General features: G+C 72.5%; 48 protein-coding genes, 1 pseudogene and 1 riboswitch. Of the genes and pseudogenes, 16 read left to right on the top strand and 33 right to left on the bottom strand.

What is annotated here, in order from left to right:
* Positions 1-632 precede the first annotated feature (632 nt).
* The gene (gene tyrS / locus ABD901_RS52745; RefSeq protein WP_345142198.1) at positions 633-1,898 is read right to left on the bottom strand and encodes a tyrosine--tRNA ligase; all 1,266 of its coding nucleotides are present in this window, start codon (positions 1,896-1,898) and stop codon (positions 633-635) included.
* Between the two features lie 96 nt (positions 1,899-1,994).
* On the opposite strand from tyrS, the gene ABD901_RS52740 reads away from it, so the two are divergent.
* Genes ABD901_RS52740 through ABD901_RS52730 form a run of 3 tightly spaced genes read left to right on the top strand, consistent with a single transcriptional unit; the run spans position 1,995 to position 5,204 of the window.
* Entirely contained in the window at positions 1,995-2,303 is a 309-nt protein-coding gene (locus tag ABD901_RS52740; protein ID WP_345142196.1) for an antibiotic biosynthesis monooxygenase family protein, read from the top strand.
* 2 nt (positions 2,304-2,305) lie between these two features.
* On the top strand, positions 2,306-4,246 hold the full coding sequence (locus ABD901_RS52735) for a class I SAM-dependent methyltransferase (RefSeq protein WP_345142192.1): 1,941 nt from the start codon (positions 2,306-2,308) through the stop codon (positions 4,244-4,246).
* A gap of 52 nt (positions 4,247-4,298) precedes the next feature.
* Positions 4,299-5,204, top strand: coding sequence for an NADP-dependent oxidoreductase (locus ABD901_RS52730; protein ID WP_345142190.1), 906 nt, complete (start codon positions 4,299-4,301; stop codon positions 5,202-5,204).
* Between the two features lie 460 nt (positions 5,205-5,664).
* Here ABD901_RS52730 and ABD901_RS52725 read toward each other — a convergent pair whose 3' ends face one another.
* Complete coding sequence (locus ABD901_RS52725) at positions 5,665-6,678, bottom strand: SGNH/GDSL hydrolase family protein (protein WP_345142187.1); 1,014 nt, start codon at positions 6,676-6,678, stop codon at positions 5,665-5,667.
* Between the two features lie 8 nt (positions 6,679-6,686).
* On the bottom strand, positions 6,687-7,058 hold the full coding sequence (locus ABD901_RS52720; protein ID WP_345142184.1) for a winged helix-turn-helix transcriptional regulator: 372 nt from the start codon (positions 7,056-7,058) through the stop codon (positions 6,687-6,689).
* A 79-nt stretch (positions 7,059-7,137) separates the two neighbouring features.
* Here ABD901_RS52720 and ABD901_RS52715 point away from each other — a divergent pair, with 79 nt between their 5' ends.
* The gene (locus tag ABD901_RS52715; RefSeq protein ID WP_345142181.1) at positions 7,138-7,746 is read left to right on the top strand and encodes an NAD(P)-dependent oxidoreductase; all 609 of its coding nucleotides are present in this window, start codon (positions 7,138-7,140) and stop codon (positions 7,744-7,746) included.
* Between the two features lie 69 nt (positions 7,747-7,815).
* On the opposite strand, the gene ABD901_RS52710 is transcribed toward ABD901_RS52715, so the two are convergent.
* The 5 genes from ABD901_RS52710 to ABD901_RS52690 form a co-directional block, all read right to left on the bottom strand.
* Positions 7,816-8,571, bottom strand: coding sequence for an ABC transporter permease (locus tag ABD901_RS52710; protein ID WP_345142178.1), 756 nt, complete (start codon positions 8,569-8,571; stop codon positions 7,816-7,818).
* Positions 8,568-9,512, bottom strand: a complete 945-nt coding sequence (locus ABD901_RS52705; RefSeq protein WP_345142175.1) for an ABC transporter ATP-binding protein — start codon at positions 9,510-9,512, stop codon at positions 8,568-8,570. Before ABD901_RS52705 ends, ABD901_RS52710 begins: the two co-directional genes overlap by 4 nt.
* A gap of 152 nt (positions 9,513-9,664) precedes the next feature.
* Positions 9,665-10,258: a PadR family transcriptional regulator gene (locus ABD901_RS52700; protein ID WP_345142171.1), complete on the bottom strand. Its 594-nt coding sequence runs from the start codon at positions 10,256-10,258 to the stop codon at positions 9,665-9,667.
* A 66-nt stretch (positions 10,259-10,324) separates the two neighbouring features.
* On the bottom strand, positions 10,325-10,942 hold the full coding sequence (locus ABD901_RS52695) for a hypothetical protein (protein ID WP_345142168.1): 618 nt from the start codon (positions 10,940-10,942) through the stop codon (positions 10,325-10,327).
* 80 nt (positions 10,943-11,022) lie between these two features.
* Positions 11,023-11,586, bottom strand: coding sequence for a hypothetical protein (locus ABD901_RS52690; RefSeq protein ID WP_345142165.1), 564 nt, complete (start codon positions 11,584-11,586; stop codon positions 11,023-11,025).
* A 109-nt stretch (positions 11,587-11,695) separates the two neighbouring features.
* Between ABD901_RS52690 and ABD901_RS52685 the strand changes: the two genes are divergently transcribed.
* A complete protein-coding gene (locus ABD901_RS52685) occupies positions 11,696-12,688 on the top strand; it encodes a hypothetical protein (protein WP_345142162.1) in 993 nt (330 codons plus the stop codon).
* Here the strand turns inward: ABD901_RS52685 and ABD901_RS52680 are convergent.
* Entirely contained in the window at positions 12,674-13,606 is a 933-nt protein-coding gene (locus tag ABD901_RS52680; RefSeq protein ID WP_345142160.1) for an RNA polymerase subunit sigma-70, read from the bottom strand. The genes ABD901_RS52685 and ABD901_RS52680 overlap by 15 nt on opposite strands.
* 81 nt (positions 13,607-13,687) lie before the next feature.
* Between ABD901_RS52680 and ABD901_RS52675 the strand changes: the two genes are divergently transcribed.
* Entirely contained in the window at positions 13,688-14,044 is a 357-nt protein-coding gene (locus ABD901_RS52675; protein ID WP_345142157.1) for a YciI family protein, read from the top strand.
* 98 nt (positions 14,045-14,142) lie between these two features.
* Positions 14,143-16,581: pseudogene (gene recQ, locus ABD901_RS52670) on the top strand (DNA helicase RecQ); the annotation flags it as partial.
* Between the two features lie 380 nt (positions 16,582-16,961).
* Here recQ and asnB read toward each other — a convergent pair.
* A complete protein-coding gene (gene asnB, locus ABD901_RS52665) occupies positions 16,962-18,971 on the bottom strand; it encodes an asparagine synthase (glutamine-hydrolyzing) (protein WP_345142154.1) in 2,010 nt (669 codons plus the stop codon).
* Between the two features lie 186 nt (positions 18,972-19,157).
* Here asnB and ABD901_RS52660 point away from each other — a divergent pair, with 186 nt between their 5' ends.
* The gene (locus tag ABD901_RS52660; protein WP_345142151.1) at positions 19,158-21,293 is read left to right on the top strand and encodes a transglycosylase domain-containing protein; all 2,136 of its coding nucleotides are present in this window, start codon (positions 19,158-19,160) and stop codon (positions 21,291-21,293) included.
* Between the two features lie 501 nt (positions 21,294-21,794).
* On the opposite strand, the gene ABD901_RS52655 is transcribed toward ABD901_RS52660, so the two are convergent.
* Positions 21,795-22,637, bottom strand: coding sequence for a C39 family peptidase (locus tag ABD901_RS52655; RefSeq protein ID WP_345142147.1), 843 nt, complete (start codon positions 22,635-22,637; stop codon positions 21,795-21,797).
* A 9-nt stretch (positions 22,638-22,646) separates the two neighbouring features.
* Positions 22,647-22,818: riboswitch (cyclic di-AMP (ydaO/yuaA leader) on the bottom strand.
* Between the two features lie 329 nt (positions 22,819-23,147).
* Between ABD901_RS52655 and ABD901_RS52650 the strand changes: the two genes are divergently transcribed.
* The 3 genes from ABD901_RS52650 (at position 23,148) to ABD901_RS52640 (ending at position 25,742) form a co-directional block, all read left to right on the top strand.
* Positions 23,148-24,047 (top strand): hypothetical protein, encoded by a 900-nt coding sequence (locus ABD901_RS52650; RefSeq protein ID WP_345142144.1) that lies wholly within the window; start codon positions 23,148-23,150, stop codon positions 24,045-24,047.
* Positions 24,048-24,132: 85 nt separating this feature from the next.
* On the top strand, positions 24,133-25,266 hold the full coding sequence (locus tag ABD901_RS52645) for a L,D-transpeptidase (protein ID WP_345142140.1): 1,134 nt from the start codon (positions 24,133-24,135) through the stop codon (positions 25,264-25,266).
* 14 nt (positions 25,267-25,280) lie between these two features.
* Entirely contained in the window at positions 25,281-25,742 is a 462-nt protein-coding gene (locus tag ABD901_RS52640) for a cupin domain-containing protein (protein WP_345142137.1), read from the top strand.
* A gap of 55 nt (positions 25,743-25,797) precedes the next feature.
* Here the strand turns inward: ABD901_RS52640 and ABD901_RS52635 are convergent, their stop codons facing one another.
* From ABD901_RS52635 to ABD901_RS52595, 9 genes are read right to left on the bottom strand one after another with little or no spacing between them, the layout of a single operon-like run.
* Complete coding sequence (locus tag ABD901_RS52635; protein ID WP_345142134.1) at positions 25,798-26,157, bottom strand: VOC family protein; 360 nt, start codon at positions 26,155-26,157, stop codon at positions 25,798-25,800.
* Complete coding sequence (locus tag ABD901_RS52630; protein WP_345142129.1) at positions 26,154-26,441, bottom strand: ArsR/SmtB family transcription factor; 288 nt, start codon at positions 26,439-26,441, stop codon at positions 26,154-26,156. Before ABD901_RS52630 ends, ABD901_RS52635 begins: the two co-directional genes overlap by 4 nt.
* Before the next feature lie 25 nt (positions 26,442-26,466).
* Positions 26,467-27,054, bottom strand: a complete 588-nt coding sequence (locus ABD901_RS52625; RefSeq protein ID WP_345142120.1) for a DNA-3-methyladenine glycosylase — start codon at positions 27,052-27,054, stop codon at positions 26,467-26,469.
* Positions 27,051-27,722, bottom strand: a complete 672-nt coding sequence (locus ABD901_RS52620; RefSeq protein ID WP_345142117.1) for a TetR/AcrR family transcriptional regulator — start codon at positions 27,720-27,722, stop codon at positions 27,051-27,053. The genes ABD901_RS52625 and ABD901_RS52620 overlap by 4 nt, the downstream gene beginning before the upstream one ends.
* Before the next feature lie 7 nt (positions 27,723-27,729).
* Positions 27,730-29,271, bottom strand: coding sequence for an MFS transporter (locus ABD901_RS52615; RefSeq protein WP_345142111.1), 1,542 nt, complete (start codon positions 29,269-29,271; stop codon positions 27,730-27,732).
* A 49-nt stretch (positions 29,272-29,320) separates the two neighbouring features.
* Complete coding sequence (gene menC / locus ABD901_RS52610) at positions 29,321-30,442, bottom strand: o-succinylbenzoate synthase (RefSeq protein WP_345142108.1); 1,122 nt, start codon at positions 30,440-30,442, stop codon at positions 29,321-29,323.
* Positions 30,439-31,287, bottom strand: a complete 849-nt coding sequence (locus ABD901_RS52605; protein WP_345142105.1) for a GNAT family N-acetyltransferase — start codon at positions 31,285-31,287, stop codon at positions 30,439-30,441. The genes menC and ABD901_RS52605 overlap by 4 nt, the downstream gene beginning before the upstream one ends.
* Before the next feature lie 8 nt (positions 31,288-31,295).
* On the bottom strand, positions 31,296-32,426 hold the full coding sequence (locus tag ABD901_RS52600) for a M20 family metallopeptidase (protein WP_345142103.1): 1,131 nt from the start codon (positions 32,424-32,426) through the stop codon (positions 31,296-31,298).
* Positions 32,423-35,251: an AfsR/SARP family transcriptional regulator gene (locus tag ABD901_RS52595; RefSeq protein WP_345142100.1), complete on the bottom strand. Its 2,829-nt coding sequence runs from the start codon at positions 35,249-35,251 to the stop codon at positions 32,423-32,425. The genes ABD901_RS52600 and ABD901_RS52595 overlap by 4 nt, the downstream gene beginning before the upstream one ends.
* Positions 35,252-35,428: 177 nt before the next feature.
* Between ABD901_RS52595 and ABD901_RS52590 the strand changes: the two genes are divergently transcribed.
* Both ABD901_RS52590 and ABD901_RS52585 read left to right on the top strand, forming a co-directional pair.
* Complete coding sequence (locus tag ABD901_RS52590) at positions 35,429-35,797, top strand: PH domain-containing protein (RefSeq protein WP_345142098.1); 369 nt, start codon at positions 35,429-35,431, stop codon at positions 35,795-35,797.
* Positions 35,798-35,825: 28 nt separating this feature from the next.
* Positions 35,826-36,056, top strand: coding sequence for a DUF4236 domain-containing protein (locus ABD901_RS52585; RefSeq protein WP_380139096.1), 231 nt, complete (start codon positions 35,826-35,828; stop codon positions 36,054-36,056).
* Positions 36,057-36,090: 34 nt separating this feature from the next.
* Here ABD901_RS52585 and ABD901_RS52580 read toward each other — a convergent pair whose 3' ends face one another.
* Both ABD901_RS52580 and ABD901_RS52575 read right to left on the bottom strand, forming a co-directional pair.
* Positions 36,091-36,480, bottom strand: coding sequence for a ribonuclease domain-containing protein (locus ABD901_RS52580; RefSeq protein ID WP_345142096.1), 390 nt, complete (start codon positions 36,478-36,480; stop codon positions 36,091-36,093).
* A 38-nt stretch (positions 36,481-36,518) separates the two neighbouring features.
* Positions 36,519-36,962: a hypothetical protein gene (locus ABD901_RS52575; protein ID WP_345142093.1), complete on the bottom strand. Its 444-nt coding sequence runs from the start codon at positions 36,960-36,962 to the stop codon at positions 36,519-36,521.
* 84 nt (positions 36,963-37,046) lie between these two features.
* Between ABD901_RS52575 and ABD901_RS52570 the strand changes: the two genes are divergently transcribed.
* From ABD901_RS52570 to ABD901_RS52560, 3 genes are read left to right on the top strand one after another with little or no spacing between them, the layout of a single operon-like run.
* Positions 37,047-37,406, top strand: a complete 360-nt coding sequence (locus ABD901_RS52570; protein WP_345142200.1) for a GntR family transcriptional regulator — start codon at positions 37,047-37,049, stop codon at positions 37,404-37,406.
* Positions 37,403-38,281 carry an ABC transporter ATP-binding protein gene (locus tag ABD901_RS52565; protein WP_345142092.1) on the top strand — a complete coding sequence of 293 codons (879 nt, stop codon included), beginning with the start codon at positions 37,403-37,405 and terminating at the stop codon, positions 38,279-38,281. Before ABD901_RS52570 ends, ABD901_RS52565 begins: the two co-directional genes overlap by 4 nt.
* A complete protein-coding gene (locus tag ABD901_RS52560; RefSeq protein ID WP_345142089.1) occupies positions 38,278-38,976 on the top strand; it encodes a hypothetical protein in 699 nt (232 codons plus the stop codon). Before ABD901_RS52565 ends, ABD901_RS52560 begins: the two co-directional genes overlap by 4 nt.
* Before the next feature lie 236 nt (positions 38,977-39,212).
* On the opposite strand, the gene ABD901_RS52555 is transcribed toward ABD901_RS52560, so the two are convergent.
* The 11 genes from ABD901_RS52555 to ABD901_RS52505 all read right to left on the bottom strand — a co-directional run.
* Positions 39,213-39,497, bottom strand: a complete 285-nt coding sequence (locus ABD901_RS52555; protein WP_345142087.1) for a hypothetical protein — start codon at positions 39,495-39,497, stop codon at positions 39,213-39,215.
* An 18-nt stretch (positions 39,498-39,515) separates the two neighbouring features.
* On the bottom strand, positions 39,516-40,946 hold the full coding sequence (gene argH, locus ABD901_RS52550; RefSeq protein ID WP_345142084.1) for an argininosuccinate lyase: 1,431 nt from the start codon (positions 40,944-40,946) through the stop codon (positions 39,516-39,518).
* A gap of 109 nt (positions 40,947-41,055) precedes the next feature.
* The gene (argR, locus tag ABD901_RS52545) at positions 41,056-41,571 is read right to left on the bottom strand and encodes an arginine repressor (protein WP_345142082.1); all 516 of its coding nucleotides are present in this window, start codon (positions 41,569-41,571) and stop codon (positions 41,056-41,058) included.
* Positions 41,568-42,476 (bottom strand): ornithine carbamoyltransferase, encoded by a 909-nt coding sequence (gene argF, locus ABD901_RS52540; RefSeq protein WP_345142077.1) that lies wholly within the window; start codon positions 42,474-42,476, stop codon positions 41,568-41,570. The genes argR and argF overlap by 4 nt, the downstream gene beginning before the upstream one ends.
* The gene (locus tag ABD901_RS52535) at positions 42,473-43,648 is read right to left on the bottom strand and encodes an acetylornithine transaminase (RefSeq protein ID WP_345142076.1); all 1,176 of its coding nucleotides are present in this window, start codon (positions 43,646-43,648) and stop codon (positions 42,473-42,475) included. The genes argF and ABD901_RS52535 overlap by 4 nt, the downstream gene beginning before the upstream one ends.
* Complete coding sequence (gene argB, locus ABD901_RS52530; protein ID WP_345142073.1) at positions 43,645-44,529, bottom strand: acetylglutamate kinase; 885 nt, start codon at positions 44,527-44,529, stop codon at positions 43,645-43,647. Before argB ends, ABD901_RS52535 begins: the two co-directional genes overlap by 4 nt.
* Complete coding sequence (gene argJ / locus ABD901_RS52525; RefSeq protein WP_345142071.1) at positions 44,526-45,701, bottom strand: bifunctional glutamate N-acetyltransferase/amino-acid acetyltransferase ArgJ; 1,176 nt, start codon at positions 45,699-45,701, stop codon at positions 44,526-44,528. The genes argB and argJ overlap by 4 nt, the downstream gene beginning before the upstream one ends.
* Entirely contained in the window at positions 45,698-46,702 is a 1,005-nt protein-coding gene (gene argC / locus ABD901_RS52520; RefSeq protein WP_345142069.1) for an N-acetyl-gamma-glutamyl-phosphate reductase, read from the bottom strand. The genes argJ and argC overlap by 4 nt, the downstream gene beginning before the upstream one ends.
* Positions 46,703-46,748: 46 nt before the next feature.
* Positions 46,749-48,167, bottom strand: a complete 1,419-nt coding sequence (locus ABD901_RS52515) for a hydrolase (RefSeq protein WP_345142067.1) — start codon at positions 48,165-48,167, stop codon at positions 46,749-46,751.
* 39 nt (positions 48,168-48,206) lie between these two features.
* Positions 48,207-50,924: an AAA family ATPase gene (locus ABD901_RS52510; protein ID WP_345142064.1), complete on the bottom strand. Its 2,718-nt coding sequence runs from the start codon at positions 50,922-50,924 to the stop codon at positions 48,207-48,209.
* 116 nt (positions 50,925-51,040) lie between these two features.
* On the bottom strand, positions 51,041-51,371 hold a 331-nt coding region (locus tag ABD901_RS52505), incomplete at its 5' end, for a hypothetical protein (protein ID WP_345142062.1).

Here is a 51,371-nt window from a genome sequence, read left to right as displayed (position 1 = left end):
GGCAACAAACATGTTGTCACCAAAGGAATCCCAGACACGCAACCCCACAAACGGGGCCCGTGCCACGGGGTAATAATCAATTGGCACTGGCTTAACAAGCACCCTGTTGAGTTCTCAAACAACCAACACACACCGCCGAACCTCGTCGTTTCCGACTCGGCCCACCCGGGGCATTTCGTACCGCTTCATTCTAGCAGGTCCGCTTTGCGGGGTCAAATCCGGCTTGCCGTACTTTGTCCCGTTTTGCAGACACATAACAGCTCTTCCGGTCGCCCGGTCGAGTGTCGTAGGGTGTCGGCAGGACGTCCGCTGCGGCTCGCTCTCGCGACCCGCGTGCCTCGTCCGTATCCCTGCCGGCTAACTACCTTACCCGGTCCGCGTCCGGCGTCCAAATCGCGTTCGCCGTTCGTTTGCGGGCACGACCACTGACCGGTCACCCGGTTGTGTGATCTTCTGGCTTGAGCAGGCCGTCCGCCGCGGCGCGCTGTGTGCGCCCCGCTATGTCGTCCGTTTCCCTGCCGGCCATCAACGTTACCTGGGTTCGCGATCACCACCAAATCGATCGCGCTCGCTCAAAGCAACGGCCGGGCGCCGCGGTCGCGCGACGCCCGGCCGGAGCCGTCACCCCGATCTCAGCCCACGAGCTCCACGCCCGCGAACGTGCGCTTGCCCTTGCGCAGCACCAGAAGCCCGCCGGCCAGTGCCCGCTCGGCCGGCACGACCTCCTCGGCGTCGGCAATGCGCTCGTTGTTCACGTACGCACCGCCCTCGGCCACCGTCCGCCGCGCCTCGTTGCGGCTGCTCGCCAGGCCGGCGGCGATGAAGAGGTCGCCGACGGTGGAGCCGGCAGGGGCCTGCACGAGGCCGGCCTCGCTCAGCGCCGCGCGCAGCGTCGACGCCGACAGCTCGCCGAGGGAGCCCCGCCCGAACAGCGCCTGGCTGGCCGCGATCACCTGCGCGGTCTCCTCCGGCCCGTGCACCAGCTTGGACATCTCCTCCGCGAGGCGGCGCTGCCCGATCCGCGCGGCGGGCCGTTCGGCGGTGTCCTTCTCGATCGCCTCGATCTCCTCGCGCTCCAGGAACGTGAGCTTGCGCAGCAGGCCGCCGACGAGCGCGTCCTCGAGGTTCACGAAGTACTGGTACAGCGCGTACGGGCTCGTCATCTCCGCATCCATCCACAGGCTCCCGCCGCCGGTGGACTTGCCGAGCTTCTCACCCGCCGAGTTCACCAGCAGTGGTGTCGCCACAAGGTGTACCGAAACACCTTCCACGCGATGGATCAGGTCCGTGCCGGCCGTCAGGTTGCCCCACTGGTCGCTGCCGCCGGTCTGCAGCTTGCAGCCGTAGCGCCGGTAGAGCTCCAGGAAGTCCATGCCCTGCAGGATCTGGTAGCTGAACTCGGTGTAGCTGATGCCGGCGTCCGAGTTCAGCCGGGCGCTCACCGCGTCCTTGGTGAGCATCTTGTTGACGCGGAAGTGCTTGCCGATCTCGCGCAGGAAGTCGATCGCCGACATCGACGCGGTCCAGTCGTAGTTGTTGACCATCCGCGCCGCATTGCTGCCGGTGAAGTCCAGGAACGGCTCGATCTGCCCGCGCAGCTTGTCGACCCACTCCGCGACCTGGTCGAGCGAGTGCAGCTGGCGTTCCGACGAGGGGCGCGGGTCACCGATCAGCCCGGTGGCCCCGCCGACGAGCGCGAGCGGCTTGTGCCCGGCCATCTGCAGGCGGCGCACGGTGAGCACCTGGAACAGGTGGCCGATGTGCAGGCTGGGCGCCGTCGGGTCGAAGCCGCAGTAATAGGTGATCGGCCCCTTCGCCATCTCCGCGCGGAGTTCGTCGAGGTCGGTCGAGAGCGCGATGAGGCCGCGCCACTGCAGATCTTCGAGCACATCGGTCATAGCCGCGATTCTTCCACTCGCCACCGGGTGAGCCCCACCGCGTTACTGGCCACGGCCTGACGGGGTTTTGTCATACCCGACGGCTAGGGTTGGGTCATGGCAGTCGTGAAGATCAACGCGATCGAGGTTCCCGAGGGCGCAGGCCCTGAGCTGGAGCGCCGCTTCGGCGCGAGGCACGGCGCGGTCGAGAGCGCGCCGGGCTTCCTGGGCTTCGAGCTGCTGCGCCCGACCGCGGGCGAGACGAGGTATTTCGTCTATACGAAGTGGGAATCCGAGGAGCATTTCCAGGCCTGGTCCAACGGCCCCGCCCGCGAGGCCCACTCCGGCGAGCGCGCCAAGCCGGTCGCCACCGGCTCCAGCCTGCTCGAGTTCGAGGTCGTCCAGCACGCGGAGCCAGAGGCCTGACCATGGCGCGCTTCGTCCTCTTCCCCGGCCGGCATCACCTGCTGACGCGTTTCCAGGCGGTCTATCTGCGCGGCCTGGCCGAGGGCGACCTTTCCAAAGACCTTCAAAGCCCCCGATTTGGTACTGCGGGGGAAGGCGCCGACGACGTCACGATCATCTGGGCCGTCACCAGCGCCAACCACCAGAACACCAAGCGAAACCCAGTCGCCTACGACCGGCGTGAGGCGGCGATCGAGCGCTTCAGCGTCCAGGAGGGCCTGCGCTCCCTCGTCGTCCCCGTCTTCGACACCGCACACACCGACCGCTTCGCCGAGGTGACCCTCAAGAGCGTCGAGTCGGTCATCGGCCGCCGCCTCACCCCGCAGGACACCGTCGTAGCGTGCTCCACGCCGGAGGTCGCCGCGCTGTACGCGGCGCTGGGCTTCGCGATCGCCCTGGTCGAGGCCGACCCGGCCTTCTCGACCGCCGCGGACCGCCCACACGGCGACAGCCGCCTCCGGACCGCGGCGCCCGCACCTCCGGACGTCACCCCCGCACCCCTGAGCGTGGCCCCCACACCTCTGAGCGTGGCCCCCACACCCCTGAGCGTGGCCTCCGCACCTCTGGACGTGACCTCCGCGCCCCTGAACGTGACCTCCGCGCCTCTCGACCTGACCTCCGCGCCCCTGAACGTCGCCTCCGCACATTTCGACGTGACCTCCGGCGTTGCGCCGCCACAGCCCGAGGCCATTTCGCGACCGCAATCGGCGTCAACGGCCGATTCGCAGCCGCCGCCGGGGCCCGCGGCCCGGCAGTCGCCGGTGCCCGAGCGGCCATGGGACGTGCTGCTGCGGCTGGCGGCCGGCGACCCGGCGTGGCGGGAGCTGGCGCATCCGGCGACGCTGGACGTGTACGACCGCTATCGCCTCGACGAGCAGGTGGCGCTGGTCGTCAACGACCCGGTCGTCGGCGAGGAGGGCGGCCTCACCGCCACCCGCGACTACCGCACCTACGCGGAGGCGTTCGAGGCGAGCGCCGAGCGCAAGTGGGAGATGGTCCGCCGGCACGTCCGCCCCGGCCGCATCGTGGACGTCGGCTGCGGCGCCGGCGCCGTCCTGGCCCTCGCCGACCGCGAGCCCACCCTTCGCGAGAGCGACCTCATCGGCGTCGAGGTCGCCCGCCACCTCTACGAGGAGTGCGTCCACCGCAAGGCACAGGGCTGGTTCACCAACCCCAACGTCTACTTCTACTGCCGCAACGTCCTCGGCGGCGCCGTCTTCCCACCCCGCTCGATCGACACGACACTGACGTTCGCCCTGACGCACGAGATCTGGTCGTACGGCCACCGCATGCCTTCCCTGCGCGCCTTCGCCGAGGCAATCTACGAGCACACCGTCCCGGGCGGCGTCTGGATCAACTCCGACGTATGCGGCCCCGACGGCCGCGACCGCCGAGTCCGCCTCACCCTCCAGGGCGCCCCACCCACCATCGCCGGCCCGTCCGATGTCGCTGGGTCGGCCGCGGCGATCGCCTCGCTCGACGGGCTCACCCGGGACGAGATCGCGGCGCTGGTGGAGTCGCTGCCGACCCGGGCGCGGCTCGACCGGTTCGCCGCCGACTTCCACTTCCCGCTCGTCTACAAGGACCTTGGCGACCCGTCCGACCCCGGTGCCGTGGAGATCGCGCTCGGCGACGCGATGGAGTTCCTCACCCACAAGGACTACCCCGACAACTGGCTGTCGGAGGCGCACGAGCAGTTCTGCGGCCTGGAGTTCGCGGACTGGAAGGCCCTGCTGACGGACGTCGGCTTCGAGGTCGACGTCGCCTCCCACGCGTGGCGCAACGACTGGATCGTGGACAACCGCATCCGGCCGCACGCGCAGTTGTCCACACTGGACGGCGTAGCACTCGACTGGCCCGACACCCACGTCCTGCTGATCGCCCGCCGCCCGCTCAACACCTGAGCCTCCGCGCGGCATCGGCCTCCCGCAGCTCACACACGACCCGGAGCAGATCTTGAAGGCGTTGCAGTATTCCGAGTACGGCCCGTCGAGTGTCCTGCGGGTCGTCGACGTGCCCGAGCCCCAGGTCCCGGCCGGCCGGATCCGCATCGCGGTGCGCGCCGTCGGCGTCAACCCGTACGACTGGAAGGTCCGCAGCGGCGCATTCGGCGACACCACCCCAAGCCGGCTGCCGGTGGTGCCGCACTCCGACGCGTCCGGCGTCGTCGAGGCCGTCGGCGCCGGGGTGGAGGACGTCGCGGTCGGCGACGAGGTCTTCGGGGTCGCCGTCGGCGGCGCCGCCGCGGAGCTCGCCGTCCTGCGCTTCTGGACGCCCAAGCCCGCCGCGATGTCCTTCGCCGAGGCCGCCGGCCTGCCCAGCGTGGTCGAAACGGCCGGCCGTGCCCTCGAACTGCTCGCCCTCGAGAAGGGCCAGACCGTCGTGGTCAACGGCGCCGCCGGCGGCGTCGGCGTCGCCGCGGTGCAACTCGCCGTCGCCCGCGGCGCCGCCGTGATCGGCACCGCCAGCGAGCGCAACCACGACTTCCTGCGCGGCCTCGGCGCCACCCCGATCACCTACGGCCCCGGCCTCCCCGACCGCGTCCGCGCCGTCGCCCCGAACGGCATCGACGCCGCTCTGGACACCGCGGGCCGGGGCGCCGTCGCCGACCTGGTCACCCTCACCCCGAGCCCGTCCGACGTCGTGAGCATCGCCGACTTCGAGGCCCCCCAGCACGGCGCCCGCGTCACCGACGGTTCAGAGGGCCGCGCCTGGCCGACGTTGACCGAGGCCGCCGCCCTGTACATGGAGGGCCGCTTCACCATGCCCGTCGACCACACGTTCCCTCTGTCCGAGGCCGCGGCCGCCCACGACCTGAGCGAGTCCGGCCACGTCCGCGGCAAGATCGTCCTCACCCTCTAACCCCACAACGACCGCCTCCCACCGCCCGCCTCTCCGGCCTCACGGCCGCGCACCGACCGGCCCGCAACAACCCGCCCACCGGCAGGCCCCGCACCGACCGGCCGCGCACCGGCCGGTCCGCAACAACCCGCCCACCGGCGGGCCCCGCACCGACCGGCCGCGCACCGACCACGCCGCGCTCCCCGCCGGCTTCTGGCCGCACGCCCCCTCCCCTGTCCGCGCCGGCGCGGGCTCGAACCGGCGGGCGTGAGCACAGACCCGCGGGAGCGCGGACCGCGGTGAAGGGAGCCTCAAGGCTGCGGGCGCGCGCACAGCAGGCGGGCACGCGAGCACAGACCACCGAGCGCGGACCCGCGGGAACACGGACCCACGGGAACACGGACCCACGGGAACACGGACCCACGGGAACAGGAGCCTCAAGACCGCGGGCGCACGCACAGCGGGCGGGTGGTGGCCCTCGTCAGGGGTCGATCAGGACGACCGGCGACGGGGTGGCCCGCTTGCACACCCGGTTGTCGCCCAACGAGCGGCCGAGCAGGTGGCGGCCCGCCCACGGGAGCAGGTGGCGGCGTATCCAGGCCAGTTCGGCGGCGATGGTCTCGTGCCGGCGGCGCAACGGTGTCGGCGGGAGCTCGGCCGTCCAGGAGTCGTCGAAGCCGGGGAGGCCGAGGGTGTACGCCAAAGCCGCTCCGATCCGCTCGTGACCGGCACTGTTGGCGTGCAGGCGGTCGTCGCTCCAGAGGCGGGGGTCGGAGGCCACCGCGTACGCGCCGAGGTCGAGCAGGATCGCGCCGCTGTCCGCGGTCGTCTTGCGGATCGCCTCGTTCAGGGCGAGCACCCGGCCCCGCAGTGGGCGGGCGATCGGCATGACCGGGGCGGGGTCCGGCAGCGTGAAGGTGAGCACGGTCGCGCCCTGGGCGACGAGCGCGTGCTGCATCTCGAAGATGTCCCGGGCGACCGCCGTCAGGTCGAACGAACCGCGCAGGATGTCGTTCATGCCGGCGACCACCGTCGCGAGATCGGGTGCCAGGTCCAGCGCCGGCGCAAGCTGCTCGGCGCGGATACGGGCCGTCGTCCGGCCGCGGATGGCCAGGTTGGCGTACTCCAGGCCGCCCTGCGCACCTGCCCCTCGCTCCGCCTCGACACGGGCCGAGCGCTCCGCCCCCACACCGGCCAGGCGCTCTGCCCCCACACGAGCCGTGCGCTCCGCCGCCCCTGCCCGGCGCTCCGCGTCCCCTAGCGCCGCGGGCTCCGCGTCCCCCGCCGCCGCGCGCCCCGCGTCCCCAAGCACCGCGCGCTCCGCCTCCCCCGACGCCGCGTGCGCTGCCTGCGCGGCGGGCGTCTGGGCGCGGGCCACGTGCTCGGCGAAGCGGTCCGCCCAGCCTCGGTAGCCGCCGGCGCCGTCGGGGTCGTCCATGCCCTCCGTGGTGCTGTCGCCGATGGCGACGTATCGGCGGTACACACGCGGGACCATGTGCGGGGTCATGCGCTGCGCTGCGCGTAGGACGCGCGGGCCTGTTCGAGGGCCGGCAGATACTCCATGGCCCAGGCTCGGCAGGCCTCCATCGCCGGGAAGAGGGTGCGGCCGAGGTCGGTGATGGCGTACTCGACGCGGGGCGGGATCTCCTCGTACGCCGTGCGGCTGATCATGCCGTCGCGCTCCAGGGCGCGCAGGGTCTCCGTCAGGACCTTGGCCGAGACGCGGTACATCGGCACGCGCAGCTCGCTGAAGCGGCGCGGGCCGTCGGCCAGGCAGACGAGCACCATCCCGGCCCACTTGTCGCCGATCTGGAACGGGACCATGGACGACGGGCACGCCGGGTCGAACAGGTCCCGCGGCAGCGGTTCGCGCATCGGCACACCGTAACCCCCGCGCCGGTAACGTTGCAGTTACCGAGGTCTCGCGATCTACGGTCCGGACATGACTTCACTGGTGGTGTTCGGGGCGGGCGGACGAGCGGGGCAACGGATCCTGGCGGAGGCCGCGCGGCGCGAGCTCAAGACAACGGCGGCGGTCCGCGAGCCGGCAAAATATCCGCATATTTCCGGTGCCGTCGTCGTCGCCGGCGACGCGACGGACGCGGAGAGCGTGGCCCGGGTTGCGCACGGGCACGATGTGGCGGTCTCGGCGGTGTACAGCGCCGAACTCGACACGGCCGACTACGCCGAGGCGATGAAGGCGCTCCTGGCGGGACTCGAGCGCGCCGGCGTACAGAGGCTCCTCATGATCGGCATCGCGACAACGCTCCCGGCCGAGGACGGCGAGGGGATGGCGTTCGAGCGGCTGGACCTCCCCGCCGAGTGGCGCCCGTTCCTGCAGGCCCGCGCCGACGAACTGCAGGTGCTGCGCGCGTACGACGGGCCGGTCGACTGGGTGGTCTTCGCGCCGCCGATGGAGCTGGTGGACGAGGAGGGCGATTCACGGTACCAAATCCGGAATTTCGGAAATCGCCTGACCTACGCCGCGCTGGCGAACGCGATCCTCGACGAGGCCGCGGCCAATCGGCACCATCGGACTCAGCTGGGCATATCAGGGAGCTGAAAGCCGCACAACCGAAAAATCAGAAATGTCCGGATGCGCCAGCATCCGGACATTTCGCGATCAGAACACCTACACCGCCTTCTGGTACGCCCGGAACGTACGCGTCGACAGGTACACCAAGGCCGCGGCCAGCACGAGCAGGCCGCCGCCGTAGGACAACGCGTGCGGCCAGTCCGACGAGCCCAGCAACGACGAGCGGCACGTCTCCAGGGCCCAGTTCACCGGGTTGCCCTTCGCCACCGCCTGCATCCAGCCCGGCATCAGGCCGGGCGCGACGAACGCCGAGGACAGGAACGTCAACGGCAGCAACAGCAGCGTGTTGAGGCCGATGATGGTCTCGCGCTGGCGGACCAGCATGCCGGCGGTGTTCGACAGGGCGCTGAACACGACGCCGAGCAGCCCCGACGACACGACGAGCAGCGCGACGCCGGAGAGCGGGTAGCGGGCGCCGGCGGCCAGGCCGAGCAGCACGATGATGATCGACTGCAGCGTGACGCTGAGCGACTGCTCGATGACCACGGCGTCGAGGATCGCGCCGCGGCGGGCGGGGGTGATGAGGAAGCGGTTCATCGTGCCGCGGTCGATCTCCTCGAGCACGCCCATGCCGGACCACATGCTCGACGACACGGCGCTCATCACCACGACGCCGGGGACGAGGTAGGTGAGGTAGCTGCCGCCGCCGAAGCCGGGCAGGTCCACGATCCGGCGGAAGAGGTTGCCGAAGAGGAACAGCCAGATCGCGGGCTGGATGAGCGTGACGAACAGGAACGCGGGCTGCTTGATGAAGACCTTCAGCCGGCGGGCGGTGAGGTACCACAGGCTCATGCCGCCACCTCCATCCGGCGGCCGGCGTGCTTGAGGTACACGTCGTCGAGGCTCGGGCGGGCGACGGTGACCGTGGCGACCCGGATGCCGTGTGCCTCCAGGGCGGCGAGCGCGGCGGGCACCGCGGCGGCCCCGTCGTCGGCGCGCGCGGAGAGGCGGGAGCCGTCGACGGTGACCTCGCGCAGGCCCGGGAGCCCGGTCAGGGCCGTGCGCGCCTGCAGCGCTTCGGGCGTTTCCCGGACCTCGATGTGTACCGCATCCCCGCGCAGCTCCCCCTTGAGCCGGTCGGGCGTCCCCTCGGCGACGACCCGCCCGCCGTCGACGATGACGAGCCGGTCGGCGAGGCGGTCGGCCTCGTCGAGGTAGTGGGTGGTGAGCAGGATCGCCATCCCCTGCAGCCGGCGGATCTCCTGCCAGAGCGCTGCGCGGGCCTCGGGGTCCAGGCCGGTGGTCGGCTCGTCGAGGAACAGCACTGCGGGGCGGTGCACCAGGCCCATGGCGACGTCGAGGCGCCGCTGCATGCCGCCGGACCAGTCACGGGTGCGGCGCCCGGCCGCCTCGGTCAGGTCGAACCGCTCGAGCAACTCGTCGACGCGGCGGCGCAGCTCGGCGCCGCGCAGGCCGAAGAGGTGGCCCTGCAGGGTGAGGTTCTCGCGGCCGGTGCCCGCCGGGTCGAGGCCGGAGCGCTGGGCGACGACGCCGATGGCGGTTCGCACGCGGCCGGGGTGGCGCGCCACGTCGTGGCCCATGACCTCGGCGTGGCCGGAGTCGGCGCGGGCGAGGGTGGTGAGGATCTTGACGGTGGTGGACTTGCCGGCGCCGTTGGGGCCGAGCAGCCCGACGATCTCGCCCGGCTCGACGGCGAGCGAGAGGTGGTCGAGGGCCTTGACGCCCTTCGGGTAGGTCTTGACGAGGTCCCGCGCCAGGACGGCAGGGGGCATGACGGTCTCCGATCGGTTCGGCAACCGAGCCCGCGGGTTGGGTATCCTGGCGAATGCAGACACCAAGGCCGGATCCGTTCCCGCGGATCGGTTGAGGTCGTTTTCAGGGCCGTGGTGTTCCCGCACCGCGGCCCTGGTCTTTCGCTACTCGTTCACTGCTGGTGGTACTGCCGCCAGAGATCGAGCCCGGAGAGCTCTCCCGACGCGAGCTCGGCGACCAGGCCCCGCAGCCAGTCCGCCTCGGCGCGCAGCAGCGCCAGGCCGAACTCGGCCTCCACGATGAACAGCCGGGGCACCTTCTCGGCGGACGCCTCGAGCGCCAGCTCCTCGGTCTTGATCTGGAAGTCGAGGATGTCGATGCGCTTGCGCATCAGGTACAGCGCCTCGTCCGGCGGCAGGATGCCGAGCACCGACAGGCCGGAGCGCAGCCGCGGGTACTCCCGCTCGGGCACCCCGACCAGCTCGCGCAGCCAGTCGACGGTCTCCTCGCGGCCCGCGTCGGTGATCTGGTACACGGTGCGCTCGGGGCGCCGGCCTTCCCGGGCCGTGTGCGCCGCCTCGACGAAACCGTGCTTCTCGAGGTTCTGCACCACGGTGTACAGCGAACCCCACTGGATCTTGACGTCCTGCTCCTTGCCGCGGCCGCGCATCTCCGCGGCGATCTCGTAGGGGTGCATCGGGCGCTCGTACAGCGTCGCCAGCACGTGCAGCCCGAGCAGGTTGCTCACCTTGCGCCGCTTCGCCATCACACCCCCTCGCCAACGGATACTCGCCCACGAGTATAGGCGAGTACTCGTCGGCGAGTAAAGGACTCACCCCGAAGCGAAGGCCGCGAAGCGCTCGGCCACGCTCGGCAGGTCCGCGCGGTCCTCCTCGGCGGTGGTCTCGTCGCCGACGGTCGTGGAGACCTGCCAGGTGCGCTGGTGCGGTACGAACGCCACCCGGATCGACGCGCCGTCCTCCCGCCACAGCTGCGCCGTCGTGTTGTCCTCGTCCAGGCGGCCGATGAGGTCCCGGATGTCGTCGCCGGTCGGGTGATGCGCCAGCGAGCCGTCCTCGGTCGTCATCCGCGGCACCGGTACGCGCAGCAGCCGTCGCGGCTGCCACAGGGCGGCCGGCTGGTGGCGCCCCGGCCGCTGGAAACACAGCAGCTCACACTCGTCGGCGAGCTTGTGCAGGAAGTGCAGCGCCTCCTCGGGCGCGTCGCCGCGCAGGGTCAGCAGCACGTGCGTGCCGGCCCCGACGACCGGCTCGGCCCACAGGGCGGGATCGACACCCGCTCGCGCCTCGCGGTCGAACCGCTCCACGCCGGGATCGACGACGGCCCATCCCGCGTCACCGCGCCGAAGCGCCTCGTACCGGTCGACGCCCTGGTCAACCGTGATCGGTCGGGCCTCGTACCAGACACCAACCTCGATCAACTCCGCCATGGAAGACCACCGTACGGAACCGCCAGAAACCGGCGCAACTCAGCCACGCACGGTGCTGACTCCATCACACGTTCGTCGATTCATCCCCGGTGCTGCGCGGGGTCCGCTAGTTTGTGCGCGGCCACCGAGTCGACGAGCCCTTCGGCGTCGTGCGTGGTCACCACCAGCGGCCCGCCCGAGCCCTCCGGCAGGTCGAGCACCACGGCGGTCAGCGGCATCACGGCGACCCGCCCCCAGTCGGTGAAGCGCCCGGCCGGCTCCGCGTGCACGGCGGCGATGTCGCGCCACAGCACGGTCAGCGGCGGGTGGCGGCGGGAGACCGGGCGGCGCGGTCCGAGGGTGAGCCCGTCGGCGCCGGCCGTCAGGGTGACCGGCACGCCTCCGCCGAACAGCAGCGCGAGGCCGGCGCCGAGCTCCCAGATCACGGCGGCGCGCGGCAGGGGCAGGTGCCCGTGCCAGCGCTGCGACCCGGCCGCGTGCTCGGCGCGCTGGCGCCGCCTCGCCCACCACTGGGCGAGGAACAGCGGTCCGATCGCGGCCGCGGCAAGGCCGGCGAACGCCAAAGCTGCCCGCCACCGGCCGGCGAGCGGCAGACCGACGGGCACCGCGGCGGCGAGGAACAGCCACCAGCCGCGCCCCCGCACGGTTCCAGGCTACGCGGGCGCGGCGGCGGCGCCGTGACCGGAAAATTCTGTGGCGGCCCGAGCGTGACGGGGTTTGTCTGCGCCGCCCACGGCGGTCAGGATGAAGGCCATGCCCTCCGCGACCGTCCGCCTGCTGATCGTGGCCGTCTCGGCCGCGGTCGTCCTCGCCGCGGCCGGCTGCGGCAAGGGCGAGCCCCCGGCGTCCACGCCGCAGTTCGCCTCGGGTGCCGCGTCATCCGCCGTGCCGCAACCCGGCTCGGCGCAGTTGGGCACCGCGCCGTCCGCGTCCGCTCCCGCAGCTTCGTCGGTACCCGTACCAGCCGGCGTCACCGCGGGCATCGTGATCTACGACCGGCAGGCGGGCGCGTACGTGCTGCAGCAGAAGCCGAGCTGGCGCTTCCGCTCCGCCTCGCTGGTCAAGCTGCTCATCGCGCTGGACTACTTCTGGGACAAGGGCCCCGCGTACTCCGTGCCGGCCGCCGACAAGCCCAAGCTCCAGATCATGCTGCAAAGCAGCGACGACGCGGCCGCCACCGGGTTGTGGAAGGCCAACGGGCAGCGCGACATCGTCACCCGCATGGTGCAACGGCTCGGGCTGCAGGACACCGAGCCGCCGCCGGTCAGCCAGCCGGGGTACTGGGGCTACACGGCGGTCAGCGCCGCCGACCTCGTCCGGGTGTACCAGTACATCCTGGACAAGGCGCCGCCGCCGGTCCGCGACTTCATCATCACCAACCTGCACGCCACCACGAAGTGCGGCACCGACCACTACGACCAGTCGTTCGGCATCCCGAGCGTGTTCAAGCAGCCGCGCTCGGCCAAGCAGGGCTGGTCCGGCTTCGGCGACAACCCGGCCACCCCGTGCGTGCCCAACGCGGACCTGCCCGCCGACGCCGGGCCCGCGTTCGTGCCGGCCGCCGACCCGAACAAGCCCGACATGATGGGCGAGGTGCTGCACACCACGGGCACGGTCGGCGAGAACGACCGGTACATCGTCGCCGTGCTGAGCGTGCACCCGGACGGCACGGCGTTCTCGAAGGCCGCCACCAACCTCACGAAGATCACCAGATCGCTGCCGTTGCCGGCGTCAACGAAACTGTGACTCCCGCAGTACACCCGGAAGATCGAACTGCTCGAAGAGCGATGCGTCGAAGGTGGTGAACTCGGCGACCCGCCCGCCGGCCATCCTGATCACGTCGAGCTTGAACGCGCGGAACTCGGTGCCGCCGGGCTCGCGCAGGTAGCTCGCGGCGGCCGGCAGCCGGTTGGCGCTGGTGGGCACCAGGCGCCACTCGCCCATGCTCGGCTCGCCGAAGGCGCGGTGCAGCAGCGGCAGGAACTCGGCCAGGCCGTTGTACTCCATCGGCAGCGGCGGCATCGTGACCCGCACGTCCTCGCGCAGCAGGGCGACGGTCGCGCCGACGTCGGCGCTGTCGTGCGCGGCGATGAGCCGGACGAGCAGCTCCCGCTCCTCCTGCGTCGGTGCGGCGGGCATCTCGTCGCGCTCCGGCGCCGCCTTGAGCGTCGCCCTGGCCCGCTGCAGCGCGCTGTTGGCGGCCGGCACCGTGAGCTCGAGCGCTTCCGCGGTCTGCGCGGCGGACCACTCCAGCACGTCGCGCAGCAGCAGCACCGCGCGCTGACGGGCGGGCAGCAGCTGGATCGTGGTCAGGTAGGCCAGCTCGATCGTCTCGCGGGACACGACCACCGCGTCGGGCTGCTCGTCGGGCGGCGCGATCTCGTCGAGGAGCCGGTCGGGGTAGGGCTGCAGCCAGCTGACCTCGGCCGACGCCGAGGGCGGGCGGCGGTTGCTGCGCCGGATCGCGTCCAGGCAGGCGTTGGTGGCGATCCGGTACAGCCAGGCGCGCGCGTTCGTCCCCGGCTCGAAGTCGTCGCGGTGGCGCCAGGCGCGCAGGAACGTCTCCTGCACCGCGTCGTCGGCGTCCGTGAACGAGGCGAGCATGCGGTAGCAGTGCACGTGCAGCTCGCGGCGGTGCCTTTCGAACAGTTCACGGAAGTCCACGACCCCGAACCTACTCAGTCGTGTAGAGATAGGCGCGGCGGCTCCGACCGCAAGGTGACCGTTCGTTCTAAGGAGCTGATCGTGAAGTACCTGCTGCTGATCCACATGAACCCGGACGTATGGGAGACCCTCACCCAGGCCGACATCGACGAGGTGATGACCGGGCACGAGCGGTTCATCAAGACCATCACCGAGTCCGGCGAGCTGATCCGCACCGACGCGCTGGGCCAGCCGGCCGAGAGCGCGGTCGTGCGCGTGCGCGCCGGCGCGCTGACCGTGACCGACGGGCCCTACGTCGAGGCCAAGGAGTTCCTCGCCGGCTTTTACCTGGTCGAGTGCGCCTCGAAGGAGCGCGCGGTCGAGCTCGCGGCCATGATCCCGGACGCCAAGTGGAACGCGATCGAGGTGCGCTCGATCGAGTACACCCAGGAGGCGTGACCCTGTGTGGTCGAACGGCGGCCGATCCGTAACCACACGGATCGGCCACCGCCGTTCTGTCGGTGGTAGTCCGTAGAATCGCCGCCGTGGACAGCGGTATGGGTGCGCTCGATGTGCTACGCAGGGTGTTCGGCTACGACGAGTTCCGGGGCGACCAGCACGAGATCATCGAGCACGTGATCGGCGGCGGCGACGCGCTGGTGCTCATGCCGACCGGCGGCGGCAAGTCGCTGTGCTATCAGATACCGGCCCTGGTGCGGCCGGGCACCGCGGTGGTGATCTCCCCGCTCATCGCCCTCATGCAGAATCAGGTCGACACGCTGCGCGAGCTCGGCGTCCAGGCCGGGTTCATCAACTCCACGCTCGACCTCGACGAGCGGCGCGTCGTCGAGGCGCAGTTCGCCGCCGGCGAGCTCGACCTGCTCTACATCGCGCCGGAGCGCCTGGCCACCCCGGGCGCCCTGCGGATGCTCGAGCGGGGCCGGATCGCGCTGTTCGCCATCGACGAGGCGCACTGCGTGTCGCAGTGGGGGCACGACTTCCGCCCCGACTACCTCAACCTGTCGATGCTGCACGAGCGCTGGCCGGACGTGCCGCGCATCGCGCTCACCGCGACGGCGACCACGGCGACGCACAAGGAGATCGCCACGCGGCTCGGGCTCAACGAGGCGCGGCACTTCGTGTCGAGCTTCGACCGCCCCAACATTCAATACCGCATCGTCGCCAAGCAGGAGCCGCGCCGGCAGCTGCTGGAGTTCCTGCGCGGCGAGCACCGCGGCGAGGCCGGCATCGTCTACTGCCTGTCCCGCAACTCGGTGGAGAAGATCGCCGAGTTCCTCAAGGACAACGGCATCCCCGCCCTGCCCTACCACGCCGGCCTCGACGACCGCGTCCGCGCGACCAACCAGGACCGGTTCCTGCGCGAGGACGGCCTGGTCATGGTCGCCACGATCGCGTTCGGCATGGGCATCGACAAGCCCGACGTCCGCTTCGTCGCCCACCTCGACCTGCCCAAGTCGATCGAGGGCTATTACCAGGAGACCGGCCGCGCCGGCCGCGACGGCGAGCCGTCCGTGGCGTGGCTGGCCTACGGCCTGCAGGACGTGGTCCAGCAGCGCAAGATGATCGACACCTCCGAGGGCGACGCCACGCACCGCCGCAACCTCTCCCAGCACCTCGACGCGATGCTCGCCCTCTGCGAGACCGTCGAGTGCCGCCGCAGCCAGCTCCTGGCGTATTTCGGCCAGGAGTCCGGCAAGACCTGCGACAACTGCGACACGTGCCTGGCACCGCCGGAGTCCTGGGACGGCACGGTCGCCGCCCAGAAGCTGCTCTCCACCGTCTATCGGCTGCAGAAGGAGCGCAACCAGAAGTTCGGCGCCGGCCAGTGCATCGACATCCTGCTCGGCAAGAAGACCGACAAGATCGTCCAGTGGCACCACGACGAGCTCACCGTCTTCGGCGTCGGCTCCGACCTGCGCGAGGCCGAATGGCGCGCCGTCATCCGCCAGCTGCTGGCACAGGGCCTGCTCGCCGTCGAGGGCGACTACGGCACCCTCGTCATGACCGCCGACAGCGCCGAGGTCCTCGGCCGCCGCCGCCAGGTCATGCTCCGCCGCGAGCCCGACCGCCCGATCTCCGCCGCGAAGGCCGCCAAGTCCGCCCGCCGCGACGCCGCCGCGCCCGCCGACCTCCCACCCGAGGCCGCACCGGTCTTCGAGCACCTGCGCGCCTGGCGCGCCGCCACCGCCAAGGCCGAGTCCCTGCCCGCCTACATCATCTTCCACGACGCGACCCTGCGGCAGATCGCCGCCGGCCGCCCCCGCACCCTGGCCGAGCTGGCCACGGTCAACGGCGTCGGCGAGAACAAGCTCGCCAAGTTCGGCCAGCAGATCCTCGACGCCTTGTCCGAACTCGACCTCCCCCCATCCGCCTCCCCCGGCGCCTCCGCCTCCGGCTCGGCCTCCGCCGCGCCGCCGACCGCCACCGCGGGGGACGCCGCCGCTGCGGGGCTGTTCGCCAGCGCAGGGCCCAACACCGGCTCCGCGCCGGCCGTCGGCGCAAGGTCGACGGCCGGCGCGGGGCCGAACGCTGACGCAACGTCGACGGCCGGCACGGGGTCGAACGCTGGCGCAGGGTCGAACGCTGACGCGGGGCCGGTTGGTGCCGACCCGGCCACGGGCCGTACGGCCGCTGCGGTTGCGGGTGCCGCGGCCGCGACCCGCCCTGCCTCCGTTCCCTCGGCCCGCACTGGCTCGGACCGCCTGGAGACCGGCGGTGCGGGCACGGCCGGTGCGGGCACCGAATCGGGTGGCGGTGGCGTCACGCCCGATGCCGGCGCGGTCTTCGAGCATCTCCGGGCGTGGCGGGCCGCCACGGCCAAGGCGCAAGCGGTGCCGGCCTACGTCATCTTCCGCGACGCGACGCTGCGGCAGATCGCCGCCGAACGGCCCGCCACGCTCGCCGCTCTCGCCACGGTGAGCGGCGTCGGCGAGAGCAAGACCGCCAAGTTCGGCGAGCAGATCCTGGCCGCCCTCGCCGAGCTCGGCTCCACCACCGCGCCGGCATCCGCGGCCCGGTCCGTCCCCGCGCCCGCCCACGACATCGCCGGCCCACGGACGCCCACCCGCGACACCGCCGGCGCACGCAGGTCCCCCGGCGACAACGTCGGCGCGCGGACCTCCACGCCCGCACGCGACACCGCCGGCGCTCGGGCCTCCGCGCCCGCGCGAGCGTCCACGCCCGCGCAGGCGCCCGCGTTCACCTCCGTGTTCGACGAGAGCCCGCTGTTCGACGACGAGGAGCCGCCGTTCGACGACGAGCCGCCCTACGACTACGAGCCCTGACCCGCGCGGCGACGCCCTGGTCGCGCGGCCCACGAGTCCTGACCCGCGCGGCCAGGTCCGCGTCTGCGCGGCTACGAGCCCTGACCGGCGCGGCCCAGTTCGGCGGCGGGGTCGTGGCGTGCCGGGGCCGGGACGCCCGTGACCATCGGGCGGGTGCGGGGCTCCGGGCGCGGCGCGGGGATCGAGCCCTCGACGAAGATGCCGTGCCACAGGCAGAACGACAGGACGATCCACAGCTTGCGGGCGTGGTCGGCGTCGCCGCGCTCGTGGGCCTTGAGCAGGTCGTGGGCGTAGCCCAGGTCCAGCAGGTGGCCGGCGCCCGACGTGGACAGGATGTGGTGGGCCCACTCGGCCAGATCGGTGCGCAGCCAGCGGCGGGCCGGGGTCGGGAAGCCCATCTTCGGGCGCTCGGTGATGAAGTCGGGGACGATGCCGTCCATCGCGCGGCGCAGCGCGTACTTCGTGGTGCGGCTCCGCGCGGGGACCTTCAGGCGGTCGGGCAGGCGCGACAGGACATCGAACACACGGCGGTCCAGGAACGGCACGCGCAGCTCGAGGGAGTGGGCCATCGACATGCGGTCGGCCTTGGTGAGGATGTCGCCGGGCAGCCACGTGTTGATGTCGATGTGCTGCATCGTGGCCACCGGGTCCAGCGCGGCCGCCTCGGCGTAAAGGGCCGCGGTCACGTGCGAGTGCCCGACGCCGGGCTGGCCGCGCAGGATGCGGGCCTTCTCGTCGTCGCCCAGGACGCGGGCGTTGCCGAAGTACCGCTGCTCGATCGGCGTCGTCGCGCGCTGCAGGTAGCTCTTGCCGCGCATGCCCTCCGGCAGCGCGCGGGCCAGGGCGCGCAGGCCGCGCTGCAGCGGCGCGCCGAGGCGGGCGACCGGGGCCAGGGAGCGCGGCTCGCGGTAGATGGTGTAGCCGCCGGCGAGCTCGTCCGCGCCCTCGCCGGACAGCACGACGGTGACGTGCTCGGCGGCCGTCTTCGCCAGGAAGTACAGCGGCACGATCGACGGGTCGGCCACCGGGTCGCCCAGGTGCCAGATGATCCGCGGTAGCGCCTCCATCACCTGCTCGGGGCGCACGACGGTCGGGAAGAGCTCGACGCCGAGGTGCCGGGCCGAGCGCTCCGCGGTCTCGATCTCCGAGAACGCGGTCGAGGTGTCGAAGCCGGCCGTGAACGCCTGCAGGCGCGGATGGTGCTCGGCGGCCAGCGCGACGATCGCGGTCGAGTCGATGCCGCTGGACAGGAACGCGCCGACCGGCACGTCCGCGCGCATGTGGGCGCGCACGCTGTCGCGCAGTGCGGCGCGCAGCTCGGCCACGACGGCGGCCTCGTCGGCCGCGGGGTCCGGGCGAAACGACGGGCGGGAGTAGCGGCGCACGCTCGCCGCGCCGCCGAACGCCCGGGTGAGCAGCCCGCCGGCGGGGAGACGGGACACGCCGCGGTGCAGGGTGTACGGCTCAGGGACGTACTGCATCGTCAAATAGAGCGACAGTGCGGTCGGGTCGAGGTCGGGCGTGGCGTGCTCGAGCAGCGGCGCCTTCTCGCTGGACAGCCAGAGGCCGCCGTGGGTCTCGAGGTAGTAGAGCGGCTTGATGCCGAACGGGTCCCGGGCGGCGTACACCGTCTCGGTCGTCTCGTCCCAGATCGCGAACGCGAACATCCCGCGCAGCCGGTCCAGCGCGGCCACGCCCCAGTAGTGGAAGGCGGCGGCGAGCACCTCCGAGTCGCCGTCGGTGGCGAACTCCGCGCCGTACTCGCGCACGAGCTCCTGGCGCAGCGCCTCGTAGTTGTAGATTTCGCCGTTGTAGACCAGCGTCCACCGGCCCGCCTCCGGCCCCGACGGCGGGTAACGCAGCGGCTGGCGGCTGCCCTGCCGATCGATGATCGCGAGTCGCTTGAAGCCCGCGGCCACGCCGGTGCTGACGCGTTGCAGGGCCATGTCGTCGGGGCCCCGATGGTCGATGAGCCCGAGCTGGCGTTCCATGGCGCCGAGGAGTTCGGCGGAGATGATGGCGTCTCCGGTGTACATCAGGAAGCCGCACATAACGTCGTACCCCTTCGCTCGATCGGCCACGATGCGCTACGCATCCAGCCGAACAGAGCCCCGGCCCGCGGACCGGCGGATATGCGCTCGCCCATCCCATGACTCGCCCCGCCGGGCGGCGCGGGTGATCTTCACCCGAGGGGCGGTTTACGGCAGATCGGGCGGGTAGCGGCGCGCCGGCAAGCGAACCGCCCGCCGTCGCCAGGGAGTACACATATGCGTCTGCGCCGCCGCCCCCGTCCTCATCCCCGGAAGGGCCGCAAGCGGGGCGTGCGGTTCCTGCTCGGTTTGCTGCGCCTGCTGCTGTGCGGGGTGCTGGCCGGCCTGGTGGTCGCGGCCGGCGCGATGCCGCTCGCGATGGCCGGCGGAGGCGCGGCCAAGGCGGGCACCGACACGTGGGAGAACCTGCCGACGGAGCTGTCGACGCCGAAGCCGGCGCAGGCGACGTACGTGTACGCCAGCGACGGCAAGACCCTCATCACGACCTTCTACGACGAGAACCGCCGCGAGGTCGGGCTCGCGCAGATCTCCAAGCTCATGCAGCAGGCGGTCGTCGCCGCCGAGGACACCCGCTTCTACCAGCACCACGGCGTCGACGCCCGCGGCGTCTTCCGAGCCTTCGTGTCCAACAGCCGCGGCGGCGCGCAGCAGGGCGCATCGACGCTGACCATGCAGTACGTGCGCAACGTGCTCAAGAACGACTCGAGCCTCACGCCGCAGCAGCACCTCGACGCATTGTCCGACACCCCGGCTCGCAAGCTGCGCGAGATGAAGCTGGCCATGGCGCTGGAGAAGAGGATGAGCAAGGGCGAGATCCTGCAGCAGTACCTCAACATCGCCTACTTCGGCGCCGGCGCCTACGGCATCTACGCGGCGAGTCAGACGTACTTCGGCAAGAACCCGTCCGAGCTCACGCTGCCGGAAGCGGCACTGCTGGCCGGCCTCCTGCAGTCCCCCGACGCCGACAACCCGATCAGCGGCGACCGGAACGCCGCCATGCACCGCCGGGAGTACACCCTGGACGCGATGGCGAAAATGAAGGTCATCACGCCCGAGGCCGCCGCCGCCGCGAAGGCCACCGAGCTGAAGCTGACCGAAGGCAACCTGCCCAACGACTGCACCGCGGTACCGAAGGAGCACAACGACTGGGGCTTCTTCTGCGACTACTTCCGTCTGTGGTGGAACAACCAGCCCGAGTTCGGCGCCACACCGACGGACCGCGACGAGGCGTTGCGCACCGGCGGGTACAACATCGTCACGTCTTTGGATCCCAACATCCAGGCGGCCGCTCTGTCGCAGTCGCTCGGCGTCTACGGCTACGGCAACGCAAGGTCGCTGCCGCTGGCGGCGGTGGCCCCCGGCAGCGGCCGGATCCTGGCGATGGCCGTGAACCGCCACTACAGCCTCGAAGCCAACCCGCCGCAGCACCCGAACTACCCGAACACCGTGAACCAGCTCGTCGCGGGCGGCAGGAACGTCGCCGGCTACCAGGCCGGCTCGACCTTCAAGATGTTCACGATGCTGACCGCCCTGGAGAACAACCTGCCGTTGAACACCCACTTCAAGGCCCCCGCCCGCCTGGTCACCATCTGGCCGGGCAGCGGCAACGGCAGCTGCGGCGGCCGCTGGTGCCCCGCCAACGAGAGCCCCAGCTGGATGGACGGCGACCGCACCATGTGGAACGGCTTCGGCCGCTCGGTCAACACGTACTTCGTCTGGCTGGAGCAACAGGTAGGCGCCCGCAAGGTCGTGGAGATGGCCCAACGCCTGGGCATCACCTTCCGCGCCGCCGAGGACGCCACCATGGCCGCGAAGGCCGACCAGTGGGGCTCCTTCACCCTGGGCGTGGCGTCGACGACTCCGCTGGACCTGGCCAACGCCTACGCGGCGGTGGCCGCGGGCGGCGTGTACTGCCAGCCCCTGCCGGTCCTGTCGATCACCGACTCCGACGGCAAGCCCGTTGACGCCGCCGGCCCGAAATGCCGCCAGGTCGTGGACCCCGACGTGGCGGCGGCGGCAACCGACGCGGCCCGGTGCCCGGTGGGCAAGTCCTCCGTGTACAGCAAGTGCGACGGCGGCACGGCGGAGGCGGTGTCGGGCATCCTGGCGGGCCGCCCGGTAGCGGGCAAGACGGGCAGCTCGGAGTACAACGCCACGGAGACGTTCGTAGGCTTCACCCCGCAGATAGCCGCCGCCGGCATCGCGGTCAACGCGGACAACCCCAACGACCAGGTGGGCGGCGGCATCTCGAACTCGGTGAACTCAGCGGTGGCCCAGACAATGGCAGCGGCTCTACGCGGCCAGCCCGCCAAGAACTTCCCAGCTCCCAGCCGAGCCCGCGCCATGGGATAACGTTCCGTGACAGAATCTCACGCAACGCAGTTAGGTCGGATCGTGATTTGGTAGCGTCCTGTACCGTAAGGCATAGACCGGAGCACGCCGCCGCCGAAGCCGTCCTCGATCGATCCACACCGGCGACGCATCGGCCCAGCGACGTGAACGATCTCGACCAGCAGGGCAGCGACACGCGTCACGTGCGCGTACACGTGCCGCAGCCCTCGGACGGCGCCGACCATCCCACGCGGGCGTACGCAACCGGCATTGCGTACGTGGGATCGCGGCTCGCACGAGGGCTCCAGGCCGGACCGCGTCGCCGGCCGGTGTGGGCGCCGCGCGCGACGGCGCCGACGGTGAACGACGTGGCGGCACGGCGCGAAAGCGGCAGGCGCGGCCAACGCCAGGACGGCGCGGACCGCGAGCGACGTGGCGGCACGGCGCGAAAGCGGCAGCAGCGTCCCACGCGAGCCGCGCGCGACGCCTGCCGTGGTCAGTACAGCTAGGTGATCAGTACAGCTAGGCCGCGTAGCCGCGCTGGGCGATCCAGTTGGCCATCTTCGCGACGGGGAGGGTGTACGCGCCGACGCCCTCCGCGTCGGCCGGGTCCGCGATCCTCACGGTCTCGCCGCCGTCGCGGTAGCCGACGATCGTGAGGTAGTGCCCGCCCGGGTAGGAGTGGCTGTGGCCCCCGTCGTCGACCGTCGAGCCGGCGATGTTCGCGACCACCGCGTAGCCCGAGCCGATCGCGCTCACGACCGACTTGCGCAGCTCGTCGACGTCCGCGGAAGTCGCCGACTCCCCGCGGATGAAGTGGGGCTCGTAGAAGTTGGTGCCGGTGAAGGAGTTCAGGGCCCTCGCGGTGTCCTCCGACGAGTTGGTGCCGCCCTCCGTCGTGCCCAGGCGCTCCGCGACCTGGGACTGCGACGGGAACAGGCCACGCGCGGTCAGGGCGATGCGCGTCGCCGCCGGGCCGCAGTAGTAGTAGTTCTCCTGCCAGGCGAACTGGTACGAGACGTCCTTCTGGGACGGCTGGGTCGGGGTGGGAGACGCGGACGAGGCGGACGGGGCGGGCGACGACGAAGCGGAAGGCTTTGTGGACGTCGGCGCGGCGGCCGGTGGGGGTGCGTCGCCGCGCTGCTTGGCGCGGGCCGCCGACGACGTCGAGACGCCGTCCACTGTGGACTCCGAGCCGGCCAGGGACGTGGCGTCGGAGGCGGGGTGGTGGTCCAGCGTGGCCACGCCGATGCCGGCGGCCGCGGCCAGGACCAGGGAGGCGGCCGCTACCGGGAGGCGGCGGCCGAGAGGGCGGCGGCCGGACGGAGGGGGTTGCGAGTGGCGGGACTTGTAGAAGTACGACAACGGGGGCACCGCTCCTTCCGCAGCCGCTTACCGGGTTAGCTGACGGGTTCGGGCGGGAAGCTCGCCCTACCGCCGGGGGCCCGAACGGGCACCGGCGGATTCACCCCGGGTGATGCGTGGGTCCCCGGCTCCTGCGCGCGCGACCGGCGGTGGCGGGCGCATAACTCAGCGGATTCGCTTCGGCGTCACCCACCGTGAGTGACTTCGGGCCGCGGCGAACGACATTGACGGTAAACGCGCCGCTCAGGGCACCTGTATCACCCTGCGGATTCAGCCACAGGGCGTGACGCTCATACGAAGGGTGACCGGGTGCGTACGGCCCCCGCGCCGATTTTCACGCCCGAAATCACCCCCTCGACCACCCGGTCCTAGTCTCGCCGGATGCTCGACGGTGCCGACGAAAACCCGCAGCTCAGCGACGCGACGACCGAGCCCGGTCCGCGTCACCTGCGGCCTCGCCGAGGTCGCCACGCTGCCGCACTTGCCGCCGTTCCCGCCCAGATCAGGCGGATGAACGCGGCGATGCCCGCGCAGGTCAAGCGACTGAACGCGGCCGTGCCCGCGCAGGTCAAGCGACTGAACGAGGCCGTGCCTGCGCAGATCAGGCGGTTGAACCTCGCTCAGATCACGCGCCTGCACACATCCCGGGGCGAGAGCTTCCTGCTCCCCGCCGCCGGGAACGACCGGATGCGTCGCGGGCTGGCCACGGCGGCCGTGCTCGCCGTGGCGGCGTTCGGGATCACCACGACGGTGGCCGGGAACGGGCCGGGCAGCGGCTCGGCGGTGAGCCTCACGGCCGAGGCGGACGGCGGCGTCTCCCGCACGGACGGCGGCTCGGTCGCCTCCCGCGGCCGCGGCCGCGACCACGCGGCGGCTCCGAGCGCCAACGCAAAGCAGAACCAGACGAACTCGAAGCAGACAGATCCGGCCCAGGCCGCGTCGAAGGCGCCGGCCACGGCGGACCCGACGCCGACGCGGCCCGCGCCGGTCGGCGGGCTCACGCAGGCCGAGATGGACAACGCGGTCGCGATCGTGGACGTCGCAAAGCGCGAGAACCTGCCGAAGCGGGCGGCCATCGTGGCGCTGGCGACCGCGCTGCAGGAGAGCCACCTGCGCAACCTGGCCAACCCGAACCTGCCCTCGTCGCTCGACCACCCCAACCAGGGCGTCGGGTACGACTACGACTCCGTCGGGCTGTTCCAGCAGCGGCCCAACTGGGGCTCGATCGACCAGCTGATGGACCCGCACGAGTCGGCCCGCCGGTTCTACGCGGCGCTGGTGCGCATCCCGGGCTGGGGCGACTACGCGATCACGGTCGCCGCGCAGATGGTCCAGCGCTCCGCGTTCCCCGACGCGTACGCCAAGTGGGAGGGCCTGGCGACGCAGATCGCCGACACCACGATGCAATAACCCGGGTAGTCACACGATTGCCGGCCCGGTCTCCTCCGGGCCGGCACGACGATGCCTCTATGGACAGACAACCATGGCAGGCAACATGAGACGTTCCCTGACTGCGCTCCTCGTCCTCGCGGTCGCAGCGTCGCCGGCGCTGGCGGCCTGCGATGGGCACGGCAAACCGGTGGCGAAGAACACCGCTCCCCCGCCGACACCCGTCGGGCTGGCGATCTCGCCGACGACCAGTGACGGCGGCGTGCCGATCAGCACGGAGATCGGGCTGAAGGTCAGCGACGGCAAGGTGACCGGCGTGACGCTGACCGACTCGGCCGGCCAGGCGGTCGCCGGCGCGCCGCGCGCCGACGGCAGCTCCTGGGTGCCCGCGACCGCGCTGAAGTACGGCACGTCGTACACCGCGAAGGTCACGGCCGTCGGCGCCGACGGCAAGCCGGTGACGAAGGAGACGACGTTCACCACGGCGGCGAAGCCGCAGGGGCAGCAGATCAACTCCGACCTGAATCTCATCAACGGCGGGACCTACGGCGTCGCGATGCCGATCGTCGTCGAGTTCGGCACCGAAGTACCGCCGGAGTCTCGCGCGGCGGTCCAGCAACGGCTGTTCGTCACGAGCGATCCGCCGCAGCCCGGGACGTGGCACTGGTTCGGCGGCAAGCAGGTGATGTACCGGCCGGAGCACTACTGGCAGCCCGGCACGAAGATCACCGCGCGCAAAGCCCTCAACGGCGTGACCGTCGGCAACGGGCACACCGACGAGGACTACACGGCGACGGTCACGATCGGGCGCAAGCTCACGATCGACATCGACAACGCCACCAAGCAGTTGACCGTGTACCAGAACGACCAGCCGATCAAATCGATGCCGGTCAGCCTGGGCAAGGCGTCGACCCCGTCGTCCAGCGGCACCACTGTGATCATGTCGCGTGAACCGTCGACGGTGTTCCGCACGCCCGAGTACACCGCCTTTGTGGAGTACGCCATGCGCCTGACGTGGGGCGGCCAGTACATCCACGCCGCACCGTGGTCCGTTGGCGATCAGGGCAAGCGCAACGTCTCGCACGGCTGCACCAACGTCTCCACCGCGAACGCCCGCTGGCTCTACGAGTCGGTGCTCGTCGGCGACCCGGTGACCACCCGCGGTACCGAGGTGGCGCTGGACCCGGGCGACGGCTGGACGGCGTGGGACATGTCGTGGGCGGACTACAACAAGGTCTAGAGGGGGAGAGAACCATGGAAGTGATTCGCGCGCCCAGCACCAGCCGCCCTGCGCCGCAGCAGCGGTACTCCGGCGTGGCCTGGATCGGCCGGGACGTGACGGCGATGGAGCCGTCGCGCCTGGCCACGTTCCACGCCCAGTTCAACCCGTGCGCGCGCACCGCGTGGCACAGCTGCCCCTACGGCAGGGTGCTGCACGTGCTGCACGGCGTCGGCCGGGTCCAGCGCCGCGGCGGCCCGGTGCACGAGGTCCGCGCCGGCGACACGATCGTGGTGTCGGCCGGCGAGTGGCACTGGCACGGCGCCGGCCCGCACACCTTCGTGGCCATGGTCTCCACGCACGAGACCGACCCGGAGGGCGCCGGCACCGAGTGGGGCGATCAGGTCACCGACGCCGAGTACTCGCGGGCGCCGCAGGCCACGGCGTTCCGGATGCCGGACACCGATCGTGTACCCGACCGCGAGGCGTGCTGGTGAGCCGCTGACACACCGGTCGCCCAGGGCCCCGCCGCATGCCGCGACGGGGCCCCGATCATGCGTCGGGGTCGTAGGCGTGCAGGCCGATGAGGATGCCGGCGGGGTCGAGGATGTAGCAGCCGTGCCCGACTCCCTTGATCGTGAACGGCTCGACCACCACCTGGCCGCCGTGCTCGCGGACCGCGGCGGTCGCGGTGTCGAGGGAGTCGACGCGGATCACCGGGACGGTGCGCGGCTGGCCGTCGCGGGAGGCGAGCAGGCCGGTGTCGACGCCCGGCGCGTCGCCGCGCGGCGCCACCAGGTAGTCGGGCGCGGCGAACGGGGCCGGGTCCCAGCCGAAGACGGACGAGACGAAGCGGCGGGTGGCGTCCAGGTCCGGGCTGTTGATCTCGACGTAGCTGACGGGCTGGGTCATGCGGGCTCCTCGATGCTTCGCGAACTCAGATCGGTCGCCCAGGCGGCGACGGTCGACAGCGGCGGCCGGGACAGGCGATGCCAGCGGTGCCGGCCGCGCTGCTCGGTGTGGATCAGGCCCGCGTCCTGCAGGACCTTGAGGTGCTGCGACACCGCAGGTCGGCTGACCGGCAGCAGGTCCGCCAGCTGCCCCGTGGTCGCCGGGCCGTGCGACAGCCGCTGCAGCAGCGCCCGGCGCGAACGGTCGGCCAAGGCAACGAATACCAGATCCAGGTCAACGTCCATTGGTAAGCAAAACCTTACGCGTAAGTCAGTCCTTACGCAATCGGGGCACGTGGCGGCGGTACTCGCTGACGGTCGGGTCGCCGGCCAGCCAGAAGCGCCACGGCAGGTCGTGCGCGCCGGTGACACCGACCCGCGGTCCCGCCACGACCTCGCCCGGCGGGTCGTCGCCCTCGCTCAGGTGGCCGTCCATGAGGTACGTCCCGTAGAAGTCCCGCCCGACCGCCAGCGCGCTGCACAACCGCGCGGGACCGCGGGCCAGCTCCGCGTCGGAGCGCGCCGCCGGGCGCCGGGAGCGGGCCGTCTCGAGGCCGCCGACCACCTCCCCGGCGCGCAGCAGGACCGCCGAGGCGGTGCCCTCCGTGCCGGTGACGACGTTCAGGCAGTAGTGCATGCCGTAGGTGAAGTACACGTAGGCGTACCCGGCCGGGCCGAACATGATGGTGTTGCGCGGCGTGCGGCCGCGGTGCGCGTGCGAGGCGGGGTCCTCGCCGGTGCCCGAGTACGCCTCGACCTCGGTCAGGCGCACGGTGACCCCGCCGGCGGTGAGGCGGCACCCGAGCAGGGCCCGGGCCGCGTCCTCGACCGGGCCCTGCAGGCGCGACAGCAGCGTCACGAGCGGATCAGCGCGACGCGCTCGACCAGGTCGTCGACCGTCCGCTCCACCGGCGGCAGGGGGAAGCCGGGGATGAACTGGCGCATGGCGACCGCGCCGTGCAGCGAGGTCCACAGGGTGGTGGCGTCGGCGAAGGGGTCCAGGCTGGCGGAGCGGCCGGCCTTGACGCAGCCGTCGAGCGCCTCGACGAGGGTCATGAACGACTCGAGCCGGTGCCGCCAGACCTCGGGCAGCTCGGTGATGTCCCGCGGCGAGCCGATCTTCGGGCGGTTGGCCCGCTGCCGGCCGAAGAGGACGCGGTACCGCGCGGGCTCCTCCATGCCGAACCGCGCGTACGCGTGGCAGCCGGACCGCAGCCGCTCGACCGGGTCCTCGACGCCCTCGGCGGCGTCGAGGACCAGCCGGCGCAGCCGCTCGAAGGCGATGTCGAGCACGGCCTCGAGGATCGCCTCGCGGTCGGCGAAGTGCGTGTAGATCGACGGCGCGGAGATCCCCGCCTCGCGGGCCACCGAGCGCAGCGTGAGGGCCTCCTCGTCGCCCTCGCGCTCGAGCAGCCGCTCGGCCGCGGCCACGATCTCGTCGCGCAGCAGGCCGCCCTCGCCGCGGCGGTTGCGGGTTCGGCCACCCCCGCCTGCGGAGGTGGCCGAACCGGTCGAATCCGACTTCATGGTTTCATCATGCCGTCTGCAGCGCGGGCTCGGCCGCGGGGACATCGTCGGCGACGACAACCTCGGCGCGCCGCGGGGTGGCCGGCCGGACGAGGAGCACGGCGACCGCCATGAGCAGGGCGACCCCGGCGGCGATGAGGGCGCCGCGGTCCATCGCGTCGGTGAAGGCCTTGTCGGCGACCTCGATGACGTGCTGCGCGGCCGGCGCCGGCAGGCTCGCCGCCATGCCATGGGCCGTGGGCAGGTCGTTGTGTGCCGGGCCCAGATCGGTACCGACGGCGGAACGGTAGGCGGAGGAGACCACGGTGCCGAGGACCGCGATGCCCAGCACGCCGCCCAGCTCGCGGATCACGCTGTTGAGCGCGCTCGCCATCGAGGCGAACTGCTGCGGCACCGAGCCGCTGATCTGCAGGCTCGCCGGAGCCATCATCATGCCCATGCCGAGGCCGATGACCGCAGTGCCGACGGCGACCCGCCAGAAGGCGGTGTGCACGCCGGTGGTGGAAAGCTCCAGCAGGCCGGCGGTGGCCAGGAACAGGCCCAGCGCCAGGGTGCCGCGCACGCCGAGGCGGCGGGAGATGAGCGGCGAGGTGGCCGACGTGGCGGCCATGGCCACGGCGAACGGCATCGCGCCCAGGCCGGCCACGAGCGGGCTGTAGCCGTGCACCAGCTGCAGGTACTGCGACAGCTCGAACAGCGTCCCGAAGAGCACGAAGAACACCACGGCGAGGCTCAGCGCGGCGATCGCGAAGGTGCGGTTGGCGAAGAGGTCGAGGCGGACCAGCGGCGAGCCGCCCCGGGCCGCCACGCGGCGCTGCCAGAGCACGAACACGGCGACGAGCACGGCCGCGGCGGCGAGCTCGGCGAGGGTCACGGCGTCGGACCAGCCGCGCGACGGTGCCTGGATGACGGCGTCGACGAGGGCCGCGACCGCGGCGGTGGACAGCAGTGCGCCGAGGAGGTCGAGGCGCCCGCCGCGCACCGGCGGGATGGCCGGGACGAGGGCGAACACGGCACCGATGGCGAAGGCGACGAGCGGCACGTTGATCCAGAAGGCGCTGCTCCACGAGAAGTGCTCGAGCAGGGCGCCGCCGGTGACGGGGCCGATGAGCACGCCGATGCCGGCCGCGGCCGACCAGGCGCCGAACGCCTTCGGGCGCTCCACCGGCGGGAAGATCCGCGTGATGATCGCCAGCGTCGCCGGCATGACGAACGCGGCGCCGAGGCCCATCACCGCCCGCCAGGCGATGAGCTGGCCCGGCGAGTCGGACAGCGCCGCGACCGCCGAGCCGCCGCCGAAGACGGCCAGGCCGCCGATCAGGGCGTTGCGCGGGCCGAGCCGGGCGCCGAGGGTGCCGGCCAGGATCAGGGCCGAGGCGAAGACGAGGGTGTACGCGTCGGTGATCCACTGCAGGTCGGAGGTGCCCGCGCGCAGGGCGTGCGCCAGCGACGGCAGTGCGGTGTTGAGCACGGAGTTGTCGAGGGTGACGGCGACGAGGGTCAGGCTGAGCACCGCGAGAGCGGCCCAGCGGCGCGGGTACTCGTGCATGGCGCAGGCTCCTTACGGACGTATGTTTACGTCCGTAAGGTTAGACCCGTCAGCTAACGCTTGTAAAGTTAATCCACTCTGTCGCCGTGGTCACACTGTCGAGCACGTCGCGGACCGGGGTGACGCCGATGCCGGGACCCGCCGGGACGGCCACGTGACCGTCGTCGAGCTTGAACGGCTCGGTGATGTCCTGCGCGTAGTAGCGGTCGGAGGCGGACGTGTCGCCCGGCAACGTGAAGCCCGGCAGCGCGGCGAGCGCCACGTTGGCCGCCCGGCCCAGGCCGGTCTCGAGCATGCCGCCGGCCCAGACCGGCACCCCGTTGGCGGCGCACACGTCGTGGATGCGCCTCGCCTCGAGATACCCGCCGACCCGGCCCGGCTTGATGTTGACGATCCGGCAGGCGCCCATGGCGATCGCGTCCGCGGCCGCCCGCGCGCTGGTGATCGACTCGTCCAGGCAGATCGGGGTGCGCATCATGGTGGCCAGCCGCGCGTGGCCGCGCAGGTCGTCCTCCGGCAGCGGCTGCTCGACGAGCAGCAGGTCGAACGGGTCGAGGCGGGCCAGCCGGTCGGCGTCGGCCAGCGTGTACGCGGTGTTGGCGTCGACCTGCAGCAGCACGCCGTCGCCGAAGCGCTCGCGCACCGCACGGACCGGCTCGACGTCCCAGCCGGGCTCGATCTTGAGCTTGATCCGCAGGTAGCCCTCGCCGAGGTACCCCTCGACGGCGTCCAGCAGCGCCGGGATCGACTCCATGATCCCGACGGAGACGCCGGCCGGCACGCGGTCGCGCACCGCGCCGAGGAAGGCGCCCAGCGGCATCCCGGCCGCGCGCAGGTGCGCGTCGAGGACCGCGGTCTGCACCGCCGCCTTCGCCATCGGGTGCCCCTTGAGCGGCTCGAACAGCGGCTCGAGGGCGTAGGCGTGCCCCTCGAAGCGGGCCAGGAGCGGCACGATGTACCGCTTGATGAACGCCTCGGCGCCGTCGACGTACTCGGCGGAGTACAACGGCGCGCTCAGCGCCACGCACTCGCCCCAGCCCTCGGCGTCGGTCGTGACCGCCCGCACCAGCAGCACATCGCGCTCGTGCTCGGTGCCGAACGACGTGCGGAACGGCGCCACGAGCGGCATCGCGATCCGCCGCAGCTCCAGACCCTGTAACCGCGCGCTCATCCGTTGACCTCCAGTCGGTAGTGCCCGTCCCGCGTCATGCCGGCGATGCGGTAGCCGGCGGCCAGGCGGCCCGTCAGCGCGTCGCGCACCGCGTGCCGCCAGCGCAGCGCCGCCTGGGGGTCGCGCCCGCGCAGCTCCTCCACGTCCGACGGCACGGCGACGGTGAGCGCGAGCGCCGCAGGGTGGGGCTCGTGCCAGACCGGCTCGTCGCCGTCGCGCGAGACCAGCGGCTCGGCACCGTCGGCGCCGACCCCGGCGACCGGCGCACCGGCGGCGAGCTCCCGCACCCGCGCGTCGGCCAGCCGCCACACGACGAGCACGCGGTCGGTCAGGTCGCCGCTGTTGATGCCGTCGGTCATCCGGCCGTAGAAGCCGGGCAGGTACTCGGCCACCTCCGCGCCGAGGCGCTGCAGGTTGAAGTACGCGTTGCGGCCGATGAGCGGGTCGTAGGTCCAGTGCACCTCGGGCACCCCGCGCGCCAGGGTCCAGGCCCGCTGGTGCAGCTTGAGGGCCCGCCCGACACCCTGGCCGTGCCCGCCGCGCTCGACGCCGGCCAGGTGCGAGTGCAGGTGCAGGACGCCGTCCGGGCCGGACCCTTCACGGCCGAAGAAGCCGACCGCGGCGCCGATCAGGACGCCGGCGCGGTAGGCGCCGGCGACGTAGTTGCCGGAGTGGGCGTACGTGCGCAGCATCGACGGCGACGCGATCTCGGCGGGGTGCGCCGCCCGCCAGACCCGCTGCAGCAGCGCCGAGCACTCGTCGAGCTCGGCGATCGAGGACAGCTCGACCAGCTTGAGGCCGATGCGGTCGGCGGCCTCGGCCGCGCAGGCCCACGCCTCGGCCACGCCGTCCATCACTCCGCCCGCCCGATGGCGCCCGCGAGCGAGCTGACCAGTGCGGCCCGTTCCGGCAGGCTGGACAATTCGATCCACTCCCCTTCCGCATGTGCGTTGCCGCCGATCGCGCCGAGCCCGTCGAGGGTCCGCACGCCGACGCCGGCCGTGAGATTGCCGTCCGAGCCGCCGCCGACCGCCTCGCCGACGATCGCCCGCCCGGTCAGGGCCTGCGACAGCCGCTGGGCCAGCGCGAACAGCTCGGCCGAGGCCGCCTCGGGCATCGCCGGGCGGGCCGGTCCGGCCTCGACGCGGACCGCGGCGCCGGGCAGCACCGGCGCCAGCGCGTGCAGGGCGGCGTCGACCCGGCGCAGCTCCGCCGGGTCGAAGGAGCGCACGTCGACGCTGACCCGCCCGACCGCCGGCACGGTGTTGCTGGTCGTGCCGGCCGAGGCGTCGGTCGGCGTGACGGTGGTGCCCCGCTCGGCGTCGCCGAGCGCCGCGATGCGCAGGATCTGGTGCGACAGCTCCACGCCGGCGTTGATCCCGCGGTGCGGCGCGTTGCCGGCGTGCGAGGCGCGGCCGGTGACCCGCACCGAGTAGTGCGCGATGCCCTTGCGGGCGACCTTCAGCCGCCCGGCCGAGCTGCCCTCCAGCACCAGCGCGCCGGCGGCGCCGCGGGCGGTGTCCTCGATGAGCGCGGTGGAAGTCGGCGAGCCGATCTCCTCGTCGGCGTTGATGACGACGGCGACGCCGTCGAGGTCGTCGAGCGCGGCGAGGGCGTGGAAGAGCACGACCAAACCGCCCTTCATGTCCACGACGCCGGGGCCGGTGGCGCGGTCGCCGTCGACGGAGAACGGCCAGCGGGCGATCGTCCCGCGCGGCCAGACGGTGTCGTAGTGCCCGATGAGCACGACCCTCGGCGGCCCGTCGCCGAAGCACCATCGCAGGTGCGGCCGGTCGCCGACGACGATGCGCTCGGGCGCCCGGCCGATGCGCCGCTCGCCGACGGCGGCCACGACGTCGGCGCAGCGGGCGAGGGCGTCCAGATCCGCCGACGGTGACTCCGTGCCGACCAGTTCGGCGAGGTCGTCGAGCATCTGCGGTGCGGCGGCCAGCAGGCCGGCCCGTAAGGTGTCAGGCGCCGTCATCCACTCACCGTAGCCGCCGGACCGGGTGCGCCGGCGGGCAGCTTCGCGCGCACGGTGGCCGCCTGGGCCGGGTCGAGCTCGTCGAGGATGTCCAGGCTGTGCCGCCACGCGTCGGCGGCCGCGGCGGCGTCGCCGGTGGCCGCGTGCGCGTCGCCGAGGTGCGACAGCACGCACGCCTGTCCGGCCCGGTCGCCGAGCTCGCGGTAGGCGCGCAGCGCGTGGCCGTAGCAGGCGATCGCCTGGCGCGGGTCGCCGAGGCGGTGGTGGGCGTAGCCGACGGCGTCCCAGGTGCCGGCCTCGCCGTGGCGGTCGCCGACCTCGCGGTTCTCCACCAGCGCGTCGCGGCACCGGCGCAGCGCCCGCTCGTACTCGCCGAGCTGTCCCATGATCCAGCCGGTGGCGTTGAGGGCGCGGGCCCGCCACAGCTTGTCGCCGAGCCGCTCGAACAGCGCCAGGGCCTGCTCGCTGTGGCTCAGCGCGTCGCGGTAGCGCCGCTGGGCGTGCTGCAGCCAGCCGAGGTGGTAGTGGGCGCGCGCGAGGCCGGGCGCGTCGTCGAGCTGCTCGAAGAGGCACAGCGCGGTCCACAGGTACTGGTGCGCCTCGTCGAAGCGGCCGATGCGGGCGTACACCTGGCCGAGCTCGCACGACGCCGCGCCCTGCCCCGGACGGTCGCCGAGGCGGCGCAGCGCGCGCAGGGCCGCCTCCTGCACGGCGACGAGCTCCTGCCACTGCCCGTGCCAGTCCAGGAAGGTCGTCATGGCCGCGGCGAGGCGCCAGGTGTGCTCGTCCAGCCCGCGCTCGGCGGACAGGCGCACCGCGGCCAGCAGGCAGCGGTGCTCGTCGGCGAACCACGCCTGCGCCTGCTCCCGCGGCGGCTCCGGCACCGCGATCGCCGGGTGCTTGGCCGCCCGCGGCACCGGGTCGCGGGCCGGGTCGAGCTGCTGCGCGGCCGCCTGCGCGGTGGCGACGTAGTGCTCGAGCAGCCGGTCCACGGCGGCGGAGCGGTCGGCCTCGGGGTCGTGGGTCTCGACCAGCTCGGAGGCGTATGCGCGCAGCAGGTCGTGGAAGGTGTACCGCCCGGTGCGCTGCTCCACCACCAGCCCGGCCCGGTCGAGCTCGGCCAGGCTCGCCCGCGCCGCCGCGGCCGGCACGCCGGCGAGTGCGGCGACGGCGTCGATGCCGAGGTCGGGGCCCGGGCCGAGGCTCATCCGGCGCAGCACCTCGGCGGCCGCGGGGCTCAGCGCCCGGTAGGACCAGGAGAACACCGCCCGCATGTCGGAGGCCGGGTCGGCGCCGGCGATCGCGTCGAGCCCGCCGGAGGCGCCGAGCTGGTCGGCGAGCGCGGACAGCGGCAGCTCCGGCCGGGTTGCTGCGCGCCCGGCGACGACGGCGAGCGCGAGCGGCAGCCGGGCGCAGGCGCCGACGATCCGCTCGACCGCCTCCGGCTCGGCGGCGACCCGGCGCGCACCGAGCCGGCTGACCAGCAGGTCGCGGGCCTCGGCGTCGGTCAGCAGGTCGACCGGCACCGGCACGGCGCCCTCGATCGCCACCAGCGAGGTCAGCGGGTCGCGGCTGGTGACGACGACCAGGCACCCGGGCGCGGCCGGCAGCAGCGGGCGGACCTGCTCGGCGTCGCGGGCGTTGTCGAGCACGATCAGCACCCGCTGGCCGGCCAGGCGGCTGCGCAGCAGGCCGGAGAGGCCGGCGAGGTCGCCGGGGATGCGCTCGGCCGGCACGCCGAGCGCGTCGAGGAACCCGCGCACCGCGTCGGCAGGCGGCATGGGCCGGTTGGCCGGGTCGAAGCCGCGCAGGTTGACGTACAGCTGCCCGTCGGGGAACCGGTCGGCGACCCGGTGCGCCCAGTGCACCGCGAGCGCGGACTTGCCGACGCCGGCCGTGCCGGACACGACGGCGACGAACACGGCGCTGCCCGGCGGGGTCCACTCGGCCGGCAGCAGCGCGTCGAGGCGGGCCAGCTGCCCGGCCCGCCCGGCGAAGGTGCGCACCGCGAGCGGGATCTGCGCGGGCACCGGGCCGGGGGGCTCGGCGGCGTCGCGCTGCTCGGGCTCCGGCGCCGCGCGCACCGGGGCCGGCGGCGGGTCGAGGTCGGCGTCCTGGCGCAGCATCGCGGACTCGAGCCCGCGCAGCGCGTTGCCGGGCTCGATGCCGAGATCGTCGCGCAGGGTCCGGCGCAGCCGCTGGAAGGCGCCCAGCGCATCGGCCTGGCGGCCCGTGCGGTACAACGCGAGCATCAGCTGGCCGTGCAGCTGCTCGTCGAACGGGTGCTCGCGGGTGAGCTGCTCGAGCTCCGGCAGCAGCTGGGCGTGCTGCCCGAGCCCCAGCCGGGCCTGCAGCAGGGCGCGCTTGCCCTGCAGCCACAGCTGCTCGAGCCGCTGCGCCTGCTCCTCCAGCCACGTGACGCCGGTCGCGTCGGCCATCGGCTGGCCGCGCCACAGCTCCAGCGCCCGCTGCAGGTCGCGGGCCCGTGCGGCGTCGTCGCGGTCCTGCAGGCCGGCGGCGATGAGCCGCTCGGCGACGGCGACGTCGGTCCCGTCGGCGCCGACGTCCAGCACGTATCCGGGCGGGCGGGAGCGCACGGCCGACTTGTCCGACAGGGTGCGTCGCAGGTAGGACAAATGGCTCTGCAGCGCGTTGACGGCGTTGGGCGGCGGCGCGCCGTCCCAGACCAGCTCGACGAGGCGCCCGGTGCTCACGACCTCGCCGGCGTGCAGCCCGAGCACGGCGAGGACCGCCTTGCGGCGCAGGCCCTGCACCGGGCGCGGCTCGTCGCCGACCACCACGTCGATCGGTCCGAGAAGCCGCACCCGCACCGTGGCCGCCCCCCAACGGTAGATTGACGGCTGCCTATTGCGATTGCGCCGTCACGAGCCAGGCCGAACAATACCTCGCGAAAGGTATCTTGTAAGTCCCATTCCCATCACCGCCGCGGTGCGCGGCACACGTCACGTTGCGATGTTGATGCCGGTGGCTACGTTGAAGGCATGGCGCAGCAGGCGAAGTACGACCGCAGGGAACAGTACGACCAGATCGCCTCCGGCCTGTTGCCGGGCGAGAGCATCATCGCGGTCTACGACGCGGTCGGGGTCGGCACCGGATTCATCGGCCTCACCGACCGGCGGGTGATCCTGCAGGACCGGTCGTTCGTCGGCAAGCGGGTCGCGATCACCTCGATCCCCTACGGCAAGGTCACCGCGGTCTCGGTGGTGAGCAACAAGTCGTGGGCCGGCAGCTTCTTCAGCAGCGGCACGGTGGCAGTGCACGTAGGCACGCACACCTACGAGGTCGACGTGCGCGGCGTCGAGAAGACGCAGCACATCCACAACGTGATCCTGCATTACGCAGGTCGATGAGCGGGCCGGTGGCGCCACGGTGGCGGCCATGGGTCATCCTGGATGGCGGACCACCACCCCCGAGGAGGACTCGTTGCCGATCCTGTTCCGTAAGGCGTTCCGCATCGGCCCCCTGGTGCTGAACTTCACCCCGAAGGGGTTCTCCTCCTGGGGCCTGAAGCTCGGCCGCTGGTCGTGGAACTCGCGCACCCGGGCGCACCGCTACGACCTGCCGGGCCCGTTCTCGTGGCGCAGCAAGGGCAAGCGCAGCCAGGACTGACCCGGCCGCGCCCGCCCCGGGGCGACCGCCGCGACTAGAGCCGGTAGAAGTCGGTGTAGTGGTTCGGCGAGTACCAGGTCGCCCCGGTGCCGCGGTTGATGATGATGCGCTTCGCGTCGCGCGCGGCGCCCTTGTTGCGCGGGATGACGTCGTACTCGTAGTAGGTCGCGCCCGACGGCAGCTCGCCCTCGTTGTTGTAGTACCGGCCGCCGGCGAAGTTGTACTTGCCGTAGGGCCAGGCGTACCAGTTGCGCGAGGTCGGGAAGCCCAGGCTGCTCCAGCCGGACCGGGCGGTGCGCGCGTCGGCGCAGCCGGAGATGGTGCACGAGGAGAAGACCGACGCGTGTGCGGCGGTCGCCGGGGCCACCAGCATGCCGGTCAGCAGCACGACAGCGACGGCGAGACGGCTCAGCAAGCGAGTCATGCGGACATCGTCGCGCATAAATATCGACGAGCGGGAGATTACTGATGAACAGGTACCGCCGCGATATGTAACGAGACGACGGGCAGCGAACGCGGGTCGACGCTCCACTGCGACGCGACCCGGAACACGTCGTTCTCGTCGACCAGCGCGTCCTCGTCGGACATGAACACGTCGGCGCCGTAGGCCCGCGCCCAACGGTGCATGACCAGGCTGCGGTCGGTCGCGAAGTACTGGACCTCGGCGCCGAGCTGCATCGACAGCGCGGCGATCCCGCTCCACCGGAACAGCCACTTGCCCGCCACGAGGCACCACTGGTCGACCACCGTGACCACCACCCGGTCGTCGGTGAAGTGCGCCAGGTCCAGCCCGGTGCGCGGCTCCACGACGCCGAGGTCCTTCAGGCCCAGCGCGTCCATCACGAGTCGCGGCTCGGCCCGCACGGCCAGCCACGCCATCTTGGGCCCGAAGCCCGCTGTCGTCATGTCACGAAGATAGCCCTTGACACCCGGGTTCGTCGGTTGCATGGTTAGTTACATGAGTAACGAACCAACCAACCTGGACGAGTGATGGACGACGGGCGGCCGATCTTCCTGCAGATCGCGGAGCAGATCGAAAACTCGGTGATCGACGGCAGCCTGCCCGAAGAGGGCCAGGTCCCGTCGACCAACGAGCTCGCCGCCTTCCACCGGATCAACCCCGCCACCGCCGCGAAGGGCATCAACCAGCTCGTCGACGACGGCATCCTCTACAAGAAGCGAGGCATCGGCATGTTCGTCTCCCCCGGCGCGCAGGCCAAGCTCCGGCAGCGCCGGCGCGACCAGTTCGCGGCGCTGTACCTCCAGCCGCTGCTCGCCGAGGCGGCGAAGCTCGGCATCCACACCTCCGAGCTGAAGTCGATGATCGAGCGGTACGAGGAGAACCGATGAGCACGGTGGTACGCGTTTCCGGGGTGACCAAGCGCTACGGCTCGGTCACCGCCCTCGACGACGTGAGCTTCGAGCTGCAACGCGACCGCATCTACGGCCTGCTCGGGCGCAACGGCGCCGGCAAGACCACGCTGATGCAGGTCCTGACCGGCCAGCAGATCGCCACGGCGGGCGCGATCGAGGTGTTCGGCGCCCACCCCTACGAGAACGCACAGGTCCTGCGGCAGGTCTGCTTCATCAAGGAGAGCCAGCGATACCCGGACACCTTCCGCGTCCGCGACGCGATGTTCGCCGGCCGGATGCTGTTCCCGAACTGGGACGAGGCCTTCGCCCGAAGGCTCCTGCAGGACTTCGACCTGCCGCCGAAACGCCAGATCAAGAAGCTGTCCCGCGGCATGCTCTCGGCCCTCGGCGTGACCATCGGCCTCGCCTCCCGCGCGCCGCTGACGTTCTTCGACGAGCCCTACCTCGGCCTCGACGCCGTGGCCCGCCAGCTGTTCTACGACCGGCTCCTGGCCGACTACGCCGAGTTCCCGCGCACCGTCGTGCTCTCCACCCACCTCATCGACGAGGTCAGCGACCTGATCGAGCACGTGCTGCTCATCGAGCGCGGCCGGCTCGTGCTCGACGAGAGCGCCGAGTCGCTGCGCGGCCAGGTCGTCACCCTGACCGGCCCGGCCAGCGCCGTCGACACCCTCACCGCCAACGCCGACGAACTGCACCGCGAGCGCCTCGGCGCGCTGACCCGCGCCACGGTCCGCGGCCGGGTCGAGCCCGGACAGGCCCGCGCGGCCGGCGTCGAGCTGCAGCCGGTGTCGCTGCAGCAGCTGGTCGTCCGCATCACCACCGCCGAGCAGAAGGAGCACGTGTCATGAACCGCCTCGCCGCGATCGCACGCCTGCAGGCCGTCGGCCGACGCGACGCGCTGCTCTGGCCGATCGTGATCCTGGCCATCGCGTTCGTCACCAACGTGGTGGTCTTCGCGTCCATCACCGACCAGATCAAGGGCGAGGATCCCATCACCGGCGCCCTGGCCAGCATCTACTTCACGTCCCTCGCGTTCGGCGCGGTCGCGGTGACGCAGCACTTCCCGTTCGCGCTGGGCCTGAGCGTCACCCGCCGCGAGTTCACGGCCGCTCTGGGCCTGTTCGCACTGGCGCAGACCCTCCTCTATTCGGCTGTCCTGGTGCTCCTGCAGACCATCGAGAACGCCACCGACGGCTGGGGCCTGCACCTGCGCTTCTTCGGCCTGGGCCTGTTCGACGACTACTCCCCGCCGGTGCAGTTCGTCATGTACGCGGTGCCCCTGCTCCTCATGACCCTGATCGGCACGACGCTCGGCGCCCTGTACATCCGCTGGCGCACCAACGGCATCCTCACCGCAACGGCGGCCACGATCCTGCTCCTCGGCGCCGCGGCGGCCCTGCTGGGCTACTACAACGGCTGGCGCGCGGTGGGCCACTGGCTGACACACACGAGCCCCGTGGCCCTGTTCGCGGGCTGGCCCCTGCTGCTGGTCCTGGCCTTGGCCGCCGGCTCGTTCGGCGCTCTTCGCCGCGCAACTCCCTGATCCTGTGGCCATTTACGAAAAATCCGGCGCCTCCGGCGCCGAATTTTTCGGACTTATCATCATTTTATAGGGTTCGCTCGCATGCAGTGCTGCTGCTGGAGCGCACCCGTGGAGTGCGGCGCACCTGCAGGATGCGACGGACGCATTTTCTTTCCACGATCAATGCGCTTTCGACCCTCCTACGGACCGCGCACCGAAAAGCGCGTGATCGCGGAAAGAAAATGCCGCGCCGCGCCTCAGCCGACGGTCTCCGCCGGCTCCGCGATCCACTCGTCGGGTCCGGTCTGGCGCCACACGAGATCCCCGACCGGCGCCGAGTCGTCGCCGCCCGACGCCCGCCCGGAACGCCACAAGGGCAGCGAACGCAGGCGCTCCTCCAGGACCCGTCGGGCGACCTCAGGCGGCGCGTCCGGAGGCGTCCCGCGCAACTCGCCGCAGGTCATCCCGCCCGCCGCGTCGAGCACCGTGGTGCGCCAGGCCGACGGGGTGCGGTACAGCAGTACCGAACGGAAGGCATGCACGGGATCAGTGTCCGCACGTCAGTCGCGCGGGATGACCTGCTCACCGGACCAGTCGCGCCAGCGGTCGAGCTTGTCGGCGGCGGTGGCGAGCTGGTCGGAGACCGGGCCGGGGCCGGTGGAGCCGGGCGTGGTACGCGCGGCCAGCGCCCCGGGCACCGAGAACACCTCGCGGACGGCGGGGGTCAGGTGCGGGCTCACCGCCGCGAGGTCGGAGTCGGAGACCTCATCGAGGCCGATCTCGCGCGCGGCGCAGATGACCACGAGCTTGCCGGTGATCTCGTGCGCCTCGCGGAAGGCGACGCCCTGGCGGACGAGCCACTCGGCGACCTCGGTGGCGAGGGTGTATCCGACCGGGGCCTGCGCGGCCAGCCGGTCGACCCGCACGGTCATCGTCGAGATCATGCCGGCGAGCGCGGGCAGGACGAGCTCGAGCGTGTCGACGGCGTCGAAGACGGGCTCCTTGTCCTCCTGCAGGTCCCGGTCGTACGCCAGGGCGAGGCCCTTGAGCATCGTGAGCACGCCGGTGAGGTGCCCGACGAGCCGGCCCGACTTGCCGCGGGCGAGCTCGGCGATGTCCGGGTTCTTCTTCTGCGGCATGATCGACGAGCCGGTCGCGAAGGCGTCGTCGAGCTGCACCCAGCCGAAGGCGGGCGTCGTCCAGAGCACGACCTCCTCGCCGAGGCGCGACAGGTGTACGCCGGTCAGCGCCGCCACGAACAGGAACTCGGCGACGAAGTCCCGGTCGGCGACGGCGTCGATCGAGTTGGGCGCCGCGGAGGCGAAGCCGAGCTCCTTGGCCACCTGCGCCGGGTCCAGCGGCAGCGACGAGCCCGCGAGGGCGCCGGCGCCGAGTGGGCTCACGGAGGCGCGGGCGTCCCAGTCGCGCAGCCGGTCGAGGTCGCGCAGCAGCGCCTGGACGTGCGCGAGCAGCTGGTGGCCGAACGCGATCGGCTGGGCCGGCTGCAGGTGCGTGAAGCCGGGCGCGGGCGTGTCGACGTGCCGGGCGGCCTGCTCCATGAGCGCGTCGGCGAGCTCGACGATGCGGGAGGCGACCCCGCGGGCGTGGTCGCGCAGGTACAGCCGCAGGTCGGTGGCGACCTGGTCGTTGCGCGAGCGCCCGGCGCGCAGCTTGCCGCCGAGCGTGCCGAGCCGCTCGAGCAGCCCGCGCTCCAGGGCGGTGTGCACGTCCTCGTCGTCGACGGTCGGGCGGAAGTCGCCGGCGGCGCAGGCGGACTCGAGGTCGTCGAGGGCGGCGAGCATCCGGCCGAGCTCGTCGGCGTCGAGCAGGCCGGCGCGGGCGAGGACCCGGGCGTGTGCGCGGGAGCCGGCGAGGTCGTACGGTGCGAGCCGCCAGTCGAACTGCACACTCACGGACAGCCGGGCGAGGGCCTCGGCGGGCCCTCCGGCAAAGCGTCCGCCCCACAGGCGGGTCGGGGTCTCAGAAGCCACGCAACGATCCTTCCACAGCACGTAGCGCAAGATCACCGCAACGTAAGGGCCCTACGAGCGGCTACTAAATCATGGAAATGTCCGATAAATGCGGCGCGGAGCGTCGTATTTATCGGGATAGTTCGGAGGCCTCGTCGGCGGGCTGGCTCCAGGCCGTCAGCTTTGCGGCCAGCAGCTCCCCCGCCGCCGGTCGCGCCGGATCGGGGGCCTCGCGCGCCACCACCAGGATCGTGTCGTCGCCCGCGATCGTGCCCACGATGTCGGGCAGGCCGGTGCGGTCGATCGCGCTGGCCAGGAACTGCGCCGCGCCCGGCGGCGTGCGCAGCACCACGAGGTTGCCGGACCAGTCCACGCCCGTGAGCAGCTCGCGCAGCAGGCGGATGAGGCGCGTCGGGGCCTCCTCGGCCGGGCGCAGCGCCCGCTCGCCGTCCTCCGGGATGAGATACGCCCCGCGCACCTTCACGGCCCGCAGCTCCTCCAGGTCACGCGACAGGGTCGCCTGCGTGACCTGGAAGCCGTCGCCGGCCAGCAGCTCGGCGAGCTCGGTCTGCGAGTGCACCGCCGCGCCGCGGATCAGCGCCGAGATGCGGTCCAGCCGTGCCGCCTTGGTGCCCGGAGCGCTCATCGTCGTTCCAGCAGGAACGCCAGCAGGGCCTTCTGGGCGTGCAGCCGGTTCTCGGCCTCGTCCCAGATCGCCGACTGCGGTCCGTCCATCACCTCGTCGGTGATCTCGTCGCCACGGTGTGCGGGCAGGCAGTGCAGGACAATGGCGCCCGGCTTGGCGCTCACGAGCAAAGAGCCGTTGATCTGGTACGGCAGGAAGGGCGTCCGCCGATCCAGCCCGTCGCCCTCCTGGCCCATCGACGTCCACGTGTCGGTCACGAGCACGTCGGCGTCCTTGGCCGCCTCGGCCGGGTCATCGACGACCTCGACCACGCCACGCTGCCGCGCGGCGGCGAGGATCTCGGGGTCGGGCTCGAAGCCGGGCGGGCCGGACAGCCGCACCCGCATGCCGGCGGTGGTGCCCGCGAGGGCGTAGGAGTGCCCCATGTTGTTGGCGGTGTCGCCGAGGTACGTCATGATGCGCCCCTGCGTCCCGCCGAGCCGTTCCCGCACGGTCTGCAGGTCGGCGAGCAGCTGACAGGGGTGGAACCCGTCGGTGAGGGCGTTGACGACCGGCACGGTGGCGCCGGCGGCGAGCTCGGCGAGCCGGGCGTCGGAGTTGGAGCGGATGACGATCGCGTCCACGTAGCGCGAGAGCACCTTGGCGGCGTCGCCGATCGTCTCGCCGCGGCCGAAGTGGGTCTTGGACGCGTCGATGATGATCGGGGCAGCGCCGAGCTGGGCGATGCCGACCTCGAAGGACACCCGGGTGCGCAGCGACGGCTTCTCGAAGATGACCGCGACCGCCTTGCCGGCCAGCGGCTTGACGCCGTTGCGGTCGGCCTTCATCGCGGCCGCGAGCTCGAGGACCTGCAGCTGCTCGGCCGGGGTCAGGTCGTCGTCGCGGAGAAAGTGCCGGACGGTCATGACGGCTGCACCGCCGTGAGCGACGGGCCGAGGGCGGCCACGAACGCGTCGGCCTGCTCCTCTGTGAGGATCAGTGGCGGTGCGATGCGCAGCACGTCCGGCTGCGCGGCCTGGGCCAGGAAGCCCTTGTCGCGCATGACGGCGGCCAGGGCGCCGGCCGCCGGGCCGCGCAGGACGATGCCGAGCAGCAGGCCGGAGCCGCGCACGCCGGTGACGAGCGGGTGGCCGAGCGCCTCGACGCCGCGGCGGATGCGCTCGCCGAGCCGCTTGGTCGCGTCGAGCAGGTGCTCGGACTCGATGGTGTCGAGCACGGCGAGCGCGGCGGCGCAGCAGACCGGGTTGCCGCCGAACGTGGAGGCGTGCATGCCGGGGCCGAGCAGCGTCGCGGCGTCGTCGAAGGCGATCATCGCGCCGAGCGGCAGGCCGCCGCCGAGGCCCTTGGCGAGCGTGACGACGTCGGGGCGCACGCCCTCGGCCTGGTGCGCGAACCAGTAGCCGGTGCGCCCGATGCCGGTCTGCACCTCGTCGAGGGCGAGCAGGGCGCGGTGCTGCGCGGTGATCTCGCGCGCCGCGGTCAGATACCCGGCCGGCGGTACCACCACGCCCGACTCGCCCTGGATCGGCTCCAGCAGCACCATCGCGGTCGCGTCGTCGACGGCCGCGGCGAGCGCGTCGACGTCGCCGTAGGGCACGTGGACGACCTCGCCGGGCAGCGGCAGGAACGGCTGCTGCTTGGCGGGCTGGCCGGTGAGCGCGAGGGCGCCCATGGTGCGGCCGTGGAAGCCGGCCTCCGCCGCGACGATCTTCGTGCGGCCGGTGCGCCGGGACAGCTTGAACGCGGCCTCGTTCGCCTCGGCGCCGGAGTTGCCGAAGAACACCGTGCCGGGGCGGCCGGCGAGGGCCAGCAGCCGCTCGGCGAGGGCCACGACGGGCGGCGAGGCGAAGAGGTTGGAGACGTGCCCGAGCGTGGCGATCTGCTCGGAGACCGCGGCGACGACGGCCGGGTGGCCGTGGCCGAGCAGGTTCACCGCGATGCCGCCGAGGAAGTCGACGTACGAGCGGCCGGCCTCGTCGACGACGATTGCGCCGCTGCCGCTGACCAGACCCAGCGACGGCGGACCGTAGGTGTTCATGACCGAAGCCTCGAACCGCGACGTCAGTGAACTCGTCATTGCCCCACCACCATGGTCCCGAAACCCTCCGACGTGAACACTTCCAGCAGGAGCGAGTGCGGCACCCGCCCGTCGACGACGTGCGCGGCCGGCACCCCGCCCTTGACCGCCCGCAGGCAGGCCTCCATCTTCGGCACCATCCCCGACTGCAGCGTCGGCAGCAGCTCGGTGAGCTCGTCCGCGGTCAGCTGCGAGATCAGCGAGGACGGGTCCGGGTAGTTGCGGTAGAGCCCCTCGACGTCGGTGAGCACCACGAGCTTGCGAGCCTGCAGTGCCACCGCGAGCGCGCCGGCCGCGGTGTCGGCGTTGAGGTTGTGCAGCACACCATCGGCGTCGGGGGCGACCGTCGACACGACCGGGATCCGGCCGGCGGCGATGAGGTCGGCGACCGCGGAGACGTTGACCCGCTCGACGTCGCCGACCTGGCCGATGTCGACCGGCGCGCCGTCGACGATCGCGGGGCGGCGCACCGCCGTGAACAGCCCGGCGTCCTCGCCCGACATGCCCACCGCGTGCGGGCCGTGCTCGTTGATGAGCCCGACGAGCTCCCGGCCAACCTGCCCGACGAGGACCATGCGCACCACGTCGGCGGTCTCGGCGGTGGTGACCCGCAGGCCGCCCTTGAACTCGCTGGCGATGCCGAGCCGCTTGAGCATCGACGAGATCTGCGGCCCGCCGCCGTGCACGACGACGGGCTTCATGCCCGCGTGGCGCAGGAACACCATGTCGGCGGCGAAGGCGCGCTTGAGCTCGTTGTCGACCATGGCGTTGCCGCCGTACTTGACGACGATCGTCGAGCCCGAGAACCGCTCCAGCCACGGCAGCGCCTCGATGAGCGTGTTGGCCTTGCCGAGCGCGATCCCCAGATCCCGCCCGTTCACGAGCTGTAGGCCGAGTTCTCGTGGACGTACCCCATGGAAAGGTCGTTCGTCCAGACGGTGGCGGACTCCTCGCCGGCGTGCAGGTTCACGGTCACGGTGACGCCCCGGGCGCTCAGGTCCACCTTGGAGCGGTCCTCGCCCGCGGCGCCGCCCTTGCAGATCCACACGCCGTTGATGGCCACGTCGACCTCGTCGGGCTCGAACGCGGCCGCGGTGGTGCCGATCGCCGCCAGGATGCGCCCCCAGTTGGGGTCGTTGCCGAAGAACGCGGTCTTCACCAGGTTGTTGCGGGCGATGGAGCGGCCCACCTCGACCGCGTCGGCCGCCGAGGCCGCGCCGGTCACGTCGATCGCGATCTCCTTGGTCGCGCCCTCGGCGTCGGCGATGAGCTGCCGGGCCAGGTCCGCGCAGACCGCGGTGACCGCCTCGGCGAGCTCCGCCGGCGTCGGCTCGATCCGGGAGGCGCCGCTGGCCATGAGCAGCACGGTGTCGTTGGTCGACATGCAGCCGTCGGAGTCGATGCGGTCGAACGTGACCGCGGTCGCCTCGCGCAGCGCGGCGTCGAGGATGGACGCGTCGGCGACGGCGTCGGTGGTGAGCACCACGAGCATCGTGGCCAGGCCCGGCGCGAGCATGCCGGCGCCCTTGGCCATGCCGCCGACGGTGAAGCCCTGCCCGCTGTGCACGGCGGTCTTCGGCACCGTGTCGGTGGTCATGATGGCCTTGGCCGCCTCCGCACCGCCGTCGCGGGACAGGCCGCGCGCGGCCGCGTCGACGCCGTGCAGCAGCTTGGGCATCGGCAGCCGCTCGCCGATGAGCCCGGTCGAGCAGACCGCGACGTCGCCGGCGCCGACCGGGAAACGCGACGCGCGGCCGGACAGCACGGCCGCGGTGTGCTCGGCGGTGGCGTGGGTGTCCTGGAAGCCGGCCGGGCCGGTGCAGGCGTTGGCGCCGCCGGAGTTGAGGATGACGGCCCGCACGATGCCGGCCTTGAGCACCTGCTGGCTCCACAGCACGGGCGCGGCCTTGATGCGGTTGCCGGTGAACACCGCCGCGGCGGTGGTGTCGGGCCCGTCGTTGACGACGAGCGCCACGTCGAGCGCCCCCGCCGTGGCCTTGATGCCGGCGGCGACTCCCGAGGCCCGGAAACCCTTCGGTGCGGTCACGGTCATGGCGCGATCCCGTCGATCGCCAGCCCCGCCGTCTCCGGCAGGCCCAGCATGATGTTGGCGTTCTGCACGGCCTGGCCGGCCGCGCCCTTGACAAGGTTGTCGCTGGCCGAGACGACCACGATCCGGCCGCTGTCGATGTCCGCCGTCGCCTGCAGGTGGACGGAGTTGGACCCGAACGTCGCCCCGGTCTGCGGCCACTGGCCCTCGGGCAGCACGTGCACGAAGGGCTCGTCCGCGTAGGCGGCGGCGAGCACGGCCCGCGGGTCGGCAGCGCCGAGCGGCCGCGCGGCCACCGTCGCCAGGATGCCCCGGGGCATCGGCGCCAGCACCGGCGTCATCGACAGCGTCCGCGCGCCGCTGGCCTGCTTGATCTCGGCCACGTGCTGGTGTGCGCCGACCTTGTACGGCGTCATCGAGCCCATGACCTCGGAGGCGAGCAGGTGCTGCTTGGCCGCTCGCCCGGCGCCGGACGTGCCGGACGAGGCCACCACGACCACGTCGTCCGGGTCGGCGACGCCGGCCGCGATGAGCGGCGCGAGGGCGAGGATCGTGGTCACCGCGTAGCACCCGGTGTTGGCGACCCGGGTCGAGGCCGCGATCAGCTCCCGCTGGCCGGGCAGCTCGGGCAGGCCGTAGGTCCAGGTGCCGGCGTGCTCGCCGGGGTAGTACTTCGTCCAGTCGGCCGGGTCCTTCAGCCGGAAGTCGGCGCCGATGTCGACGATGCGCACCGACTCGGGCAGCTGCGCGGCGACGGCCGCCGACTCGCCGTGCGGCAGCGCCAGGAACACCAGGTCGGCGTCGGCGAGCACGGCCGGCTCGGTCTTGGCGAGCACGACGTCGCGGAAGGATCGCACGTGCGGGTGAACGCTCCCGATCGTCGATCCGGCCTGCGCAAACCCGGTGGCCACGGCGAGCTCGAGGTTTGGGTGGCCGGCGATGAGCCGCAACAGCTCACCGCCGGCGTACCCCGACGCCCCCGCGACGGCGACACGTATTCCCATGCGCTCGACTGTATCTCTATGCAAGCGCAGGTTTCAAGCAGGTAACTCAGGCGCCCTTGATGCTCAGGTCGTCGAGCAGGAACGAGGTGGCCAGCTTGCTGCCCTCGACACCCGTGAAGGTGATGGTCACCGAGCCGGTGGCGTTCACGGTGAGTGTCCGCTGCTGGTACGTCGTCGCGGCGTCCACGTTGGAGTACGTCGCCAGCGTCGTCCCGCCGGCCGCCACCGTGAGCTTGTCATATGCGGTGCTACCCGTCTCGTCGGTGTCCACCCGCAACCAGAAGGTCAGCGTGGCCCGCGTGCATCCGGACGGGATCGTCACCGTCTGCGACAGGGTGTCGGTGTGCGCCGAGCCGTACCCGTTGAGCCACGCCTTCCAGGACCCGCCGTGCGCGGCGTACGACGTGTCGTTCGACACCACGCCCGAGGTCGCGGTCCAGGGGCTCGCCGAGCCGGTCTCGAAGCCGGGGTTGCCGAACAGCTCGGCCCCGCCGCAGGTGCCGCCGCCGGGCGTCGTCGGCGGGGTCGAGGTCGGCGGGGTCGTGGTGCCGGTGCCGGCCAGCCAGGCGGTGGCGTTGAGGGCTAGGGCGGCGTTGGTCCCGGCGGTGTCGTTCCACCCGTCGTAGAGCGTGTTGCCCGACTGCCCGGTGCCGTCGTCGATCGGCGAGCTGTCGCCCCAGACCGCCACGCGGCCGGAGCCGAAGGTCGCGGTGGTGAAGAACGCGCCGGTGTTGCCGCCCGGGGTGAAGCCGCTGCGGTACACCAGCCCCTTGACCGAGGCGTTGTCCGCCGGGTGCAGCGTCTGGGTGCTGCCGTTGCGGATGATGCTGCCGCGCACCTTGCCGAAGGGCCCGTTGACGACCGGGTCGGTCGTGCTGGAGATCGCCACCGGGTTCTCGGTGCCGATGTTGTTCACGTCGACGCTGAAGCCGAACGGGTCGGTGTTGTCCACGCCGTTGTTGCTCATGAGGTCGTTGGCGATGCGCACCGAGTCCCAGCCGTCGTTGTTACGGTCGCTGGCGGTGTGGTCGACGATCAGGAAGAACCCGCCGCCGGCCTGCACGAAGCGCATGATCGCGCTCTTCTCGGCGGCGCTGAGCGGCGCGTTGGGCTCGGGCATGACGAACTCGTCGAAGTTCTTGAGGTCCAGCGCGCCCGACCCGCCGTAGGTGATGGTGCTGCCGGCGGGGAGGGTCTTGAGGCTGTACTGCCCGGTGCGCTGCAGCGCCACGCCCCACGCCGACAGCGCCCCGGTCCACGAGGTCTCGCTCGTCGGGTTGGCGTTCTGCCCGAGCGGGTCGGGCTGTGACGTGCTGATGATCCAGTCGGCGTTGCCGGCGGTCTCGGCCTTGGAGTTGTCGAACAGGACCCGGTGCACGGCCGCGGCCTGGGATGTGGCCGCGCCGGCGAGGTAGGTGATGCCCGCCGTCATGAGCACGACGGCGAGCAGGGCACGCTTCAACACAACGACCTCCGATAGAAGGAATCGGAGGAAGTCTATGTCTTATTCGGGATCCAGGAACCGGGCAAGCTGTGAACGGTTGCGGACGTTGAGACGGCGGTACAGCCGCGTCAGGTTCGCCTCGACCGCCTTGATTGACAGGAACAGTGCCCGGGCGATCTCGCGGTTGGTCGCGCCCGCCCGCACCAGCTCGACGATGCGCCGCTCGGTCTCGGACAGCCCCGCGCCCCGGCCGCCGTCCAGGCGGGCCAGGTCGGCGGCGGCGACCTCGCGCCACGGGTGGGCGTCCGCCATGGCGTAGCGGCGCACCGCCTCGGACAGGGCGGCCCGCGCGGCGCCGCGGCGATGCGCGCGCCGCTCGAGGCCGCCGAGGGTGTAGTAGGCGCGGGCCAGCTCCAGCGGGTAGGGGTGCTCCTGCCACTGCTCGATGGCCCGGTGCAGCGCCTCGGCGCCCTCGCGGGCCTCGCCGGTCGCGGCGGTGAGTACCGCCCGGGCACGGGCCAGGCCGAGGAACACCACCTGGCGGTCGAGGTGGCGGGCGCGCTGCTCGACCTCCTCGAGGACCTCGGTGGCCTCGGCGCGGGCGCCGGCGCCGACGAGCGCCTCGACGAAGTCCGCGTGCCACGGCAGGATGCCCGGATCGAGCCGGCCCAGGCGCTGGTCGAGGGCGTAGGCCTCGCGCATCGCCTCGGCGGCGGCCACCGGGTCGCCGCGCAGCATGTGCACCAGGCCGCTAGTCGCGTGCGCGAGCTTGATCCAGTCCTCGTCGCCGGCGGCGAGACAGGCGGCCAGGCCGCGGTCGGCGTGCCCGGCGGCGGCGGTCGCGGTCCCGCCGGCGTACTCCACCAGCGCCGCCACCAGGTACCCGGGCCCGGGCGTGGTCTCGACGTCGACGTAGAGCCGCACGCAGTCCCGCCCGGCGGTGAGCGCGTCGGCGCAGCGCCCGGCCCGCCAGTAGATGCCGGCGACCGAGACCAGCACGGCGGCGAGGTCGCGCACGGTGCCGGCCCGCTCGACCGCGATGCGCAGCGCCTCGATGCGCCGCACCGCTTCGGCGGTCTCGCCCTTGAACAGCCGGCTCATCGCGGCGACCTGCCGGGCGGCGACGGTGGCCGGGGTGAGCGACAGGCCGCGGGCGAGCTTGCCGGCCCGCTCGAGGTACTCGTCGCCCTCCGTGCCGAGCAGGATGTTGCCCCGCCAGCTGAGCACCTCGACGAGCCGCTCCATGTCGCCGCACAGCTCCGCGGCCTCCTCGGCCCGCTTGAGCTCGGCCAGGGCGGCCTCGCCGTCGCCGTCCCAGTAGGCCTTGACCGCCTTGTACAGCCGCACGTGCGCCAGCAGGTCCGGGGTGTCGACGGCCTCGACGAAGGCGGCGTCGAGCAGCGGGCCGGAGTTGGAGTGGTCCTCGCCGGACATCTCCACCAGCAGCAGCCGCGCGCCGACCCGGGTGCGCCGGTCGGCGGCGTCGCGCAGGGCGGCGGTGGCGTGGCGGCGGGCATCGGCGGGCGAACCGGCCGAGTACGCGTACTGTGCGGCGCTCAGCCGGCGTACCGCAGCCACTCCCGGAGTGTCCCGGGGCGTGCGCTCGGCCGCGAGCGCGGCGAGGTCCGCGGCCATGGCCGGCGCGCCGCGCAGCCGGGCGGCGGAGGCGGCGTCGGCCAGGCACTCGGCGAGGCCCTCTTCGGGCTCGGGGCGGGCGGCGGCGAGGTGCCGGGCCCGGTCGACCGGGTCGGTGACGGTGTCGGCGAGCCGCTCGTGCGTCTCGCGGCGGGCCGCCGGGGTGGCGTCGGCGTAGACCATCTCGCGCAGCAGCGGGTGGGAGAAGCGGATGACGCCGTCGGCCTCGACCTGCAGTACCCCCGAGGCCAGCGCAGCCTCGACCAGCCCTTCGGCGAGCCCGCACGCGCCCAGCAGGGCGAGGCTCGGCCGGGCCGCCGCGGCGACGACGAGCAGCGCCGGGCGGTCGATCGCGGGCAGGGAGGCCAGCCGCGCGGTGAGCAGCTCGCGCAGGCGCTCCGGGACGGGCAGCGGGTCGGTGGCCGGGTACGAGCTGCTGCCGATGGCCCGGCCGAGCTCGACGGCGTAGAGCGGGTTGCCGGCGCTCGCCTCGTAGATGCGCTGCACGTGCGCCCGCCCCGCCTCGGCGCCGAAGCGGGCCCGCAGCAGGTCGGCGACGTCGCTCTGCGGCAGCGGCGGCACCGGCAGCGTGACGGTCGGCGGCGGGCACAGGTCGAGCCGGCTGGGCGCGCCGCCGTCGGGCACCCGCTCGGCGGCGAGCACCCGCACCGGCACCTCGCCGAGGCGGCGCGAGACGAAGCGCAGCACCCCGGCACTGGGCTCGTCGATCCACTGCACGTCGTCGAGGATGAGCAGCACCGGCCGCTCGGCGGCGAGGATGCGGAACAGCTCGAGCACGGCCAGGCGCACCGCGAGCTGGTCGTGCGGCGTGGCGGGCAGGGCGCTGCGCAGCAGGGCGCCGTCCAGGGCCGCGCGCAGGTGGGCCGGCAGCTGGTCGGAGGCGTCCGGCGCGCCGTCGAAGAGGTCGACGAGGGCGAGGTAGGGCAGGTCGGCCTCGGCCTCCGCGGCCGCCGCGCGCAGGACCAGCGCCTCGGCCTCGGAGACGGCGAGGGCGTCGAGGATGGTGGACTTGCCGATGCCGGCGGGGCCGCACAGCACGACGCTGCCCCCCGCCGCGAGCCGCTCCCGGGCGTGGTTCAGGAGATCGGCCCGCCCGATGGGCGCCGACGAGGTGCTCACCACGACGCCGAGTCTCTAACGAACGCCCGTTCGTCGCAACGGCCGGAGAACGGCGCGGTACGTCGATGTGAAGCTTGATCGACCGCGGATCATCGCAGCCGGGAGCAGGGCGGCACCGCTCACCACCCCGGCCGCGGCCACCGCGCGGCATGGACCGTAACCCCCCGCGAACCGGGCTGTACAAGGCATTCCGCCCGCGCGCCGGTCACCGCCGGCGCCCGCCGCGGCCCGCCGTCGCGCGGCCCTGCGGGGCGCAGCCCGGCGCCCGGAACTCGTGTCAAAAGTGTCGCGAACACGACAAGTGGCGTTCGGCGGCCACGGCAACCGGATACGCCATCCGAGAGTTCCCGCAGCGCGGGCAGCGCGGGCAGCGCGGGCAGCGCGGGCAGCGCGGGCAGCGCGGGCAGCGCGGGCAGCGCGGGCAGCGCGGGCAGCGCGGGCAGCGCGGGC

It is taken from the genome of Dactylosporangium darangshiense (assembly GCF_039537565.1).
Taxonomy (GTDB): domain Bacteria; phylum Actinomycetota; class Actinomycetes; order Mycobacteriales; family Micromonosporaceae; genus Dactylosporangium; species Dactylosporangium darangshiense.
This window is presented reverse-complemented; position numbering and strand designations above follow the sequence as displayed.

Bases quoted from the DNA above. Each gene is read 5' to 3' on its own strand.
- tyrS (WP_345142198.1), bottom strand. From the start codon at position 1,898: ATGACCGATGTGCTCGAAGATCTGCAGTGGCGCGGCCTCATCGCGCTC.
- ABD901_RS52740 (WP_345142196.1), top strand. From the start codon at position 1,995: ATGGCAGTCGTGAAGATCAACGCGATCGAGGTTCCCGAGGGCGCAGGC.
- ABD901_RS52735 (WP_345142192.1), top strand. From the start codon at position 2,306: ATGGCGCGCTTCGTCCTCTTCCCCGGCCGGCATCACCTGCTGACGCGT.
- ABD901_RS52725 (WP_345142187.1), bottom strand. From the start codon at position 6,678: ATGGTCCCGCGTGTGTACCGCCGATACGTCGCCATCGGCGACAGCACC.
- ABD901_RS52720 (WP_345142184.1), bottom strand. From the start codon at position 7,058: ATGCGCGAACCGCTGCCGCGGGACCTGTTCGACCCGGCGTGCCCGTCG.
- ABD901_RS52710 (WP_345142178.1), bottom strand. From the start codon at position 8,571: ATGAGCCTGTGGTACCTCACCGCCCGCCGGCTGAAGGTCTTCATCAAG.
- ABD901_RS52705 (WP_345142175.1), bottom strand. From the start codon at position 9,512: ATGCCCCCTGCCGTCCTGGCGCGGGACCTCGTCAAGACCTACCCGAAG.
- ABD901_RS52700 (WP_345142171.1), bottom strand. From the start codon at position 10,258: ATGGCGAAGCGGCGCAAGGTGAGCAACCTGCTCGGGCTGCACGTGCTG.
- ABD901_RS52695 (WP_345142168.1), bottom strand. From the start codon at position 10,942: ATGGCGGAGTTGATCGAGGTTGGTGTCTGGTACGAGGCCCGACCGATC.
- ABD901_RS52685 (WP_345142162.1), top strand. From the start codon at position 11,696: ATGCCCTCCGCGACCGTCCGCCTGCTGATCGTGGCCGTCTCGGCCGCG.
- ABD901_RS52660 (WP_345142151.1), top strand. From the start codon at position 19,158: ATGCGTCTGCGCCGCCGCCCCCGTCCTCATCCCCGGAAGGGCCGCAAG.
- ABD901_RS52650 (WP_345142144.1), top strand. From the start codon at position 23,148: ATGAACGCGGCGATGCCCGCGCAGGTCAAGCGACTGAACGCGGCCGTG.
- ABD901_RS52645 (WP_345142140.1), top strand. From the start codon at position 24,133: ATGAGACGTTCCCTGACTGCGCTCCTCGTCCTCGCGGTCGCAGCGTCG.
- ABD901_RS52640 (WP_345142137.1), top strand. From the start codon at position 25,281: ATGGAAGTGATTCGCGCGCCCAGCACCAGCCGCCCTGCGCCGCAGCAG.
- ABD901_RS52635 (WP_345142134.1), bottom strand. From the start codon at position 26,157: ATGACCCAGCCCGTCAGCTACGTCGAGATCAACAGCCCGGACCTGGAC.
- ABD901_RS52630 (WP_345142129.1), bottom strand. From the start codon at position 26,441: ATGGACGTTGACCTGGATCTGGTATTCGTTGCCTTGGCCGACCGTTCG.
- ABD901_RS52620 (WP_345142117.1), bottom strand. From the start codon at position 27,722: ATGAAGTCGGATTCGACCGGTTCGGCCACCTCCGCAGGCGGGGGTGGC.
- ABD901_RS52615 (WP_345142111.1), bottom strand. From the start codon at position 29,271: ATGCACGAGTACCCGCGCCGCTGGGCCGCTCTCGCGGTGCTCAGCCTG.
- menC (WP_345142108.1), bottom strand. From the start codon at position 30,442: ATGAGCGCGCGGTTACAGGGTCTGGAGCTGCGGCGGATCGCGATGCCG.
- ABD901_RS52600 (WP_345142103.1), bottom strand. From the start codon at position 32,426: ATGACGGCGCCTGACACCTTACGGGCCGGCCTGCTGGCCGCCGCACCG.
- ABD901_RS52590 (WP_345142098.1), top strand. From the start codon at position 35,429: ATGGCGCAGCAGGCGAAGTACGACCGCAGGGAACAGTACGACCAGATC.
- ABD901_RS52585 (WP_380139096.1), top strand. From the start codon at position 35,826: ATGGGTCATCCTGGATGGCGGACCACCACCCCCGAGGAGGACTCGTTG.
- ABD901_RS52580 (WP_345142096.1), bottom strand. From the start codon at position 36,480: ATGACTCGCTTGCTGAGCCGTCTCGCCGTCGCTGTCGTGCTGCTGACC.
- ABD901_RS52575 (WP_345142093.1), bottom strand. From the start codon at position 36,962: ATGACGACAGCGGGCTTCGGGCCCAAGATGGCGTGGCTGGCCGTGCGG.
- ABD901_RS52570 (WP_345142200.1), top strand. From the start codon at position 37,047: ATGGACGACGGGCGGCCGATCTTCCTGCAGATCGCGGAGCAGATCGAA.
- ABD901_RS52565 (WP_345142092.1), top strand. From the start codon at position 37,403: ATGAGCACGGTGGTACGCGTTTCCGGGGTGACCAAGCGCTACGGCTCG.
- ABD901_RS52560 (WP_345142089.1), top strand. From the start codon at position 38,278: ATGAACCGCCTCGCCGCGATCGCACGCCTGCAGGCCGTCGGCCGACGC.
- argR (WP_345142082.1), bottom strand. From the start codon at position 41,571: ATGAGCGCTCCGGGCACCAAGGCGGCACGGCTGGACCGCATCTCGGCG.
- argF (WP_345142077.1), bottom strand. From the start codon at position 42,476: ATGACCGTCCGGCACTTTCTCCGCGACGACGACCTGACCCCGGCCGAG.
- ABD901_RS52535 (WP_345142076.1), bottom strand. From the start codon at position 43,648: ATGACGAGTTCACTGACGTCGCGGTTCGAGGCTTCGGTCATGAACACC.
- argJ (WP_345142071.1), bottom strand. From the start codon at position 45,701: ATGACCGTGACCGCACCGAAGGGTTTCCGGGCCTCGGGAGTCGCCGCC.
- argC (WP_345142069.1), bottom strand. From the start codon at position 46,702: ATGGGAATACGTGTCGCCGTCGCGGGGGCGTCGGGGTACGCCGGCGGT.